The organism is Enterobacter cloacae complex sp. 6730903, from assembly GCF_048283985.1.
Classification (GTDB): Bacteria; Pseudomonadota; Gammaproteobacteria; order Enterobacterales; family Enterobacteriaceae; genus Enterobacter; species Enterobacter hormaechei_C.
The window spans coordinates 56,167-109,387 of the sequence record NZ_JBLVXX010000012.1; the positions used below are offsets into that span (position 1 = coordinate 56,167).

General features: G+C 53.7%; 54 protein-coding genes and 1 pseudogene (1 of these 55 cut by a window edge). 28 read left to right on the forward strand and 27 right to left on the reverse strand.

Going from position 1 to position 53,221, the window contains the following annotated elements; translation table 11 throughout:
* Positions 1–570, reverse strand: partial view of a YdbH family protein gene (locus ACNQ0W_RS08740; protein ID WP_116329985.1) — the start only. The gene continues 2,070 nt to the left of window position 1, outside the view; the window shows 570 of its 2,640 coding nt (coding positions 1–570); its start codon is at positions 568–570; the stop codon falls past the left edge of the window.
* A gap of 211 nt (positions 571–781) precedes the next feature.
* On the opposite strand from ACNQ0W_RS08740, the gene ACNQ0W_RS08745 reads away from it, so the two are divergent.
* Complete coding sequence (locus ACNQ0W_RS08745) at positions 782–1,771, forward strand: 2-hydroxyacid dehydrogenase (RefSeq protein WP_017384525.1); 990 nt, start codon at positions 782–784, stop codon at positions 1,769–1,771.
* Between the two features lie 124 nt (positions 1,772–1,895).
* Here the strand turns inward: ACNQ0W_RS08745 and ACNQ0W_RS08750 are convergent, their stop codons facing one another.
* The 4 genes from ACNQ0W_RS08750 to ACNQ0W_RS08765 all read right to left on the reverse strand — a co-directional run bounded on the left by ACNQ0W_RS08750 (position 1,896) and on the right by ACNQ0W_RS08765 (position 7,048).
* Positions 1,896–3,149 carry a hypothetical protein gene (locus ACNQ0W_RS08750; RefSeq protein ID WP_062932651.1) on the reverse strand — a complete coding sequence of 418 codons (1,254 nt, stop codon included), beginning with the start codon at positions 3,147–3,149 and terminating at the stop codon, positions 1,896–1,898.
* 72 nt (positions 3,150–3,221) lie between these two features.
* On the reverse strand, positions 3,222–5,576 hold the full coding sequence (locus tag ACNQ0W_RS08755; RefSeq protein ID WP_237764486.1) for a TcfC E-set like domain-containing protein: 2,355 nt from the start codon (positions 5,574–5,576) through the stop codon (positions 3,222–3,224).
* Between the two features lie 117 nt (positions 5,577–5,693).
* The gene (locus tag ACNQ0W_RS08760; protein ID WP_062932649.1) at positions 5,694–6,221 is read right to left on the reverse strand and encodes a CS1 type fimbrial major subunit; all 528 of its coding nucleotides are present in this window, start codon (positions 6,219–6,221) and stop codon (positions 5,694–5,696) included.
* Positions 6,222–6,286: 65 nt separating this feature from the next.
* Positions 6,287–7,048, reverse strand: a complete 762-nt coding sequence (locus ACNQ0W_RS08765; protein ID WP_062932648.1) for a hypothetical protein — start codon at positions 7,046–7,048, stop codon at positions 6,287–6,289.
* A 252-nt stretch (positions 7,049–7,300) separates the two neighbouring features.
* Here ACNQ0W_RS08765 and ACNQ0W_RS08770 point away from each other — a divergent pair, with 252 nt between their 5' ends.
* Positions 7,301–8,077 carry a winged helix-turn-helix domain-containing protein gene (locus tag ACNQ0W_RS08770; RefSeq protein WP_062932647.1) on the forward strand — a complete coding sequence of 259 codons (777 nt, stop codon included), beginning with the start codon at positions 7,301–7,303 and terminating at the stop codon, positions 8,075–8,077.
* 3 nt (positions 8,078–8,080) lie between these two features.
* On the forward strand, positions 8,081–8,569 hold the full coding sequence (locus ACNQ0W_RS08775; RefSeq protein ID WP_062932646.1) for a hypothetical protein: 489 nt from the start codon (positions 8,081–8,083) through the stop codon (positions 8,567–8,569).
* 79 nt (positions 8,570–8,648) lie between these two features.
* Here ACNQ0W_RS08775 and ACNQ0W_RS08780 read toward each other — a convergent pair whose 3' ends face one another.
* On the reverse strand, positions 8,649–8,822 hold the full coding sequence (locus ACNQ0W_RS08780) for a GnsA/GnsB family addiction module toxin (RefSeq protein WP_074135682.1): 174 nt from the start codon (positions 8,820–8,822) through the stop codon (positions 8,649–8,651).
* 304 nt (positions 8,823–9,126) lie between these two features.
* The gene (locus ACNQ0W_RS08785) at positions 9,127–9,405 is read right to left on the reverse strand and encodes a DUF1471 domain-containing protein (RefSeq protein WP_003857380.1); all 279 of its coding nucleotides are present in this window, start codon (positions 9,403–9,405) and stop codon (positions 9,127–9,129) included.
* A 228-nt stretch (positions 9,406–9,633) separates the two neighbouring features.
* On the opposite strand from ACNQ0W_RS08785, the gene ACNQ0W_RS08790 reads away from it, so the two are divergent.
* Positions 9,634–10,224 carry a DUF4142 domain-containing protein gene (locus tag ACNQ0W_RS08790; RefSeq protein WP_062932645.1) on the forward strand — a complete coding sequence of 197 codons (591 nt, stop codon included), beginning with the start codon at positions 9,634–9,636 and terminating at the stop codon, positions 10,222–10,224.
* A 73-nt stretch (positions 10,225–10,297) separates the two neighbouring features.
* Here the strand turns inward: ACNQ0W_RS08790 and ACNQ0W_RS08795 are convergent, their stop codons facing one another.
* Positions 10,298–12,394, reverse strand: coding sequence for a pyrroloquinoline quinone-dependent dehydrogenase (locus tag ACNQ0W_RS08795; protein WP_062932644.1), 2,097 nt, complete (start codon positions 12,392–12,394; stop codon positions 10,298–10,300).
* A 10-nt stretch (positions 12,395–12,404) separates the two neighbouring features.
* Positions 12,405–12,770, reverse strand: coding sequence for a hypothetical protein (locus ACNQ0W_RS08800; RefSeq protein ID WP_062932643.1), 366 nt, complete (start codon positions 12,768–12,770; stop codon positions 12,405–12,407).
* 632 nt (positions 12,771–13,402) lie between these two features.
* Here ACNQ0W_RS08800 and ACNQ0W_RS08805 point away from each other — a divergent pair.
* The 3 genes from ACNQ0W_RS08805 to ACNQ0W_RS08815 all read left to right on the forward strand — a co-directional run bounded on the left by ACNQ0W_RS08805 (position 13,403) and on the right by ACNQ0W_RS08815 (position 15,825).
* Complete coding sequence (locus ACNQ0W_RS08805) at positions 13,403–14,665, forward strand: amino acid permease (RefSeq protein WP_080454675.1); 1,263 nt, start codon at positions 13,403–13,405, stop codon at positions 14,663–14,665.
* 87 nt (positions 14,666–14,752) lie between these two features.
* Positions 14,753–14,992 (forward strand): DinI family protein, encoded by a 240-nt coding sequence (locus tag ACNQ0W_RS08810; RefSeq protein ID WP_003857390.1) that lies wholly within the window; start codon positions 14,753–14,755, stop codon positions 14,990–14,992.
* 149 nt (positions 14,993–15,141) lie between these two features.
* A complete protein-coding gene (locus ACNQ0W_RS08815; protein WP_062932642.1) occupies positions 15,142–15,825 on the forward strand; it encodes an SOS response-associated peptidase in 684 nt (227 codons plus the stop codon).
* A gap of 59 nt (positions 15,826–15,884) precedes the next feature.
* Here ACNQ0W_RS08815 and ACNQ0W_RS08820 read toward each other — a convergent pair whose 3' ends face one another.
* A complete protein-coding gene (locus tag ACNQ0W_RS08820; RefSeq protein WP_062932641.1) occupies positions 15,885–16,376 on the reverse strand; it encodes a DUF523 domain-containing protein in 492 nt (163 codons plus the stop codon).
* Positions 16,377–16,484: 108 nt separating this feature from the next.
* On the reverse strand, positions 16,485–17,288 hold the full coding sequence (locus ACNQ0W_RS08825) for an AraC family transcriptional regulator (protein WP_062932640.1): 804 nt from the start codon (positions 17,286–17,288) through the stop codon (positions 16,485–16,487).
* A 109-nt stretch (positions 17,289–17,397) separates the two neighbouring features.
* On the opposite strand from ACNQ0W_RS08825, the gene ACNQ0W_RS08830 reads away from it, so the two are divergent.
* Positions 17,398–18,189, forward strand: a complete 792-nt coding sequence (locus ACNQ0W_RS08830; protein ID WP_062932720.1) for a sulfite exporter TauE/SafE family protein — start codon at positions 17,398–17,400, stop codon at positions 18,187–18,189.
* Positions 18,190–18,319: 130 nt separating this feature from the next.
* On the opposite strand, the gene dcp is transcribed toward ACNQ0W_RS08830, so the two are convergent.
* Positions 18,320–20,353 carry a peptidyl-dipeptidase Dcp gene (gene dcp, locus ACNQ0W_RS08835; protein ID WP_062932639.1) on the reverse strand — a complete coding sequence of 678 codons (2,034 nt, stop codon included), beginning with the start codon at positions 20,351–20,353 and terminating at the stop codon, positions 18,320–18,322.
* 143 nt (positions 20,354–20,496) lie between these two features.
* Between dcp and ydfG the strand changes: the two genes are divergently transcribed.
* Entirely contained in the window at positions 20,497–21,243 is a 747-nt protein-coding gene (gene ydfG / locus ACNQ0W_RS08840) for a bifunctional NADP-dependent 3-hydroxy acid dehydrogenase/3-hydroxypropionate dehydrogenase YdfG (protein WP_015570609.1), read from the forward strand.
* A gap of 90 nt (positions 21,244–21,333) precedes the next feature.
* Positions 21,334–22,020 carry a GntR family transcriptional regulator gene (locus tag ACNQ0W_RS08845; RefSeq protein WP_003857403.1) on the forward strand — a complete coding sequence of 229 codons (687 nt, stop codon included), beginning with the start codon at positions 21,334–21,336 and terminating at the stop codon, positions 22,018–22,020.
* A 35-nt stretch (positions 22,021–22,055) separates the two neighbouring features.
* On the opposite strand, the gene ACNQ0W_RS08850 is transcribed toward ACNQ0W_RS08845, so the two are convergent.
* The gene (locus ACNQ0W_RS08850) at positions 22,056–22,487 is read right to left on the reverse strand and encodes a universal stress protein (protein WP_062932638.1); all 432 of its coding nucleotides are present in this window, start codon (positions 22,485–22,487) and stop codon (positions 22,056–22,058) included.
* 287 nt (positions 22,488–22,774) lie between these two features.
* Here ACNQ0W_RS08850 and ydfZ point away from each other — a divergent pair, with 287 nt between their 5' ends.
* Entirely contained in the window at positions 22,775–22,978 is a 204-nt protein-coding gene (gene ydfZ / locus ACNQ0W_RS08855; RefSeq protein ID WP_003857405.1) for a putative selenium delivery protein YdfZ, read from the forward strand.
* A gap of 44 nt (positions 22,979–23,022) precedes the next feature.
* Here ydfZ and ACNQ0W_RS08860 read toward each other — a convergent pair whose 3' ends face one another.
* The 5 genes from ACNQ0W_RS08860 to ACNQ0W_RS08880 form a co-directional block, all read right to left on the reverse strand.
* Positions 23,023–24,486 carry a mannitol dehydrogenase family protein gene (locus ACNQ0W_RS08860; RefSeq protein WP_062932637.1) on the reverse strand — a complete coding sequence of 488 codons (1,464 nt, stop codon included), beginning with the start codon at positions 24,484–24,486 and terminating at the stop codon, positions 23,023–23,025.
* Positions 24,487–24,709: 223 nt separating this feature from the next.
* A complete protein-coding gene (locus tag ACNQ0W_RS08865; protein ID WP_062932636.1) occupies positions 24,710–26,089 on the reverse strand; it encodes an MFS transporter in 1,380 nt (459 codons plus the stop codon).
* 73 nt (positions 26,090–26,162) lie between these two features.
* Complete coding sequence (locus tag ACNQ0W_RS08870) at positions 26,163–27,182, reverse strand: Zn-dependent oxidoreductase (protein WP_062932635.1); 1,020 nt, start codon at positions 27,180–27,182, stop codon at positions 26,163–26,165.
* A gap of 14 nt (positions 27,183–27,196) precedes the next feature.
* Positions 27,197–28,411: a D-mannonate dehydratase ManD gene (gene manD / locus ACNQ0W_RS08875; protein ID WP_062932634.1), complete on the reverse strand. Its 1,215-nt coding sequence runs from the start codon at positions 28,409–28,411 to the stop codon at positions 27,197–27,199.
* Between the two features lie 111 nt (positions 28,412–28,522).
* Positions 28,523–28,849: a YnfA family protein gene (locus ACNQ0W_RS08880; RefSeq protein WP_003857412.1), complete on the reverse strand. Its 327-nt coding sequence runs from the start codon at positions 28,847–28,849 to the stop codon at positions 28,523–28,525.
* Positions 28,850–28,999: 150 nt separating this feature from the next.
* Here ACNQ0W_RS08880 and ACNQ0W_RS08885 point away from each other — a divergent pair, with 150 nt between their 5' ends.
* The gene (locus tag ACNQ0W_RS08885; RefSeq protein WP_006808856.1) at positions 29,000–29,338 is read left to right on the forward strand and encodes a DUF1283 family protein; all 339 of its coding nucleotides are present in this window, start codon (positions 29,000–29,002) and stop codon (positions 29,336–29,338) included.
* The gene (gene speG / locus ACNQ0W_RS08890; protein ID WP_003857416.1) at positions 29,338–29,898 is read left to right on the forward strand and encodes a spermidine N1-acetyltransferase; all 561 of its coding nucleotides are present in this window, start codon (positions 29,338–29,340) and stop codon (positions 29,896–29,898) included. The genes ACNQ0W_RS08885 and speG overlap by 1 nt, the downstream gene beginning before the upstream one ends.
* 17 nt (positions 29,899–29,915) lie before the next feature.
* On the opposite strand, the gene ACNQ0W_RS08895 is transcribed toward speG, so the two are convergent.
* Positions 29,916–30,626: a YnfC family lipoprotein gene (locus ACNQ0W_RS08895; protein WP_062932632.1), complete on the reverse strand. Its 711-nt coding sequence runs from the start codon at positions 30,624–30,626 to the stop codon at positions 29,916–29,918.
* Positions 30,627–30,817: 191 nt separating this feature from the next.
* On the opposite strand from ACNQ0W_RS08895, the gene ACNQ0W_RS08900 reads away from it, so the two are divergent.
* The 7 genes and pseudogenes from ACNQ0W_RS08900 (at position 30,818) to ACNQ0W_RS08930 (ending at position 37,213) form a co-directional block, all read left to right on the forward strand.
* The gene (locus ACNQ0W_RS08900) at positions 30,818–31,672 is read left to right on the forward strand and encodes a beta-1,4-mannosyl-glycoprotein beta-1,4-N-acetylglucosaminyltransferase (protein ID WP_023296534.1); all 855 of its coding nucleotides are present in this window, start codon (positions 30,818–30,820) and stop codon (positions 31,670–31,672) included.
* Between the two features lie 102 nt (positions 31,673–31,774).
* Positions 31,775–32,080, forward strand: coding sequence for a DUF1161 domain-containing protein (locus ACNQ0W_RS08905; protein WP_047731958.1), 306 nt, complete (start codon positions 31,775–31,777; stop codon positions 32,078–32,080).
* A gap of 130 nt (positions 32,081–32,210) precedes the next feature.
* Positions 32,211–34,649: pseudogene (ynfE, locus tag ACNQ0W_RS08910) on the forward strand (selenate/tellurate reductase subunit YnfE).
* Positions 34,650–34,659: 10 nt separating this feature from the next.
* The gene (locus ACNQ0W_RS08915) at positions 34,660–35,277 is read left to right on the forward strand and encodes a DMSO/selenate family reductase complex B subunit (protein ID WP_062939351.1); all 618 of its coding nucleotides are present in this window, start codon (positions 34,660–34,662) and stop codon (positions 35,275–35,277) included.
* Position 35,278: 1 nt separating this feature from the next.
* Positions 35,279–36,133 (forward strand): dimethyl sulfoxide reductase anchor subunit family protein, encoded by an 855-nt coding sequence (locus ACNQ0W_RS08920; RefSeq protein ID WP_062932630.1) that lies wholly within the window; start codon positions 35,279–35,281, stop codon positions 36,131–36,133.
* A 44-nt stretch (positions 36,134–36,177) separates the two neighbouring features.
* Entirely contained in the window at positions 36,178–36,792 is a 615-nt protein-coding gene (gene dmsD / locus ACNQ0W_RS08925; RefSeq protein WP_062932629.1) for a Tat proofreading chaperone DmsD, read from the forward strand.
* A gap of 109 nt (positions 36,793–36,901) precedes the next feature.
* Complete coding sequence (locus ACNQ0W_RS08930; protein ID WP_003857437.1) at positions 36,902–37,213, forward strand: YebG family protein; 312 nt, start codon at positions 36,902–36,904, stop codon at positions 37,211–37,213.
* A 114-nt stretch (positions 37,214–37,327) separates the two neighbouring features.
* Here ACNQ0W_RS08930 and ACNQ0W_RS08935 read toward each other — a convergent pair whose 3' ends face one another.
* The 3 genes from ACNQ0W_RS08935 to ACNQ0W_RS08945 all read right to left on the reverse strand — a co-directional run bounded on the left by ACNQ0W_RS08935 (position 37,328) and on the right by ACNQ0W_RS08945 (position 39,328).
* Positions 37,328–37,642 (reverse strand): hypothetical protein, encoded by a 315-nt coding sequence (locus tag ACNQ0W_RS08935; protein ID WP_062932628.1) that lies wholly within the window; start codon positions 37,640–37,642, stop codon positions 37,328–37,330.
* Positions 37,643–37,680: 38 nt separating this feature from the next.
* Entirely contained in the window at positions 37,681–38,358 is a 678-nt protein-coding gene (gene catA / locus ACNQ0W_RS08940; RefSeq protein ID WP_062932627.1) for a type A chloramphenicol O-acetyltransferase, read from the reverse strand.
* A gap of 85 nt (positions 38,359–38,443) precedes the next feature.
* A complete protein-coding gene (locus tag ACNQ0W_RS08945; RefSeq protein WP_116329883.1) occupies positions 38,444–39,328 on the reverse strand; it encodes a LysR family transcriptional regulator in 885 nt (294 codons plus the stop codon).
* Positions 39,329–39,442: 114 nt separating this feature from the next.
* Between ACNQ0W_RS08945 and ACNQ0W_RS08950 the strand changes: the two genes are divergently transcribed.
* From ACNQ0W_RS08950 to osmV, 7 genes are all read left to right on the forward strand, one after another.
* Entirely contained in the window at positions 39,443–40,570 is a 1,128-nt protein-coding gene (locus tag ACNQ0W_RS08950) for an alpha/beta hydrolase (protein WP_074135684.1), read from the forward strand.
* A 57-nt stretch (positions 40,571–40,627) separates the two neighbouring features.
* Positions 40,628–41,812: an MFS transporter gene (locus ACNQ0W_RS08955; RefSeq protein ID WP_062932624.1), complete on the forward strand. Its 1,185-nt coding sequence runs from the start codon at positions 40,628–40,630 to the stop codon at positions 41,810–41,812.
* 146 nt (positions 41,813–41,958) lie between these two features.
* Complete coding sequence (locus ACNQ0W_RS08960; protein WP_116329884.1) at positions 41,959–42,708, forward strand: YoaK family protein; 750 nt, start codon at positions 41,959–41,961, stop codon at positions 42,706–42,708.
* 250 nt (positions 42,709–42,958) lie between these two features.
* Positions 42,959–43,669: an osmoprotectant ABC transporter permease OsmY gene (gene osmY / locus ACNQ0W_RS08965; protein WP_047719422.1), complete on the forward strand. Its 711-nt coding sequence runs from the start codon at positions 42,959–42,961 to the stop codon at positions 43,667–43,669.
* An 18-nt stretch (positions 43,670–43,687) separates the two neighbouring features.
* The gene (gene osmX / locus ACNQ0W_RS08970) at positions 43,688–44,587 is read left to right on the forward strand and encodes an osmoprotectant ABC transporter substrate-binding protein OsmX (RefSeq protein WP_017694085.1); all 900 of its coding nucleotides are present in this window, start codon (positions 43,688–43,690) and stop codon (positions 44,585–44,587) included.
* 8 nt (positions 44,588–44,595) lie between these two features.
* Positions 44,596–45,243 (forward strand): osmoprotectant ABC transporter permease OsmW, encoded by a 648-nt coding sequence (osmW, locus tag ACNQ0W_RS08975; protein WP_022647970.1) that lies wholly within the window; start codon positions 44,596–44,598, stop codon positions 45,241–45,243.
* The gene (gene osmV / locus ACNQ0W_RS08980) at positions 45,243–46,391 is read left to right on the forward strand and encodes an osmoprotectant ABC transporter ATP-binding protein OsmV (RefSeq protein ID WP_062932622.1); all 1,149 of its coding nucleotides are present in this window, start codon (positions 45,243–45,245) and stop codon (positions 46,389–46,391) included. Before osmW ends, osmV begins: the two co-directional genes overlap by 1 nt.
* 87 nt (positions 46,392–46,478) lie before the next feature.
* On the opposite strand, the gene ACNQ0W_RS08985 is transcribed toward osmV, so the two are convergent.
* Together ACNQ0W_RS08985 and ACNQ0W_RS08990 are read right to left on the reverse strand one after the other, a co-directional pair.
* Positions 46,479–46,946, reverse strand: a complete 468-nt coding sequence (locus tag ACNQ0W_RS08985; protein WP_062932621.1) for a DUF6392 family protein — start codon at positions 46,944–46,946, stop codon at positions 46,479–46,481.
* Positions 46,943–48,607, reverse strand: a complete 1,665-nt coding sequence (locus ACNQ0W_RS08990; RefSeq protein ID WP_074135685.1) for an S-type pyocin domain-containing protein — start codon at positions 48,605–48,607, stop codon at positions 46,943–46,945. The genes ACNQ0W_RS08985 and ACNQ0W_RS08990 overlap by 4 nt, the downstream gene beginning before the upstream one ends.
* 231 nt (positions 48,608–48,838) lie before the next feature.
* Here ACNQ0W_RS08990 and clcB point away from each other — a divergent pair, with 231 nt between their 5' ends.
* Entirely contained in the window at positions 48,839–50,149 is a 1,311-nt protein-coding gene (clcB, locus tag ACNQ0W_RS08995; protein WP_062932619.1) for a voltage-gated ClC-type chloride channel ClcB, read from the forward strand.
* On the opposite strand, the gene bioD is transcribed toward clcB, so the two are convergent.
* The 3 genes from bioD to ACNQ0W_RS09010 all read right to left on the reverse strand — a co-directional run bounded on the left by bioD (position 50,084) and on the right by ACNQ0W_RS09010 (position 53,158).
* Entirely contained in the window at positions 50,084–50,779 is a 696-nt protein-coding gene (gene bioD, locus ACNQ0W_RS09000) for a dethiobiotin synthase (RefSeq protein ID WP_062932618.1), read from the reverse strand. The two genes, clcB and bioD, sit on opposite strands and share 66 nt — an antisense overlap.
* A 131-nt stretch (positions 50,780–50,910) precedes the next feature.
* Positions 50,911–52,131, reverse strand: a complete 1,221-nt coding sequence (mlc, locus tag ACNQ0W_RS09005) for a sugar metabolism global transcriptional regulator Mlc (protein WP_003857451.1) — start codon at positions 52,129–52,131, stop codon at positions 50,911–50,913.
* 121 nt (positions 52,132–52,252) lie between these two features.
* Positions 52,253–53,158, reverse strand: coding sequence for a LysR family transcriptional regulator (locus tag ACNQ0W_RS09010; protein ID WP_062932617.1), 906 nt, complete (start codon positions 53,156–53,158; stop codon positions 52,253–52,255).
* Positions 53,159–53,221: the final 63 nt, after the last annotated feature.

The following is a 53,221-nucleotide window of genomic DNA, read 5'->3' on the forward strand; positions in this document are numbered from 1 at the left end:
CTTCACGGGCTGCGGCTGATCCGGCAGTTGCACATCGAACTGGCTGATGGAGAGGGTCTGGCCGCGCAACTGCCCCTTAATGCTCACCTGCTCGCCTTTATAGGTGATGTCCTGGCGGGCTGGCGTCAGTGAAGCATGCAGCTCCCCCTCCCACTGCTGCCAGGGAGAAAGGGTAAAACGGTGGATGGTCAGCCAGGTGTTGGGCAGGATGGCCTGCCACTGCGCCAGCGTTTTCGGCGCTACCGTTGAGGGCGCCGATTGCGGTAATTTGCTCAGGCAGACAGAGTTAAGTGTAAGTGCGCCAATATCCAGATCCCAGCGGCTGGGATGTGACAGGGTCACGTTTTCCACGCGGGCAATTTCACACTCTTCTACCAGATAGCGGAGATCGGGGATGATCAGGGCGTGGCGCGTGAGCCGTGGGCTTTTTTCAAAGGCGATGCGCGTTCCGACGGGAAGCCAGATCCCGGCAAGCGTGGGTACCCACTGGGCGAGCGTCATCAGCAGCGTCAGCGGCACAAGAAATAGCAGCAGTAATAGCGCGATTGCGGCTTTGTATTTACCCTTCATGGGCAGTTAATATCCTGATTTTGCGAAAAAAAATAAGCCGTTCTTGCCGCTCATTGTCGCATGTTTAGCCAGTCAGTTGAAGGTAATGCCATTTTTAAGAGTAGATGCTCTACAATAATTCATAGAACTTATTGATTTCAATGAATTTTGAAAAATTGTAAGATAATTTTAAACATGCTAACGTGGTTCCAAAATCACTGGAGAAAGTCTTATGAAACTCGCGGTATATAGCACAAAGCAGTACGACAAAAAGTATCTGCAACATGTTAACGAGACGTACGGTTTCGATCTTGAATTTTTCGACTTTCTGCTGACTGAAAAGACGGCTAAAACCGCCCACGGCTGCGAAGGCGTGTGTATCTTCGTTAACGACGACGGTAGCCGACCGGTGCTGGAAGAGTTGAAAAAACAGGGCGTGAAATACATTGCCCTGCGCTGCGCGGGCTTTAACAACGTCGATCTCGATGCCGCCAAAGAGCTGGGTCTGAAGGTCGTTCGCGTCCCGGCCTATTCTCCGGAAGCCGTGGCAGAACATGCGGTCGGGATGATGATGTCGCTCAACCGTCGTATTCACCGTGCCTATCAGCGAACCCGTGATGCTAACTTCTCTCTGGAAGGGCTGACCGGCTTTACCATGTACGGTAAAACCGCAGGCGTCATCGGTACCGGCAAAATTGGCGTGGCCGCCCTTCGCATCCTGAAAGGATTTGGCATGCGCCTGCTGGCGTTTGATCCGTACCCAAGCGCCGCTGCGCTGGAGCTGGGCGTGGAGTATGTCGATTTGAAAACGCTCTTCTCGCAGTCTGACGTTATCTCTCTGCACTGTCCGCTGACCCCGGAAAACTATCATCTACTTAACCAGTCGGCGTTCGATCAGATGAAAGACGGCGTGATGATCATCAATACCAGTCGCGGCGGGCTGATCGACTCTCAGGCGGCTATCGAAGCGTTGAAAACGCAAAAAATCGGCGCGTTGGGTATGGATGTGTACGAAAACGAACGCGATCTGTTCTTTGAGGATAAATCTAACGACGTGATTCAGGATGACGTGTTCCGTCGCCTGTCTGCCTGTCATAACGTGTTGTTCACCGGTCACCAGGCGTTCCTGACCGCCGAAGCGCTGATCAGCATTTCGGAAACCACGCTGGGGAATTTGCGTCAACTCGAAAAGGGCGAAGCGTGCCCGAACGCGATAGTGTAACCTGGTAAGCCGGGTGAGGGCTTACGCCCTGCCCGGCCCGGGCGTTAACTGAACGCCCCGCTGCCTTTTCCGCCGCTGGTGTCACCCCCCATCCCTAAGAAGCATGACATTGTCGCGGCCATCATTAGTGAATTAACGGATCAAAAATGACGGTTACTGCCCCACGATAAACATCAGGCCGCGTATTCAACATCGTATCGACATCTTTTTGTTCAATAAGGAAATCAATACTGCCCGATTTCTCCTGACCAAATACATTAGTCAGAAATAAATTCTTTGTGAGATCTTTGCCAACGGCGAGACGGCTTCTTACCACTCCTGTTCCTGTTTTACTATCAACAATATTATCCGGTAACGTCAGTAAAGCCTGCACGGGCACCCTTTGAGAAGGTAATTTATCACTCCTCAGGGCGCAGTCTGAACCGATGTTTTGTTCACACTGAAGATATACCGTGAATGAACCTGAACTGGACAAGTTAAATTTGCTTTGGCCCGTCAGGTTGGGTGTAATACGATTTACCATCCACCGCTCCCAGCGCGCATCACCTTGCCCGGCAGTGCAAACTTTACCGGGCTCACACGGCAAAAGGGAAACGTTGTAATTATCAGCTGTTGTACTCAGCTTTAGTTCATGGTTTACCGAAAGTGTGAAATTTAACACGAGCGTAGTATCTGATGGCTCGTAATTATCCCCAAAATCAATTTCGCCACCAGGACCAACATTGAGCACCATCTCTCCTTTATAAACACCTGAACTCATCTGTAATGGGTTAGGTGTACTCAGCTCATAACCCATGCTGATAGTATTAATAAGATGGGGCTCTCCTGTTAAATCCGTTTTCGCAGTTTTATAACACGCAACATCCCTGTTCGGTACTTTCCACATAAAAAGATAAGATCCTGCTGGATAAGCACCAACCCCGGAATTCGAGCATGGAGAGGCGGCGTAAACAAACGAACCTCCATTCCAGGCTTGTTGATGTTCTGTCAGACTCCACGCTCGTAGAGTATTATATCTGGCTGAAAACGCACTCATTCTAAACTTAAGCGTGCTGGCCTCCCCTGTTTCACTATTTCTGACGACAATGTCTCGCCATGCCCCAGGCAAACCAAAGTAGATCCCCATTCTTGGTTCTGAGTTTGCGGTCAGCCCTGACGTAACCAGTGACGCCGTAATTCCACCCATATTGATACTAAATGTTTGATTATTTCCACATACACTAGGATAATTTACACAGTAACCGGACTGCGGTGTAGTGTTAACAAATTTATCATTCGATGGGTCTGACATTGATGGCGAAAACGAAGCCGTAATGTTTACGGTGGCAGCCTGCAACGGTAACGCAAATAAGTAAAACGCAAAGAGTCGCTTTTTCATAATAAACACTTTTGGGGATGGAATTATAAACTCGCTTCGGAAGAAAGCGCTTACGGTATGATTTTTAGTTCGTTAATTCATCACGCTGCACTTGAGCGCATCGACAAAACGAATAGCATTAGTCCCGGCATCATCTGTCGCAGGAATACTGCATTTGAGCGGCGGTTTTCCTCCTTCCTCTTTTAATAGTAAGGTTTTGTTTTTTGCACCTGTCTCTAACGTCAACACCCCTTCTGCGTTTATTACCGCCCCGCTGATATCACTTTCCACGAAACGGTTTTTTAGCAGCTCTCCTTGTTCATTCTGCAAAGTGCCTACAAGCGTATAGGTTTTCACTGCTTTCACTTTTACGTATTGCACGCTTCCCTTATTAAGCTGAACACTCTGTTGTTCAGGGAAGACCCGGACACTATCGCCCCCCGTCGCGCTAAACTGGATGACGTCTTTTTTCCACTGTTCCGCCTGCACCACATTTCTGCCAGGCAACAGACGCGTTTCTGACATCTTCCCGGAGGCCAGGATACCGATGTCATTGTGGTCCGAGTCAACATCAACGATGAGTGCTGCCCCGGTGCTGCGGCTGGCACTCCCGCTGGAGGATGCCAGTTTTCCCCCTCCAAGCATAAGCACCTGGCTGAGGTTGCCCCCTGCTGTGTTTGAGCTGTTTTGCGTATGGTGCTGCACCCAGCCGTCAGCGCTGACGAACGGGGTATCTACAGATCCGTTTGCATTAAGGACTGTATTTTTCGCGCTGTAGGACACACCGGCGCCCACGGTGCGAAGCGTACTGCTCTCATCAGGCTGGTACTGGTAGCTGAGGCTGGAGTAGCCGTGATTCTGGTTCATACCCGTTTCAGCTGACACCAAGTGTCGCGAGGATGGTGCGAGCGACAGGCTCAGCCCCACCGACATGCCGTGGTCCCGACGCCCGTTGCTAAACCCGGGGCGATCCCAGGCACTGACCCGAAAATTCATGTTACGCCCTGCAAGCGTTCCCAATGTGGTGGTAGCAACATCGGCCCCAAAGCCCTGCCGCCAGGCCGTTTCTGTATATTGTCCATTTACCGTCAACGAGGTTGTCCAGGGCAAACGCAGCGATAATGACGCCCCCCAGGTATCCCCTTGCTGGCGATAACGTGTCTGGTGACCATAAACGTCGGTGGTCGTCGAACGCCAGTACAGGCTGGCAGCCCCTCCTCCCGGGATAGTACGGTAATAGCGGATATCGGTATTCTGGTTTGACTGAACGTCATTATTTCCCGTCGTGTACTGGGCAAACAGCGAATCACTGGGCGTGAGCGTAATGTTACTTCTGACCCGCACCTGATGCTCATTCTCAGTTGCCGCCCCGCTCACCCCCATGACCACCCGCGGGTGGACAAGATAGTCAATGCCGCCACCGGCCGCCGCAGGATGAGGGTTATCGTCGCCATAACGGGTGCCAGTACCGATGGTTTGCTGCTGTCCGCCCCACAGGTTCATTCGCCAGCGCTTGTCAGGGTTGTTCCAGCCCTGAGGTTTATAAATCTGGGCCTGCTGGGTGTCGACGGTCTTGCCATTTTCAATAATTTTTATCGTGATGTCGTAGATACCGCCCGGCAGACGGCGCGTGTCCAGCGCCTGCACACCCGTTTCGAGCTGTTGCGTATGGATGAGCCGCCCGTCGCGCCAGACTTCCGCAACGGACTGATTCTGTCCTGTCACATAGACCGGCCAGGCGCTGACGCTGTCGCCGTTAATCAGTAAGGCGTCGGATGTTCCCCACATGGCCCCCACAACCGTGTCATACCCGAACCCGGACATCTCAACGTTGCCCGTATCGCTGTCGGGAGTGAAAAAGCCGAGGCGAACGAAATGTCCCGGCAGCTCTTTCTGGGAATACAGTTCGTAGAGTGTGCTGCTGCTGTACTGGTATTGCCCGTCAGTACCAGAAGACTGGAATGACACTCGCTGGCTCCAGCCCAGCAACGACGCGGTAAGCGATGAGTTAATACCCCAGCTACGCGTGTTATCACTGTTGGTGGCAGTGATATCGTTGTACATAATCATTCCGCCGGGCATTTTTTCCGGCAGCGAGATAAAACTGTTCTCGGTTCGTGCTGTTTCATAATGTGCGGTGTACAGTTTCAGAATCGAGCTATCGAGCAGATACTCTGCTGCCATCAGACCTGACGGACACTGTGTGGTACATTCACCCACTGATATGCCTTTATTGAGAACCTCTTTCCACCGGTTCCTGACATCCGAATCGACGCTTTCTGACTCCTCAATGGTACGTATAAGACGAACATCACCGCTTTCCGTTAATGAAATCGCAGCCTCGAATAAAAGGGTGTCATTCAGATATACCTGAGCCATCACTTCGGACTCATAAAAGTAACGTCTGAAATCCTCAGGGAGAGCTCGCATGTTCGCGGCCAGCGTCATATTTGCTTCTGCGGAAAAAAGAGGGCACACGGTTAATAGCAACACGATTTTTTTCATAAAAAAGCCGCTGCTGGAAAACAGCGGCCTCCTCTGTCAGGTAATAAAACGCGTCAGAAATTAAGGAGTCACAGCGACAACAGGCTCGAAAATCATCGCAACTGAGCCGGTAAACATCCCGTTCACGGTCAGAGCGGCATCATCGGCCTGGGTGATTTTCAGTGAAGTACGACCCCCTGCTTTCGCCGCACTTTCGCTTACCACTTCCGTTGCGGTTTTGCTGAGTGGCGTATTGTTAAAGCTCACAGCCAGCGGAATAACATCGGTACCATTAGAAAGCTGGGGTTTGCCGTCAGAATTGAGGTTACCGGTCAGGGTCGCCTGAATTGCGCCAGCCGTATTTTTGTACTGGAACTGCTTCTCAAAAATTTGCAGCTTGCTGCTGGCGATGTCATATCCCATGTCCTGGGTCTGATCGATCCAGCCTGCATCAACCGGGATCACCTGGAAGGTATCTGAAGGTACGGTGGCCGACAGGTTAATAGTGTAACTCTGGCTCTCAGCTGCATTCGCTGCGCCGGTCATTGCGGCACAAGAGATAAATGCAGCAGCCAGCGTAGTTTTAATAGCATTAAATTGACGATTCATAAAAACTCCTTAAGGTTATTTCGTCCAGAACGCGCACTAAAATGTGCTAATTAATTCAACAGGTGTCAGAATGACTTCGCCTGTTTATTGTTTCCCTCGATGAGAGTGAAATTGGTTTTAAACCCATTTTTCCCAGCCACAGAATAACTCCGGCCTGGCAAAATAAATTCGCGGCTCACTTCTCCGCAATCCGTATTTGCGGACTTGCACTGACGTATATCTTCAAGGACAACCGTTGCATTGCCTTTGTTTACGACACTCACACCACCTGAGTCACTCTGCTTAATAAGGGTGTTGAAAGCGGGTTTCTCTGGCTGCACAATCACCACCGTCCCATACCCCGTAAGGATATTTACGCCTGCCTGAAGTGTTTCTTCCCGATATTGCCCTGCGGCCTTGCTATCTAATCCGAAACCATCTTCTGCCTGTGGCATTACGGGTGTAAACCTGACTCTAAAATAACGTTCTTTATCCCGGACACCTGGCCACATAACGCGCGCAGATTGAAATCCATTGGGAGGAATAATCATCCTTAATGGTGTGACAACGAGCCGATTTTTTTCAAGCACGTTACCTGACATTTCTTTCACAGGCGTTTCATTATTTGGCGTATTTTTCTGCCCGGGATGGATTTCGAGCAATTCAACTCTGACAAACGCAGTGGAGTCCCCACTGTTATATATACGTTTAGTCAAACTATGACTGTCAGGAGTCAGAACATCATACATACTGCCAATGCCTATCATTGGCGCAGCATTAACGGAGGTGGAGATCATCCCGAAAGATAAAACCACTCCTGCCGCATTGAAAAAATTTTTAAATTTCATGCCTGTACGCTCACCGTTCAGTATCTGCTTTGGCGTTGATTTTGACTGCGAAAACTTTACCACCAAAGCACTTCGGCGGAACCATTATATTAAAATCATCGATTTTATAGGATAAAATGCTGTTATATAAAATTATAAAGGAACATGATCTGCATTACGGGACACTGCATAGGAAATTTCTTAGAATCAGTATCAGGAAGAGTAATATTCAAAGTAGCCAAAGGGCTTTTGTATCGAGGGAAATGAGCGATTATGCTTTTTATCATTGAGGATCGTGTTTACTTTCGTATCGACGATGGCGCACTGTGGGAGAAAAATGACGAAGGAGCCAAGGTCATTCTCAGCCCGATCGTTGCCAGACTGCTGCACCTGTTTTTGCAGGAAAAAGGCAGAGTCGTGACAAGGGAAGAAATCATGAATTATGTTTGGGAGAAGCATGGATTAGAACCTTCCAATAACAGTCTCAATCAATATGTCTCCCAGCTGCGTAAGTTGATGGCTCATTTTCAGCTTCCCGATGAAACCCTCAGAACAGTACCCAGAGAGGGTTTTATACTCAGTCATGAGTTAACGATTAGAACAGAAAATGATTCATTATCTTTCACTCCGGCATCATTGAGTGAAGAATCACATCACCTCAAGCAAAAAATTAAGCCGCCAATGGGCTATTGGGCGATCTTTTTTCTACTGCTGGTTCTCATCGCCACGCCTGTGGTGGTAATCTTTTCCACTGATATGATGCATAAACAAAGTATGTCCATTACACCGACTAAAATAGGACACGTTGGGAATTGCCCGGTCTATGCCGTGCTGATGGGGCGAAATGCGCAATTAAACGAGGCGCTTTCCTCTGCTAAAGATTATATCGGACAAAACAACATCTCCTGCAACGATGACAGCATCCTTTACTTTTTCTCCACCGGAGGGGTACTGAAGAATCAAAGTGGAAGAGCATTCTTATCACATTGCTATATGAAGGATAATGAAATTATTTCCTGTATGGATTACGCCTATCATTCCTGGATGTAAACAATGAACAACGTAAAATTCCTGTTGAAAAACAGAAAATTCATTATTTTTATGCTTCTTTTGCTTATCTTCATGGTGGGTGTTGTCACCAGTCTTCAGTATCGCCATCGGCTTCTTATCGACTGTGATTCAGATTTTGTTTTTCGCGCTCCGCAAAATCAGTATGAGATGAAAGGAACAATGAAGTTGAAAATGGATCGTGACAGACAGGGTCACATCAGAATTGACGGAGTAGTGACGTCGCCTGACGGTAAGACCTGGATAAGTCGTGATGCTATTTTCACGTACCATAAACTGAATGCGACCTCCTTCAGAATGGACAATCTCAGGATTATCAAAGGTGAACGGGACACGGCATCGGACAAACATTTTGCTGAGAACTTTTACTCGCTGGTAGTTAAAACGCGCCGGGTTCTGACAATACATCGTATCGAGAATGGTTACCTGGTAGGTAATTATCGCGCCCCTGTCTTTATGTGTATTACCCCTTAAGACCAAGGTTGGTCTGAGATTAGCGGCCCACGCAGCGTTGCCACGGTACGTTGAAGGCCGCATACGCGACCTTTTTAAACTAGATGAGTTTGATTTTTACCTCATACCCCTCGAGGCCTGTCATGGCTTCACGAGCGATAAACTCAATTTCAGACACTTCCTGCCCTGTTTTTTTACGTAACTCTGAAATTTTTTTGGTTATAAGCGCTGAAATTTCTTCTTCTGCCTTGTGCGTCAGTGCGTCAACGTTCATGTTTACCTCTTGTAACCGTTTACTGTTTCCAATCTCCAGCAGGCGACAGCTAACGATTAACTGCCTTTCACCATAACTGTATGTAAAGAGTAGACTATCTGTGTAACGTATGCTGCCGTCGCATTCAAATATGCATTTAGATTGCATTATTTGAACAAGGTGTTATTGTCCCAAAGCCTTAGAGCACAACACATAAACATAAGAAAAGATTTGACTCACACTCGCCCCGCATCAGGGGCATTTTTTTTGGCTGTCTGTAAGCAAAAAACCCGCCAGAAGCGGGTTTTTGAGTTATTCGAGAAAATTATTTAAAGACTTCTGCGACGGCCTGGAAGTTAGGGCCATGCTCGCGGGCAGCGATAATGACGTAGTATTTCCCGCCCTTCTCGTCTGCCAGTTTGGAGAGTTTCTGATGAAGATCTGAAGGTGAAGAAATTTGTCCACCTGAAGCCCCTACAGATACATTACCAAGGTATTCAAGTTTGAAGTGGTGCGCTTCATCCTTGGAAATCATATCTGCCGCAGATGCGCCGAAGCTTGCTACTGTTAAAGCCAATACACTCCCTAATAGTGCTTTTTTCATATCATTCCTCCTGTTGATGAATCTATATATTTAACATTAGCACCAAATATGTAAATGATCCGTATCAATATTGTAGAAGGATTGAGCATCACTTCCAGCCATCACTGACCTGAACAGCGGGTGCAGCAGGTTCATCTACTATACTGACCCATGTAGTGAGCATTTATCTGCCCGGTTGCGCCTGAAGCAACCGAAACTTACCTGTACCATGACCATCAGGAGAACAATATGCACACGAGTAAAACCCTGAAAAGGCTGCTAGCCGTATCAGCAGTTGCAGCAATGTTCAGCACCGTTGGCGTACAAGCCCAGACGACAAGCGCCGCGCAAACTCAAACTGCGGGCCAGGCTCAACCGGACGCCAGACTCAGCTCCGGCGACGAGAAAGCGTTAAAGGACATGGCGCAGGCCAATATCAACGAAGTTGCCGCCGCCAGGCTCGCCCTCGACAAGGCCCAAAGCAATGAAGTGAAAACATTCGCCCAGAAAATGGTCGACGATCACGGCGCCGCGCTGACCAAAGTCCAGGCCGTTGCCCAGAAAAAGGGCGTGGAGCTGCCGACCGAGCCTGACGCCGCGCATAAAGCCCTGAACTCAAGGCTGGAAAATCAGCGCGGTGACGCTTTTGACAAGATGTATATGGAATATGCCGGTGTGAAAGACCACGAGAAGGTGCTGTCGAAGCTGAAAAACGACGCCAGTAAAATCGACAATCCGGATGTGAAGGCGCTGGCGAACGAACACACGCCGGTGGTTGAGCAGCACCTGAAGTCCGCCGAGCAGATGTCAACCCACTCCGGCGCATCAGCCGATAAATAACGTGTCGGTAAAACGACTACTGCAAAATAACGTGGGGCCCGCAGGCCCCACTTTATTTTCCCTTCCAGGTGAATTATTCCGGCAAGGCGTAAACAACCACCTGATCGCCTACCTGATCCTTCAGGATCGTATTCCCGCCTGCCACGAAGGCCACATACTGGCGACCTTTATATTCATAGACGGACGGGTTCGCTACCGCCGGAGCTTCTGCCTGATCGGACCACAGCTCTTCACCGCTCTCGACCGAGTAGGCACGCACTTTGGCATCCATTGAGGCACCGATGAAGATCACGCCGCCCGCCGTCACTGCCGGACCGCCAATGGTAGGCGAACCCCAGCTTTCCGGCATGAAGAAGCCATACTGTTGAGAAGCGCCAATCGGACGACGCCATTTCACATCGCCCGTGTGCATGTCCAGCGCCACGATTTCACCAAACGGCGGCTGCCAGCACGGCATGCCCAGCCAGTTGCTCGCCACCAGCAGACGCATACCGTACGGGGCGCCTTCCTGTGGGGCAAAGCCGCTTTCGTTGCCGGAGTCTTTGTCTGCGTTATCGTAATCCTCACGGCTGTAGAGCTTCACGTACTGAACGATATGCGAGGTGTTGACGATGGCGATCTGTTTTTGCGGATCGAACGCCACCCCGCCCCACTGTACGCCGCCAGCGCTATCGGGATAGGTTAGCGTGCCTTCGCCTTTGGTGGTTGGCGGGGTATACATTCCCTCATAGGTCAGGTTATCCCACAGACGGGAGCACTGGCCGCCACCGACGATATCCGCCAGCTTCCAGATTTCCGGTTTTTTCGACTGGTCGAGCAGCGGCGCGGGTTTGGTCGGGAACGGTTGCGTAGGTGAGAGAACTTCGCCCTGGACCGAACCATCACCCTGCGGAACCGGACGTTCTTCGATTGGCCATACGTCCTCCCCCGTCAGGCGGTTAACCACAAACAGAAAACCCTGCTTGGTGGCCTGCACCAGAGCCGGGATCTGCTTGCCGTCTACGGTGATGTCCATCAGCGTCGGGGCGGAGTTAATATCGTAATCCCAGACGTCGTGGTGTACCCATTGACGGGACCAGACCACTTTACCAGTGTTGATGTCCAGCGCGGTGGTCGAGGTGCCAAGCGGAATAGCGTCTACGCGGTTGCCGCCCCAGTAGTTGGGAGACGGCGAGGAGACCGGGAGATAGACCAGACCGTTGGCCTCATCGGCGGACATGTGCGTCCAGACGTTGGCGGTACCGGTACGCTTGCGGATCTCTGCCGGGATCGCCTCAAAGGTCCATTCAAGCTTACCGGTCTGGGCGTTGACTGAAAATACGGTGCCCGGAGGAGCTTCGGCATAGGCCCAGTCTTTCCCGGCCCAGCCCACCAGCAGGTGGTTGCCGACAACGGTTGGCGGTTGCAGGACAGAGAGCGGATACTTCGCGTTAACGGTGTTCCACTGGTTCAGATCCAGCACGCCGTTGTCCGCAAAGCCGCTGCACGGTTTGCCTGAATCGGCATCCAGCGCAAAGAGCTTACCGTCAACGGTGCCCATATAAACCATCTTCTGGCATGCCTCTCCGCTCACCGGATTTTTGGCCTGCCAGTAGGAAACGCCGCGGTTTTTCAGCACCGGCTGGGTCAGCGCCTTGCGCGACGATTTGGTGTCATAGTGCCACTTCTCTTTACCCGTCCCCGGATCCAGCGCTATCAGGCGATCGAATGGCGTGCCAATGTACAGCGTATCGTTGGCGAAAATGGGCGTTGCGGACCAGACGGTAGCTGGCGTATCGCCTTTACCATCCGAGACATCGCCGGTATGGAACTCCCAGACTTTCGTTAATTTCCCGACGTTATCCGCCGTGATTTGGGTCAGGGGACTGTATTTCTGCGCGTTAAGCTGGCCGTGGAAGCTGTCCCAGGTGGCGGTGCCGGGCACCAGCGGCGTCGCCGGCTGGCTGGCCGAGGCGGCTTTCTTTCCGTCACCGCTGCCGGTTGAGGCATCGTCGGTGGTTTTTGTGGTTCCGGGCGCCTGCTGATCGGCCGCATCAATATTCAGTGACTCCTGGGTCCCCTGAGAGGCTTCAGCGGCCTTATCCTGCGCCTGTAGCGCGAGCGGAACGACCAGCAGCGCCAGCGCCGTCATGCTGACTTTTATGAAGGGATAATGCTTATCGTTGTGCACGGGCGGCTCCTCAGCTTCTGACGTGATGGTTGTAACGGGCGGAATGGCTGCTCAGCATAATCAGACCCACCAGGCCGACCACCATGGCTGCCGTTATGATGTACTGGTGCAGCAGCGCGGCGGCGAAAGCAATACCCGCCAACACCACCAGGGTGACAATAATCAGGAAAACGCGCGCCCCGCGACGCGATGCCGCGCGTAGCATAAAGGTCAGGATCGCCAGCACTACGCTGGCAATGACCACGCCCAGTGCGCCAATGGTGCCAGTGACGCCGGTAAGCGGCGTCCACCAGGCGTATAGCGCCACCGCGAAGGCTATTATCGCGGTCAGCAGCAGCAAAATGCTGCCGACGCGCGAGGATTGAGAATGCAACATACCAGGAGTCCCCCTCTGAAAAATGCAAAATTGACCATCATTAAGGCGTTTTCGTGGATATATGCCCCTGCTGACCGCCGCTATTAAGGCAACGCGACGTGTGGAGCGGCGGCATATTTCACTAAACGTAACTGAGTATAGAAGAGGATTTTTTTATGGGGCGTTTAATAGCAGGCATAGACACCTTGTGCCCCTTCGCCACCATAAAGAGAGCGTTATGTTACAAGACGGTTCGAAAGCTACGAGCGGGTTACGTGATTGTCTACATTCTGTTTTTTAATTTGAGGCATGACGGGATAATTTCCCGCCCAATAAAATAATTAAATAAGCCCCCTTCAATATGACGCCGCCTTATGGTACTTAATAAAACAGGGTGTTTATTCTTTAATTAACAGACGTGCAGGCAGGGAAAGTCAGTCGTTATTTGTTCGTTAATTTAACAAATCCCTTTCTTAATTAACCGCCTGTTAAAGCATCGTCAAAGAATAACGATAGTTATTGCAGGCATACACATAAGGTTTACGGTATGCGAAATCAAACCCCTCCTACCCGTGACGTAATGGCGCAGCAACGACTACAGGCAGATAAAAACTAAATAAGTCGTCGCTCCTCTAACAACGCGGTAAAATATGATGAATAAAGCCACTACTCTCTCAGCTAATATTACAACACGCTCTAACTGGCACTGGCAGGATAACATCTGGACGCTGGGCCTCTATGGTACGGCCGTCGGAGCGGGAACACTGTTCCTTCCCGTGGAAATCGGCACCCGTGGTCCGGTTATTTTTCTGGTTATGCTCCTGCTGGGGCTGCCGTTATCGCTTATCCCCCATTTACTCCTCTGTCGCGTGTATATGCGTGAGGAAAAGACTGAAAACGGCACGTTGCCGATCTTCGGCTCCTTCTTCAGCGGACGGGGTGAAAAGCTGATCACCCTGTTCTATTGTGTGACCTTCTTCCCGGTAACCCTGGTTTACGGGGTGGCGCTGATTAATGCGCTGGATAATTTACTGGTGGAGCATCTGCATATTACCGCGCTCAGCCGTGGGCCATTGTCGTTTATCGTGGTTGCTGCACTGTATGTGGTGCTGAGCAAGGGTCGGGACAGGGTCGTGGCCATTATGAGCGCGCTGGCGCTGCCGTTCGCGGCATCTGTGCTGCTGATCGCCGTATCACTTATCCCGGGCTGGCATCTCTCTAACCTGACCGATACGGCCGCTGAAATGACCGCCACGCCGCTGCCGGTAACGCTGAAAAATATCTGGCTGACGCTGCCGCTTATTACCTTCTCGTTTTGCTGTGCGCCTATGGTCTCTCCGCTTAGCTCTTACTACCGGGAGAGGAAAGCGGAGGGCGAGAAAAAGGCACTGTTCGTGATCCGCATCGCCTATTTAGCCATCTTCGCCAGTATCCTCTTTTTCGTGCTGAGCTGCGTGCTGGGGATCCCGCATGACAACTTTGTGCGGGCGAAGGCAGAAAACCTGAATGTGCTGTCGGTGATGAAGGGAAACGGTGATTTTAGCCTGATTTACCACATTGCCCCGCTCATCGCTATCATCGGTATGACGAAATCCTTCCTCGGCGTAGGCCTGTCGGTTGCACAAACGTTTGGTCAGCTGGCTGCCAGCGTATCCGGCAAAAAGGCCAACGCCAGCAAGCGGCTGGCCTCTCTGGCGCTGTTCCTGCTGACCTATGGCATTGTTTATGCCAATCCGGATGTGCTCAGCCTGATTGAAATGTTCTGCGGGCCACTGATTGCGGTGATCCTGTTCCTTATCCCAGCGTACCTCATTTACACCCGCCCCTCGCTGGCAGAGCTTCGCGGCGTGACGGTGTTTCTGGTTGTTCTGGGCGGGCTGGCAACGCTGTCTGCATTGCTCTGGACGATGCTTTAGCCTGAACGCTGTTTGACTGTACCCATATACAGTAGTATTTTACGTTCAGGCTGAATCACATGCGTAACATCCATAAGGTAAACAATCATGTTTGTGGAACTGGTTTATGACAAGCGAAACGTACAGGGGCTGGAGGGAGCCAGGGAAATCATCCTGGCCGAGCTGACAAAACGCGTGCACCGGATTTTTCCTGATGCCAGCGTGACGGTTAAACCAATGCAAGCAAACGGCCTGAACAGCGACGCCAGCAAAAGCGACCGTGAAAAGCTCAACCGCATGCTTGAGGAGATGTTCGAAGAGTCGGACATGTGGTTGATACAAGAGTAACCGGGCGCAAAGCCCGGTTCTGTTTTCAACTAACAATGCCCCTGTGCATTCAGCCCGCGATTTTCCAGCATCGGTTCACTCTCAGGAGCGTGACCGCGCTACTTTTTCTCCCTGCCCTATACTTTCAGTCTGACTGACTGGAGGTTTCTATGTGTGGACGTTTTGCACAAGCCCAAACCCGTGAAGAATATCTGGCTTACCTGGCCGACGAAGGCGATCGCGACATCGCATATGACCCTGAACCCATTGGCCGCTACAACGTTGCGCCCGGCACCAAAGTGCTGTTGTTAAGCGAACGCGACGAACAACTGCACCTCGATCCGGTATTCTGGGGCTACGCGCCTGGATGGTGGGATAAAGCGCCACTGATTAACGCGCGTGTAGAAACCGCGGCCACCAGCAGAATGTTTAAACCTCTGTGGCAGCATGGCCGGGCGATCTGCTTTGCCGATGGATGGTTCGAATGGAAAAAGGAAGGCGACAAGAAACAGCCGTATTTCATTCATCGGGCCGACGGGCAGCCGATATTCATGGCGGCGATCGGCAGTACGCCGTTTGAGCGCGGCGATGAAGCCGAAGGTTTTCTCATAGTGACCTCTGCTGCGGATAAAGGCCTCGTTGATATACACGATCGACGGCCGCTGGTTCTGTCGCCAGAAGCTGCAAGGGAATGGATGCGCCAGGACGTAGGCGGGAAGGAAGCGGAAGAGATCATTGCCGACGGTGCAGTACCCGCCGACGAGTTTATTTGGCATGCTGTAACTCGCGCCGTGGGGAACGTGAAGAATCAGGGGGCGGAGTTAATCGAGGTGGCTCATAAAATGGAAAAATGAGCTGCATACCCATTATGACCAGGAAGCGATGCCGCTCGGCGTTAATCCTGGAGAATCGTTCATTCCCTTTCTTCAATCCAGTTCACAAGCTCCGCAAACTGAGTTTCTGAAAATACCGCAATACCATGTTCGGAGAGTAATGACGCTGCCACTCCCATACCCGATTTACGCTGATTACTGAAAGAACCGTTGTAGATAAACTGAGTTCCGCACGTTGGACTACCATCAGTTAACAAAGCAGCAGTACATCCTGCTTCTTGTGCTGCTCGCAGAGCCAGCCAGGCTGCAAGTTGATAATGCCCGGTAACATCTGTTCCGGTGTTTTCAATTATTCTGGCTTGTCCACGCATTACGTCTCTACCTTCAGCCAACATAATCTCGGCGGGTGGTCTCGGAACAGGTAGCCCCGCAGCCAACTCAGGGCAGTGGATCACCAGGCGCTGCTCCTGTTGCCAGCGAGCGAGTTGATGAGTCATCTGCGCTTTCTCTTTCCCGTTATAACGGACTTTAAGGCCCATCAGGCAGGCACTGACCAGTATTTTATTTATCATTGTTTAATAGTATTAAGATCCAAAACGCCTACGATTTTAACACCTTAACCCTTGTCATGAATTAAAGAATTTGACGTGGCAGCGTCTTTAGCTGGTACATAGCTGACGCTATGATCGGAGCCCTGTCCCGTGGAACTTTTTGAATAATGCCGGGTGATAATACGAAGGTGGCTGTCCTGTGACACGGCGGAACATCGTTGCGAAGGATGATGCATTATCGTATCCAAGAGTCAAGGCTACTTCATTTACGGGTTTTCCCGTTATCAACAATGCCAGCGCGCTAACCACGCATGCTCGTTGGCGCCAGACAGAAAATGACATGCCCATTTGCTTAAGGAAATGGCGACGAAAGGTGCTGTCGCTCATGAACAGCGCATTTGCCCAGCGCTCTGCTGGATCATGGATTGAGGGATTGAGTAAAAACGCCTGACAAAGAGCCAGTAGGGCCGGATGTCGCGGCAGCGGAATATCGAATTCGCGAACCGGCATAGCCGCCAGCTCCAATATCATCAGATTTATCAGTGCACGGTCACGCGTGCTTTCATACAGTGGCGGTAAATCCACTGACTCAAGCAATAGCTGACGTAATAATGGCGATACGCTAATAACTTCACAACGAGGATATTTTAAGAAGGCATTCACGAAATCTGGTTCTATATACAGACTGCGAGTGGTCACGCCAACAAATTTGACGGCGTGCATAGTTTCGGGTGGGATCCAAACAGCATGTTGTGGAGGAACAATCCACTCTCCATCCTGGGTTATGACATGCATTAATCCGGTCGCGCCATATAGCAGCTGCGCGCGGCGATGTTTGTGCTGTGGCAGCATAAATCCCTGCACATAGTCATTGCCTATCGCTACCACTTCACGATCTAGCTGCTCGACCTCTTCAATCTTTACGTTGCGCACACCCGTCTCCTTATGACCGATTTACAAAGGTAATTGAGCGCGGCGCTAATGGGAAGCAGGACGCTACCGGTATAAGCTGCGAAATCATTTTCAGGTCGAGGGTATGATTTTGAATGATATCGCAATCTTTGCGCTGGCAGGCTTTACTACCGGTATAACCACCGTGCTTTTTGGCTTTGGCGGCGGCTTTGTCGTAGTGCCATTCGTTTATCAACTAATGCTACGGCAGACCGAACTGGCACTAAACGCCATGCATATCGCGGTTGCTACCTCTACATCGGTGATGATATTTAACGCGGGCTGGGTCACCTATCGAAACTGGCGAGCTTGTGAGCTTTCATCGCAAATGTTATTCCCGTTACTATGGTTTATAGCCATTGGGGCTATCGTGGGTTCCTGTCTGGCAGGAATATTTAGTGAGAGTGTTGTTCGCGCGCTGTTCATTTTCTACATGCTGGCAACAATCAGCGATTGTTTGTTGCGTAAGGGTTTTCTCGGAGGAAGTTCTCTGCGTCGCTTGTCATTTCCTGTAGTAACGGGCGGCGGAGTGACCATTGGTATGATAGCCGCATTGCTTGGCGTGGGCGGAAGCGTAATGACGGTACCCCTGTTACGGCGCCATGGTTATGCGATGCGTGAATGCATTAGTGCTTCTAATCCGCTTTCCCTGCCCGTCGCGCTATGTGGTGCCGTGACGTATGCAGTTATTGGCTGGCAAACTATTCCTGTGAATGGATTTCTCGGTTTTATAAACCTGAAAATTTTAGGTATGTTGGTACTAACAGGCTGGGCAGGAATAGTTTTTAGCCGTCGGGTTATACCTGCTGTACCTGATATTTGGCACGCACGAATCTATGTCATGCTGCTGTTCCTGGTGTTACTGGCGATGCTATTTCAGTAACCCTCTTTTATCGCAGCGACTAATGGCCCGTAATTATACTTGTCTCAATGTACCTTTCAGACACAAAGCGGACCAAAGCGTACAAAAAACCGGGCCTCGCGCCCGGTTCTGTTTACACACTAAAAAAGCCTTACGCACTCAATCCGCGATTCTCCAGCATCGGTTCGATCTTCGGATCGTGCCCGCGCCAGTTCCGGTAAAGTTCAGCTAAATCAGTGCTGTTGCCGCGGGACAAAATCGCCTCGCGGAATTTCTGTCCGTTTTCGCGCGTCAAACCGCCCTGCTCGACAAACCACTGATAGCCATCGTCCGCCAGCATCTGCGTCCAGAGATAGGCGTAATACCCCGCCGCGTAGCCTCCGCCGAAGATGTGGGCGAAATAGCTGCTGCGATAGCGCGGCGGTACGGCGGGTAGATCCAACCCTTCTTTTTTCAACGCGGCGGCTTCAAAGGCTTCCACATCGTCAACGGGCTCCTGAATGCCGTGCCAGTTCATATCCAGCAGCGCGGCGCTCAATAGCTCCGTCATGTCATAACCCTTATTAAACTGGGTCGCGTTGAGCATTTTTTCCCGCAGCGCATCCGGCATCGGTTCGCCGGTTTGATAGTGACGGGCAAAGTGCGCAAACACCTGCGGATGGCTGGCCCAGTGTTCATTGATCTGCGAGGGAAATTCAACGAAATCACGCGGCGTGTTGGTGCCTGATAGCGTGGCATAGCGCTGGCTGGCAAACAGGCCGTGCAGCGTATGGCCAAACTCGTGGAACAGGGTGATCACATCATCCCAGGAGATCAGCGCGGTCTGCCCGTTCGCTGGTTTTTGATAGTTGCAGACGTTATAAATCACCGGACGCGAGGCAAACTCGTAAGACTGCTCAACAAAATTCCCCATCCACGCGCCGCCCGCTTTGGAATCACGCGCGAAAAAGTCGCCGTAGAACAGCGCCATGCCTTCACCCGTGTGGTCGAAAATCTCCCACACGCGAACGTCCGGGTGGTAAACCGGAATATCGAAACGCTCGACAAAGCGGATACCGAACAACTGCGTGGCGGTCCAGAATACGCCATCTTCCAGCACGGTATTGAGCGCGAAATAGGGTTTGATCTGCGACTCATCCAGCGCGTATTTCGCGGAGCGCACGCGTTCGGCATAAAACGCCCAGTCCCAGGCCTGCACCGTAAAACCGCCCTGCTCGTCGTCGATGACCTTCTGAATATCCGCCTGCTCCAGCGCAGCCCTGCCGCGCGCCGCAGGCACTATTCCGCGCATGAATTCGAGCGCCGCTTCCGGCGTTTTCGCCATCTGATCGGCAGTGCTCCAGCTCGCATAGTTGTCAAAGCCGAGCAGCTGCGCCTGTCTTGCCCGTAACGCGGTAAGCCGACGGATCAGCTCGCGCGTATCGTTTTCGTCGCCTTTCTGAGTGCGTTCCCAGCCCGCGCTGAACAACTTTTTACGGGTCTCGCGCAACGACAGCGCCGCCAGCGCGGGCTGTTGCGTGGTATTCAAAAGCGGGATCAGCCAGCGGTCCGTCAGCCCTTTTTCTGCGGCAGCGTGAGCCGCGGCAGCCATCTCCTCCGCACTGAGCCCGTCAAGCTGGTGAACATCGTCCACCACCAGCCCTCCCGCCTTGTTCGCCGCCAGCAGGCGCTGGTTGAACTGGCTGGTCAGGGTGGCGGCTTCGGTATTCAGGGCTTTCAGCTCGGCTTTTTCATCGGCGTTCAGACGCGCGCCCGCAAGAACAAAGTGCTGATACGTCTCCTCCGTCAGTCGGCGGGATTCGGCATCCAGCGCCTCGCGATCCTGCCAGACGGCTTCCACACGGGCGAAAAGCGTATCGTTTAGCCAGATATCGTTCGCCAGCCCGGCCAGTTCGGTGGAGAACTGCTCGTCCAGCGCCTGAAGATCATCGTTAGTGTGTGCGGACGTCATGGCGAAGAACACGCTGCTCACGCGCGACAGCATGGCCCCGCTTTTTTCCAGCGCCAGCACGGTGTTATCGAAGTCCGGCGCGGCGCGCTGCGCGATAATCGCGTCAATGTCTGCACGCTTCAGGCGCATTGCTTCATCAAACGCCGGACGATAATGGCTGTCGTTGATCGCATCAAAACGTGGTGCCTGATAAGGCAACAGGCTAATTTCAAAAAAAGGATTGTTGACCGACATCGTTTACTCCTGAGCACGGTATTTCTCCCCAGAGTAGGCCAGCCTGCGCTGGCCTGCAATGGCGTCATACAAATGTTGCCTTAACGACGTGCCGGAGAGCGTGCTATGTTAGTACAACACAAAAAGCGTTGAGGAACAGTGAGATGATTATTTTAGTTACCGGGGCGACAGCGGGTTTTGGTGAAAGCATCACGCGTCGCTTCGTCGCCAATGGACACAAAGTGATTGCAACAGGGCGTCGTCAGGAGCGTTTGCAGGAGCTAAAAGACGAGCTGGGTGACAGCATTCTGACCGCACAGCTGGACGTGCGCAACCGCGCCGCCATCGAAGAGATGATTGCCAACCTGCCTGCCGAATGGCGTGAAATTGACGTGCTGGTCAATAACGCCGGCCTGGCGCTGGGCATGGAGCCTGCCCACAAAGCCAGCGTGGAAGACTGGGAAAACATGATCGACACCAACAACAAAGGGCTGGTGTACATGACCCGCGCCGTGCTGCCGGGCATGGTTGAACGTAACCGTGGCCATATCATTAACATCGGTTCCACCGCCGGAAGCTGGCCTTACGCGGGCGGCAACGTCTATGGCGCGACCAAAGCCTTTGTCCGCCAGTTCAGCCTGAACCTGCGCACCGACCTGCACGGCACCGCGATCCGCGTGACCGATGTTGAGCCGGGTCTGGTAGGCGGAACTGAATTCTCCAACGTGCGTTTCAAAGGCGATGACGCGAAAGCGGATAAAACCTATGAAAACGCGAATGCGCTGACGCCGGAAGATATCACCGAAACCGTCTGGTGGGTCGCGAATCTGCCGAAGCATGTCAACATCAACACGGTGGAGATGATGCCCGTCAGCCAGACCTATGCCGGACTCAGCGTGCATCGCGGTTAATTTACCCTGCCCGGCCTGCGGGCCGGGTATGTGATGGCAGGGAAAAGAATGGTAGTATGTTCAGGTTAACTCTCTGAGAAATCACAACCCATGGCCGCTGAATCGCAACTTAATCCTACCCAGCCCGTTAATCAGCAAATATATCGCATCTTACGCCGTGATATTGTTCGCTGCCTGATCCCACCGGGAACGCCACTCTCAGAAAAAGAGGTTTCGGTACGTTTTGACGTTTCCCGTCAGCCCGTACGTGAGGCGTTTATTAAGCTTGCAGAAAACGGCCTCATTCAGATCCGCCCTCAGCGCGGAAGCTATGTCAATAAAATTTCGCTTTCGCAGGTACGCAATGGCTGTTTTGTTCGCCAGGCTATCGAGTGCGCCGTGGTGCGTCGCGCCGCGTCGCTCATCAACGATAACCAGTGTTACCTGCTGGAGCAAAACCTGCATCAGCAGCGAATCGCCATTGACCGCAAACAGCTAAACGACTTTTTCCAGCTGGACGACGAGTTCCACCAGAAACTGGCGCAGATCGCCGAGTGCCAGCTCGCGTGGGATACCGTTGAAAACATCAAAGCGACCATCGACCGCGTGCGCTACATGAGCCTCGACCATGTTTCTCCGCCAGAGATGTTGCTGCGCCAGCATCATGATATTTTCAGCGCGCTGGAAAAACGCGACGTGGAAGCCGTAGATAAAGCGATGACGCTTCACCTTCAGGAAATTAGCGAGTCAGTTCAGTTAATTCGTCAGGAAAACCGCGAGTGGTTCAGCGAAGAATAAAACCTCGCCGCCCCCTTTCGGTTGCGGCGAAGTAATTAGCGGACCACTAATACCGGAATAGTGGCGTAGCGCAGGATAGTTTCAGCATTTGAACCCAGCAGATGCGTTGTAATGCTCGGGTTTTTTGATCCGATAACAATAACGTCGTATTTCCCCTCTTTGCTGAGCTTGATGATTTCATCGCGTACGTTGCCGAAGCGAACTTCACAGTCAATATTGTCCGGGGACATATTAAAGAGCCGTTTCAGCGCCTTCATCTTCTTATCAGACTCGGCGGTCATATACTCTTCGAACTTCTTAATATCGGCATTGAACCCCCGCAGTAACGAACGGCTGCTGTTAGGGAGTATGTTGACCAGGGTGATCGTCGCGCCTTCCGCCTTCGCGAGGTTGACCGCATGGCGTACCGCTTTATCGCTCAAATCCATTTCAAACACGTCAACAGGCATCAAAATTTTCTTATACATAAGCCTGACTCCTTTTCCTATGAAGGGTTATTTTCTGCCTCCAGAATGACATTGTGGATATAAACAAAGCCTAAACACTTGCACCTAGAAACTATCAATTAAGGAAAATAACTGTCCGCTTTGTAAAGTGGTGTCCTGAACCGTCAACGCCTGCATGAAATAAGAAAAAAGTGTGAGCTTGATCAAAAGCAAATAATTTCTTTAAAGAGAGGCGTATTAATAGTGCCCCGTGAACGGCAGCCGTTGAATTAGCGCCGTAACGGATAAGTACGAGAGGAGAGAATACCATGATGACATACGACCGTAACCGAAATGCAATCACCACTGGCAGCCGCGTCATGATTAGCGGCACAGGTCAGTTCGGCGTGATTAAAGCGATCCACAGCGACGGCCTTAATGCCGAGCAGGTGCGTCGTGGTAAAACGGTTGAAGTGGAAGGATGCGAAGGTAAGTTCGAACCGATTGAGCTGATTCGTCTGGGCATGCACTAAGCTGCGCCCCGACATGCCGCCGCGGACGGCGGCATGTCATCGCGTTAAAGCCGGGCGGCGTACTCAGCAACCGTGGCCTTCGCGCCTTTTTGCAGCAACGTCTGATAAGCCTGCATGACCGCAGCCACAAACACCGCGTCCTTCGGCAGCTCGTTACCGAAAATAGCCTCAATGCCCAACAGCGCGCTAACGCGGCTTTCGCCTTCAGCGCTACCGTTTACCGCCGCCTGAATCACCGCCAGCTGCGGATCGCTCACCTCAATCGCGTTACCCTGCTCATCCACACCGCCGACATAACGCATCCAGCCCGCCACACCGAGGGCCAGCAGCGGGAAAGGTTTCTGGTGGACAAGATGCCAGCGCACGGAATCGAGCATACGCTGCGGCAGTTTCTGGCTACCGTCCATGGCGATTTGCCAGGTGCGGTGACGCAGGGCCGGATTGCTGTAACGCGCGATCAGCAGGTCAGCATAGTGAGCTAAATCCACCCCCTTCACTTTCAGCGTCGGCGCCTGCTCTTTCAGCATCAGCGCATGCGCGGCTGCGCGATAATGTTCATCTTCCATGCAGTCGTTAATGTGCTGATAACCGGCCAGGTAGCCAAGATAGGCCAGGAACGAGTGGCTGCCGTTAAGCATACGCAGCTTCATCTCTTCAAACGGAATGACATCAGAAACCAGTTCCGCACCGGCCTTTTCCCACTGGGGACGTCCGGCGACAAAATTATCTTCCACCACCCACTGACGGAACGGCTCGCAGGCGACACCTGCCGGATCGCGTACGCCGGTCAGCTGTTCGATTTTATCCAGCGTTTCAGCCGTGACGGCGGGCACAATACGGTCCACCATGGTTGACGGGAAGGTGACGTTCGCTTCAATCCAGTCTGCCAGTTCGCCGTCAACAGCGCGCGCGTAAGCGCAGGTGACACTGCGCATCACGTGGCCGTTCTCCGGCATGTTATCGCATGACATTACGCTGAATGCTGGCAGCCCCGCCACCTTACGCCGCGCCAGCGCTTCAACCACCACGCCCGGCGCCGATTTCGGCTGATGCGGGTTTTTCAGGTCGGCAACAATTAACGGATGATCGAACATCAGTTGTCCTGTTGCCGGCGAATGGCAATACCCTTTCTCGGTGATGGTCAGGGAAACAATGGCGACCTGCGGCTCGCACAGCGCCGCCAGCACGGTTTCCAGCCCGTCGACCTGCGCATGCAGCGCGTTTTTGACGACGCCGACCACGCGCGCCGTCCACGCATCGGCAGACATCTCTGCCACGGTATAAAGGTTTTCCTGTGCCTTCAGATCGGCGATCTGCTGTTCGCCGCCAATCAGGTTAACTTCGCAGTAACCCCAGTCGCTGCCCTGTTCTGCGGCGAGTATATCGGTGTACACCGCCTGGTGCGCGCGGTGGAACGCGCCAAACCCTAAATGAACAATGCGTGCCTTGAGGCTGTCGCGATCGTACTGAGGACGCGTTGCCTTCGCCTGTAATAACCGGTTTTCCATGATTGAGACTCGTTAATTAATGAACGCTGTGATCCGCTGCCGCGTCCTGATCAGAGCGGCAGCGCCTGCTGACTACACCAACTAGAATGGCAGTCGGAGTTAAAAAACGCTGCCATTAACCATACTGATACGTCGTTTTCAGATCTTGATTTACATTAACTTTTCGCCATGTGGTGTGACATCAGTGAAAAGTTGTGTGACAGGTAGCGCAAGATGTAAACCATTAACGGCGTGAAGAGAGCGCGCCGTAGGCTACCGCTTCTTTATGAGGTGCTTCGGCTGCATCTTCGGCTTCACTCAGATCGCGGTCGCGCACTTCCGGCATCAGCAACGCGGAGACCAGCCCAATCAGCGAGTACGCCACCAGCATCGCCACAATCGGCCACCAGGACCCGGTCATGTTGCAGAAGATCCCCGCCAGCACCGGACCAAAGCCCACCGCCACCAGACCGCCCGCCTCTTTGGAGATCGCCATGCGGGTAAAGCGGTTCCGCGAACCAAACATCTCCGCCATGGTGATGTTTTCCAGCGCAAACAGCCCGAGCACCGCAAAGTTATGAATAACGATGATAGAGAGCATAATCACGCCCGGCGCGTAACTCTTGTCAACGATAATCGACAGCATCGGGTAAGCCAGAATAATGGCTGAAATGTTAAGGATGATATACGGCAGACGGCGCCCCACTTTATCGGACAGCCAGCCCAGCAGCGGGATGGAGACGAAGCCGAGAATCGAGCTGATCATCAGCGCATCGGTTGGGATCGCCTTATCAAATAACAGCGTTTGCACCAGATACCCGGCAAGGAAGGTCTGGATCAGACCAGAGTTACCGGCCTGACCAAAGCGCAGCCCCGTCGCCAGCCAGAACGATTTGCTCTTAAACATCGCGCCGACCGAGGTATCCTGCGCAGCAACCTGCGCAACGGCTTCGGCGTCGTTAACCTTCTCAAACACCGGACTCTCTTTAAGGTTCATACGCAGCCAGATGGCGAAGATCATCACCACCACGCTGGCGAGGAACGGCACGCGCCAGCCCCAGGCAATAAGTTCTTCACGGTCAAGGGCAAAGAACATCACGGCCCAGATCGCCGTGGCGCTCAGCGTCCCGCAGTTGGTGCCCATGGCCACCAGCGAGGAGATGATGCCGCGTTTACCCTTCGGCGCGTACTCTGCCAGCATGGTACCCGCGCCGGAGATTTCTGCCCCCGCGCCCAGCCCCTGAATAATACGCAGCGTCACCAGCAGCACCGGTGCGAAAATCCCGATCTGCGCATAGGTCGGCAACACGCCGATTAAGGTGGTGCAGATCCCCATCATGGTGATGGTGATAAACAGCACTTTTTTACGGCCAATTCTGTCGCCCATTCTGCCGAAGATAAATGCCCCGACGATACGCGCGATGTAGCCTGCGCCGTAGGTGCCCATCGCCAGGATCAGCGCCATGGCCGCGGACTGCTCAGGGAAGAAAATTTCATGGAACACCAGCGCGGCGCCAAGGGAGTAGAGCTGGAAATCCATAAACTCCAGGGCGGTGCCCAGCCAGCCAGATACGGCGGCTTTCACCAGATCTGACGTACTTCTTTGAGGTTGTGCTTGAGTCATAATGGCTATCTCTGAAAGGTAAGATGCGTACCACTTAGAGCCTGTCTTCGCAGGCTCTTAACCGCGTGAATTATTATTGGTCGAACGTGAGCAAGACTTTGCAGCACTGCCGCTGGTCTTTTTCAAACAGTTCGATGGCGTCTGTAACGTGGTGATAGTCAAAAGTATGGGTGACCAGTTTTTCAGGGTCGATCAGCCCTTTTTCCAGCCAGTCAATGACCACCGGGAATTTGTTGGCATTCAGACGCGAAGAGAAGATCGACAGCTCTTTGCCGGTGATCCCCTGCTGCACGATCTGGCTCGGGTCGCTGGAGAAGCCCATCAGCACGATGCGCGCCGCCGGAGACGCCAGCGTAATCGCTTCCTGTAAAATGGACGGATGACAGGCAGCATCGATGATTAACGTCGGCTTGATGCCTTTTTCATCCAGCGCGGTCTGTAACGACTGCTCGCCGTTGTTGAAGACCCAGTCTGCGCCGCTGCGTTGCGCCATCTCCAGCCGCTCATCAATGCGATCCACCACGATGACCTGCTTCACCTTGTAAACGCCCTTCAGCGCCTGCACGGTAACCAGCCCCATCGGGCCTGCGCCGTAGATCAGCGCCACGTCCTGTTCGGTGGGTTTCGCCTGCCCCGTCACGTTGGCGGCAATGGTGAATGGCTCAACCATTACCGCGTGTTTGTCAGGAATTGCGTCTGGAATGTGCCAGGCATTTTTCGCCGGCACGACGGCGTATTCGCTGAAGCCACCGTCGCGATGAACGCCCAGCACCACCAGCGAGGTACAAACGTTCGGTTTTCCGACGGAACACGGGTAGCAGTGCCCGCAGCTGATCACCGGATCAACCGAAACGCGCTGGCCCAGTCGGGTGCTCTCCACGCCTTCGCCAACCGCGTCTATTTCGCCAAAGAACTCGTGACCGATTACCCGCGGGTATTTCGCAAACGGGTTATGCCCGCGATAGATATGGCTGTCTGAACCGCAGATACCGGCGAGCTTAATTTTGACGCGGACGTCGCCTGCCCCCGGCAACGGGAGAGGACGCTCCTCAATCACCAGCGCATTCGGCTGTTGGATCACTACGCTTTTCATCATTCGCTCCTCGTTTACCAGTTCCAGAGGGTGCCGTCTTCCAGACGGGCCACCGGCAGATAAGCCGGATCGTACGGGTATTTCGCCGCCAGCTTCTCATCAAACTCAATGCCCAGCCCTGGCTTGTCGCCCGGGTGCATATAGCCGTTATCGAAGCGCCAGCTGTGCGGGAACACTTCCAGCATCTGCTCTGAATACCCCATATACTCCTGCACGCCGAAGTTCGGTACCCACAGGTCAAAATGCAGCGCCGCGGCGTGGCAAATCGGCGACAGATCCGACGGGCCGTGTGAGCCGGTACGCACCTGGTAGAGTGAGGCAAAGTCCGCAATGCGACGCATCCCGGTGATGCCGCCCGCATGGGTTATGGTGGCGCGGATATAGTCAATGAGCTGCTCTTCAATCAGCTGCTTGCAGTCCCAGATGCTGTTGAACACTTCCCCCACCGCAATGGGCGTGACGGTGTGCTGGCGGATCAGGCGGAAACACGCCTGGTTTTCAGCGGGAGTCGGATCTTCCATCCAGAACAGACGGTAGTCTTCAATGCTTTTGCCGAACCGCGCCGCTTCGATGGGCGTCAGACGGTGGTGCATGTCGTGAAGGAGATGTTCATTGAAACCGAACTGGCTGCGCACTGCGTCGAACAGTTTCGGCGTGAAGTCGAGGTATTTCTCGGTGGACCACAGCTGCTCTTCCGGCCAGGCGCCCTTGGTCGCAGGCTCATACGCCAGCCCTTTCCCTTTAGCCATGCCGTAGGTGGTTTTCATTCCCGGCACGCCGCACTGCACGCGAATTGCCTTGAAGCCCATCTCTTTATGACGGGCATAATCTTCCAGCACGTCGTCAATGGTGTGCCCGGTGGTGTGACAATACACCATCACCCCTTCCCTGGAGGCCCCGCCCAGAAGCTGATAGAGCGGCATGTTCGCGGCTTTCGCCTTAATGTCCCACAGCGCCATGTCCACGGCAGAAATCGCTGACATGGTGACCGGACCACGACGCCAGTAAGCGCCTTTATAGAAGAACTGCCAGATATCTTCGATGCGGTGCGCATCGCGGCCAATCAGCTGAGGGCACAGGTGATCTTTCAGGTAGGAGGCAACGGAAAGTTCACGTCCGTTCAGCGTGGCATCACCCAGGCCGACAATGGCCTCATCGGTGGTGATTTTAAGGGTGACAAAGTTACGCCCCGGGCAGGTGACAAATACTTCAGCCCCGACAATCTTCATAATCCATTTCCTTACATCGCTCGTTGTGATGCAGGAAATTTACGCAACCACACTACTACCATACAAGTATAATGATCGTAAAATCAGCGGACGATCACACTATGAGGACGCTTACGCGCGTCCCCAACCAGCCACGATGATCAACATGCCGCACAGGGCAATCAGCGCGCCTGCCCAGTCATACAGGCTTAGCCTGACGCCATCGACAACGCGCAGCCACAGCAGCGCGGTACAGACGTACACTCCGCCGTAGGCGGCATATACCCTCCCGCTGGCGGCCGGATGCAGGGTGAGCAGCCAGACAAAAAGGGCCAGGGACACACCCGCCGGGATCAGCAGCAGCGCGGAAGCGCCCCGCTTTAGCCAGAGCCACGGCAAAAAGCATCCGATGATTTCGCACAGCGCGGTCGCGAAAAAAAGCAGCGTCGTTTTGAACATTTTTCTCGTTTCGTGAGGATTGATTTAGACATCATACGCGATAATGTTCACATCGTTCCCATACCTGCCGCGCGGGTATGACACCCTTTCGGATTGGTGTAGAATCCAACGGGGTAATCCGATTGTCTGCACCCGTTTAAAGGAAACGCTATGACTACATTAAGCAAACGCCTTTGTCTGACAGCCGTACTGGCGCTGTCATCGTTCGCCTTCGCCGCAACGGCATCAGCCGAAACCAGCAAACTCATCATTGAGTCTGGTGACAGCGCGCAAAGCCGTCAGAACGCCGCCATGGACAAAGAACAATGGAATGACACCCGCAGCCTGCGTCAGAAAGTGAATAAGCGCGTGGAGAAAGAGTGGGATAAAGAAGACGTCGCGTTTGATGCCCGCGACAAATGCCAGCAAAGCGCCAACGTCAACGCTTACTGGGAGCCTAACACCCTGCGCTGTCTGGATCGTCGTACTGGCCGCACGGTAGCACCGTAATGTCAACGCCGTGTGACGTTAAGCTCCGTCCGCTGGAGCGCGAAGATTTACGCTTTGTTCACCAGCTCGACAACAATGCCAGCGTGATGCGCTACTGGTTTGAAGAGCCTTATGAGGCGTTTGTCGAGCTGTCCGATCTCTACGACAAGCATATCCACGATCAGAGTGAACGCCGGTTTGTGGTGGAGTGCGAGGGTGAGAAAGCCGGGCTGGTTGAACTGGTTGAGATCAACCACGTTCACCGTCGGGCGGAATTTCAGATCATTATTTCACCGGAGCACCAGGGGAAAGGTCTTGCGTCGCGGGCGGCAAAGCTGGCGATGGATTACGGGTTTAACGTCCTGAATCTCTATAAGCTTTACCTTATCGTCGACAAAGAGAACGAAAAAGCGATTCATATCTACCGTAAGCTGGGCTTTATGGTGGAAGGTGAACTGATCCATGAGTTCTTTATTAACGGCGAATACCGTAACACCATCCGCATGTGCATTTTCCAGCATCAGCATCTGGCCGGGCATAAGTCCTCCTCCGCCAGCCTGCTTAAACCCACCGCGCAGTAACCTGCGCGGTTTTATTCTCAATAATATTCAATGCTGTTTTTGATGGTGTACTTGCGCTCAACGGCAGGTTTGACGCTGTCATCGGTGATCACCAGCTCACAGCTCACCGGGTTGTTGTGGCGATCGTAATCACAGCTCTGCTTTACATTGCCCATCGGTTTATCGTTCAACAGGCTTACCGCCGTATAATCCATGCGCTTGCGCAGATCTTTCGACGGCACCGACTTGACCGATAAACGCTGGTCGCCGGAAACCGTAGTTTTACCCAGCGGGTAGCCGTCGGCGTCATACTGGTACTTCACTTCCATCTCTTTGCTGTGCGCGGCAACCACAAACCCGTTATCGTCCGTGTCCCACGTCAGGCCGGCAGACGGCAGTTCCGCCAGCTGACATTTTCCCTGCAACTTTACCTTCTGTTGCTGGGTTTCCGCATCGACGTAGTAGTTAGCATCCAGCACCAGCGCAACGCCCGTATTCGCTTCGAGATCGTGCAGTTCAAGCGTATCGAAACACCCTTCCGTCGACATCGTTCCGGTCACACGTTTAGAGACTTCACCCTTATCGTTGAACAGCGTCTGGGTAAAATCCTTCACCGGCCCGCGCAGAGGATCAAAATCAAACTCGTTCGAAAAGCTCGCCATCTCCGGCGTAAATGACAGCGGCGCGGTGTTGTTGTCGCATCCCACCAGTACCGTTGCCAGTAGCGTTATCGCTGCGTATTTGTTCACATCATTTACCGTTCAGAGAGAGATACAATCATATTAGCAAATACAGCAACTTACATAACAGCACTTCATTTGACTCTTCGCGCTGTAGAATTCCGTCGTTTGCATTGACGGAACCTGTCAAAGTGGCTACTTTGGGCGCGGAAGATTCCACACTATTATAAAATTAGATTTTAAATTTTCGGGTTAACATCATGATTTACGACTGTTTTTTATACTATGACGAAGATATGTTGCTCGACATCAGATTACATACTCTCGCTGATGTCGTTGACCGTTTTGTCATTGTAGAAGCAACACACTCTTTTACAGGCATACCGCGAGAATTGCATTTCGATATTACGAAGTTTGCCAAATTCAAAGACAAAATCATTTACGTGCCTTTTGACGCGCAGCCTATTTTAAACCGTGCGGATAATAACCAGGTTGATGCCTGGGCAAATGAAGCAGCGCTTCGCAACTCCATTATGAACGGGTTAAAGGACGCGGCAGACGACGATCTGATTCTGGTGTCAGACGTTGACGAAATCTTCTCTCCCGACACGGTCAGGGCCATTAATCCGCGCGCGCTCTGCACGACTATTCATCAAAACGTGTTCAACTATCAGTTTAATCTCCAGGTTCACAACACGGATGGTACGCCGAGAAAATGTACCTTGCCCCGCGCAACGTCCTATTACAACCTTAAGCATTTCTTCCACGGTGAACCTGAATCTTTCCGAAACTGGAAGCGTGCGCGCAAAGATAAAAACTGGTCATGGTTTAAATGGAACTGGCTAAAAATCAATAATAAGGTTGTGAAAGATGGCGGCTGGCATTTCTCCTGGGTAATGACCCCAGAAAGAATTTCCGAAAAAATGTCTACCATTTCTCATACCGAATACGATCTGCCGGAATTCAATAACCCGGAACATATTATGAAGGTTATCACTAACGCCGAAGATATCTGGGGACGAGACCGAAAACTGGTCAGGCAAGAAGTATCAAAACGCACCCTGCCTTCTTATCTGGTAGACAATCAGCACCATTATTCGCAATTTATTTTATGACGCAGGCAGGGCTCCAGGACAATTCAGAAAGACAGACCCAAAAACAAAAGCTTACCCTAACCCTGCTATGCTTATAGTCCACACAGTGAAAAGGAGCTACAGATGAAACGGTTACCCTGGATTACCGCCCTGCTGTTAATGAGTGCTTCACCCGCTCTTCTTGCGGCCCCGGATTCCTGCGAGCGCGTGAAAAGCGACATTCAGCAGAAGATTATCAACAACGGCGTGCCGGAGTCTGGCTTTACCCTGAACATCGTCCCGAACGATCAGGCCGATCAGCCGGATGCGCAGGTCGTTGGGCATTGTGCCAACGATACTTTCAAAATTTTGTACACCCGCACCAGTAGCGGCAACTACCCGGTGAGCGGCGCAGGTACGCAGGAGAATGCGCCAACTGAGCCGCAATGATTTTCCCATTCAATTCCCCTGATTTGACGAGGATTAATATTTAATACCTCTAAATAAGTAACACTCCCCCCATCATTAGCCCGGTTGTAGTCACGGGTGAAAATAATTATTAACAATGATGGGGTGAGTCATGTCCGAAGTTGAACATCACGGCGGAATAAGCCGTCGAACTCTGGTTAAATCTACTGCCATAGGATCCCTGGCGCTTGCCGCCGGTGGGATCGCATTACCTTTTGGTCTGAAAAGCGCCGCCGCCGCTGTGCAGACCGCTATTCAGCCAGCGGAAGATAAAGTCGTCTGGGGCGCCTGTTCGGTAAACTGCGGTAGCCGCTGCGCCCTGCGTCTGCACGTTCGCGATGACGAAGTCTATTGGGTTGAAACGGATAATACCAGCGAGGATATTTACGGCAACCATCAGGTTCGCGCCTGTCTGCGAGGCCGTTCAATACGCCGTCGCATTAATCACCCAGACCGTCTGAACTATCCGATGAAACGCGTGGGCAAACGCGGAGAAGGCAAGTTTGAGCGTATCACCTGGGAAGAAGCGCTGGACACCATCGCCGCGAGCCTGAAAAGCGTGGTCGAAAAATACGGCAACGAAGCGGTCTACATTAACTACTCCTCCGGAATTGTAGGCGGCAATATCACCCGTTCCTCCCCTTATGCCTCGCTGGTCGCGCGCCTGATGAACTGCTATGGCGGCTTCCTCAGCCACTACGGCACCTACAGCACCGCGCAGATCGCCTGCGCAATGCCCTACACCTACGGCAGCAACGACGGCAACAGCACATCGGATATCGAAAACACCAAACTGGTAGTGATGTTCGGCAATAATCCGGCGGAAACGCGCATGAGCGGCGGCGGGATCACTTACTACCTCGAGCAGGCGCGCGAACGGTCAAACGCGCGGATGATCGTTATCGATCCGCGCTATACCGACACTGCCGCAGGGCGTGAAGACGAGTGGATCCCGATTCGTCCGGGCACCGATGCCGCGCTGGTGGCAGGTATTGCGTGGGTGCTGATTAATGAAAATCTGGTCGATCAACCTTTCCTCGATAAATACTGCGTGGGTTATGACGAAAAAACCCTGCCGGAAGGCGCACCGGCTAATGGTCATTACAAAGCCTATATTCTCGGCCAGGGTGATGACAAAACCGCGAAAACCCCGGCGTGGGCGTCTCGCATAACGGGCATTCCTGCCGATCGCATCATTAAGCTGGCCCGTGAAATCGGTTCGGCGAAACCGGCCTACATTTGCCAGGGCTGGGGCCCGCAGCGTCAGGCTAACGGGGAGCAAACGTCCCGGGCCATCGCCATGCTGCCGATCCTGACCGGCAACGTCGGCATTAACGGCGGTAACAGCGGCGCGCGCGAATCGACCTACACCATCACCATCGAACGCATGCCGCTGCCGGAAAATCCGGTGAAAACGCAAATCTCCTGCTTCAGCTGGACGGATGCCATCGTGCGTGGACCGGAGATGACCGCCCTGCGCGACGGCGTACGCGGCAAAGATAAGCTCGATGTGCCGATCAAGTTCATCTGGAACTACGCGGGTAATACCATCATCAACCAGCATTCCGATATCAACAAAACTCACGACATTTTGCAGGATGAGAGTAAGTGCGAAACGATCGTTGTCATCGATAACTTTATGACCTCATCAGCGAAGTATGCCGATATTGTTCTGCCGGATCTGATGACCGTCGAGCAGGAAGATATCATCCCCAACGATTACGCCGGCAACATGGGATACCTGATTTTCCTCCAGCCGGTTACCGCCCCGAAGTTCGAGCGCAAGCCCATCTACTGGATCATGAGCGAAGTGGCGAAACGCCTCGGACCGGATATCCATCAGAAATTCACTGAAGGCCGTACGCAGGAGCAGTGGCTGCGCTACCTGTACGCCAAAATGGTCGCCAAAGATCCGCTGCTGCCGTCCTACGACGCGCTGAAAAAAATGGGTATTTATAAGCGCAAAGATCCTAACGGACATTTTGTGGCCTATAAAAAATTCCGTGACGATCCGGATGCCAATCCGCTGAAAACCCCGTCGGGCAAAATCGAGATCTACTCCAGCAAGCTGGCGGATATTGCGGCGACCTGGGAACTGCAAAAAGACGAAACCATCACCCCACTGCCGGTCTATACCTCAACCTTTGAAGGCTGGGACGCGCCCGAGCGCAGCAAATTCCCGCTGCAACTGTTCGGTTTCCACTTTAAAGCCCGTACCCACTCCAGCTACGGCAACGTGGATGTGCTCCAGGCCGCCTGTCGCCAGGAGGTGTGGCTTAACCCTGTGGATGCGGAGCAACGTGGTATCAAAAACGGGGATATGGTGCGCGTCTTCAACGACCGCGGCGAAGTGCGTATTGCCGCGAAAGTCACGCCACGCATCATGCCCGGCGTAAGCGCGATGGGCCAGGGCGCCTGACATGACGCCAACATGAGCGGCGATCGTGTCGATCACGGCTCCTGCATCAATACCCTGACCACGCACCGCCCGTCACCGCTGGCGAAAGGCAACCCGCAGCACACGAACCTGGTGCAGATCGAGAAGGCATAAGGATTAACCAATGACAACCCAGTATGGATTTTTTATTGATTCCAGCCGCTGCACCGGGTGCAAAACCTGCGAGCTGGCCTGCAAGGATTACAAAGACCTGACCCCGGATGTCAGCTTCCGGCGTATTTATGAATACGCGGGCGGCGACTGGCAGGAGGATAACGGCGTCTGGCATCAGAATGTCTTCGCCTATTACCTGTCGATTGCCTGCAACCACTGCGAAGATCCGGCCTGCACCAAGGTCTGCCCGAGCGGGGCAATGCACAAGCGCGACGACGGTTTTGTGGTGGTGGACGAGGATGTCTGCATCGGCTGTCGTTACTGTCACATGGCCTGTCCGTACGGCGCGCCGCAGTACAATGCCACCAAAGGCCACATGACCAAGTGCGACGGCTGCCACAGCCGCGTGGCGGACGGCAAAAAGCCCATCTGCGTCGAGTCCTGCCCGCTGCGCGCGCTGGACTTTGGCCCGATTGAGGAGCTGCGCAAAAAACACGGTCAGCTTGCTGCCGTCGCGCCGCTGCCGTCTGCGCACTTCACGAAGCCGAGTATTGTGATTAAACCTAACGCCAACAGCCGTCCGACGGGTGACACCACCGGCTACCTGGCAAACCCGAAGGAGGTGTGAGATGGGAAGTGGATGGCATGAATGGCCGCTGGTGATCTTCACCGTTTTCGGGCAGTGCGTGGCCGGCGCGTTAATCGTGACGGGCTTCGTCTGGCTTAAGGAAAATGATGACAAGGCCAGAATGCGTATCGTGCGCAGCCTGTTTTTTCTCTGGCTGGTAATGGGTATTGGGTTTATGGCCTCGGTACTGCATCTAGGCTCCCCGCTGCGTGCCTTCAACTCGCTTAACCGCGTGGGCGCGTCAGCGCTGAGTAATGAGATCGCGGCGGGTTCGATCTTCTTTGCCGTGGGCGGTTTCTGGTGGCTGGTGTCGGTTATCGGTAAAATGCCCCCAGCTTTGGGCAAAATCTGGCTGGTTGTCAGCCAGCTCCTGGGCATCGTTTTCGTCTGGGCGATGACCCGGGTCTATCAGATTGAGACTGTCCCGACCTGGTATACGGGTTACACCACGCTGAGCTTCTTCCTGACGATGGTCCTTGCTGGTCCTCTGCTGGCCGCGCTGCTGCTGCGCGTGGCAAACGTGACATTCAAAGGTACTCTTGCCGCGTCTGTCAGCGTACTGGCACTTATCGTCTGCGTGGCGGTCGTCGTGTTGCAAAGCAATACGCTGGGGACGATACAGAGTTCCATCCAGCAGGCTAACGCCCTGCTTCCGGATTATGGTTCGCTTCAGGTATGGCGCATCGCGTTGCTGGCGGCGGGTTTAGGCTGCTGGATCTGCCCGCTGATTCGTCGTCAGGAGCCAAAAACGCTCGGCCTGTTTGCAGGTGTCGTGCTGGTGGCGCTGGGTGAACTGATTGGCCGTGGGCTATTTTATGGTCTGCATATGACCGCAGGGTTAGCAATTGCAGGTTAACACAGGTGCGCGGGGCTACCCGCGCGCAAGTAAGGAAAGTTGTAATGAATGAAGTCTCACACCGCGAATCGTTCGCGTTCAGCGCCCGGGTACTGGGCGCGCTGTTTTATTTCGCCCCAGACAGCGAGCAGACCGCGCCGCTGGTGAGTGCCCTGACCGCAGGTGACTGGGTTCAGGACTGGCCGCTGGCGGAGGAAAACCTGCTGCCCGTCGCCAGTATGTTTAAGACCCCATTGGATGAAGCGTTGAAAGACGCCTGGCAGCGTCTGTTTATTGGCCCGTATGCCCTGCCCGCCCCCCCGTGGGGCTCGGTCTGGCTTGATCGCGAGTCCGTGCTGTTTGGCGATTCGACCCTCGCGTTGCGTCAGTGGATGCGTGAAAACCATATCGCCTTTGAGATGCAGCAGAATGAGCCTGAAGATCATTTCGGAATGTTGCTGATGCTGGCGGCATGGCTTGCCGAGAACGGTCGCGAAACAGAACGCGACCAGCTTCTTGCGTGGCATCTGCTGCCATGGAGCACGCGTTTCCTGAGCGTATTCGTTGAAAACGCGGCCCATCCGTTCTACACCGCGCTGGGTAAACTTGCCCAGCTGACGCTGGCGGAATGGCAGTCCACTTTGCTGATCCCGATTGCCGAAAAAACGCTGTACCGATAACAGCGCCTGGCTTGTCCACCCGTTGTGCAGGCCAGGTTCGCACATTTTTGCTGCAACACAACGTCACAACTGTTATGCTGTATATAATTACAGTATACGGGGGTGCACAATGGCTGTTGAAACAAAATTTGTTGTCGTAAGAAAAGGTGAAGAGAAAATGACATTTGCCAGTAAGAAAGAGGCTGACGCTCACGACAAACTGCTCGATATGGCAGAAGCGTTCACCGACTGGCTGTTGCAAAGCGGAATGCAGATGGATGAAACGCAGGCGGAGAATCTTGGTCTGTATCTCGCCGAGCAGAAAGAGTCCGTGCAGCATATCCTGCGTACCAGCAAGCTTCCCGAGCGCAATGCTGCAACGGATAAAACAGCATCAGATGCGGATAGCAGCAAAAAAATCCGGGCCGTCAAAGCCGCCTGATCGTCAGAACGTCTCATCACCTGTCCTGTTGCCGCGGGCCGGAAACGGCTCGCGGCTTTATTATGGTCGGCTGAACCTTATATTCATCAACCATAACCGTGAAATTACGTCCTGTTATCTTGATTTGTCCGCCTCAACGTTTACGCTGATATTCAGCCTTTTTGCTTCCATGGTTATTATTGTTTTGGCCTGGTCCTTATCGCCCCCGTGCACTTTATCTATCAGATCCTGTACAAGGGTCATCATCAGAAAATTTTTATTTGCAGGATAAAAATCTGTCGTAGTGATCCCGTTATCCTTCAGGCGCTGATGCGCCACCGTCTCTGTATCTGCGATTATTTCTGCCACTTTCTCATGCATGATCTCGATCTGCTCGAAAACAATGCGGTTAATCATTTCAATCTGTTCTGGCGTAAAATTCGGTTCCATTATTTCCCCTCGTCAGGCGTATGTTAAAAACACGTGCATCACACGTTGGGCGCCTCTGAATGGTGCGGTAAATTATCACACAACTCTTGTAACTCGTTGATCATCCTGGCCACATGAAAGCCATCACAAACAGAATGATGGACCTGAACGGCGAAAGGCAACAAGACTTTTCCATCCTGGTCATAGTATTTTCCAAACGTGAACATGGGCGCAAAAAAATTCCGCATGTTAGCGACGTTGACGTTAAAACTGCTAAAACTGACCCACGGAATATCCGATATGAAAAATATATTCTCCTGGGACTCTTCCTTAGGCCAGTAAGCAAGGATATTGCCATAGCGGGCAACATCTTCTGCATAAACGCGCTGAAAATGGTGAATATTTCCATCGTAATGACTCCACAACGATGAAAACGTCTCCGTTTCTTTATGGAAAAGGGTATAGCTTGGATGAACCTCATTCCATATTACAAGCTCATCATCCTTCATGGCCATACGGAATTCCGGATGCCGGTTTACGACGTCAGAAATTAGGGAAATAATCGCAGGATAAAATTTCCAGCCAACCTCTTTGATATGCTTTAGCAGCACGGTAATGTCCAGCTGAACCGTTTGGTTAAATGTAGATTGAGCAAAGCCCTGAAATACTTCAAAGTGTTCCTTTCTTGCCCAACGTGATAAGTCAACTACCGTATATTCTGGCGTTATTTTTGTCATTTCATAGCCTTAGTTGAGCTGCGCTATATAAAATAGTAGCGTATCACAAACCCAGGGGCTGTATAGACCGTAGCGTAGAGGCACCCTAAATTTTCAGCGTATCAATCACCGCTCTCAGCGCCGGGGACACGTTGCGGTGTGGATAATAGAGGTACAGTCCGTCCATCCGCAGGCTGTAGCGCTGTAAGACGCGTATAAGCGTGCCACGCTCCAGATCGTCAGCCACCAGCTCAACCGGGACATAGGCCAGCCCGAGTCCCAGCCTGGCCGCTTCGGCCTCCATGTAGCTGTCGGAAAAGGCCCATTGCCCCTCCGGGCGGTGAGTAACTCGCTTCCCGTCCTGAACCAGCTCCCATTGATAGTGGTTACCGTCGGCAAACTGGTAGGCAATGCAGGGATGAGCATCCAGATCGGCGGGCGTCTGCGGGAAACCATAGCGCCGAAAATGCGCCGGAGCGGCAACCACAGCCATCTCCATATCGGGCGTGATGCGCACGGCAATCATTCCTTGTCCCACCTCCGGCCCCAGCCGGACGCCCGCGTCGAATCGCTCGGTAATGATATCCACGAACCGGCTCTCATTCATCAATTCCAGACGGATATCCGGATAACGCTGTTTGAAGATAGCAAGCTTTGGCAGCAGGCATTTTTCGATGGCGTGCTGGCTGGCATTAATGCGCACCGTGCCGGACGGCGTCTGGCGATAATGCGCCAGTCTTGTCAGCCCGGTATCGAGCGCATCAAAGGCTGAACCAGCGGTCTGGTAAAGTTGCTCCCCGGCATGGGTCAGCGACAGTTTGCGCGTGGTACGCACCAGAAGCTGAACGCCCAGCCGCTCTTCCAGCTCGCGAACCGATCGGCTGATGCCGGATTGTGCCAGCCCGAGCCGTTGCGCGGCTGCCGTGAAACTTCCCTCCCGCACCACCTGGATAAACAGATACAGCTCATTGTAGTTTTCCCGCTTCGCCATCATGTCTCATCAATTGATAACAATATGATATTAATCCTAGCAGCTTTTGGCCTCTAATCAGCACTATTTCTGCTAACTATAATGACCGCATGACAACAACACACGGTACCTCTTATGCAAACATTCACCCAAAAACTGTCCGTTGCGCTGCTGCTATGCGCATCATTAAGTGGAGTGACAACAATGAGTTATGCAGAAACACGAAATCCTGACGCCCCCGTTTCGATGGTGACAACCTGGGATAAGACCTTCGCCAGGAGCGATAAAGTCGACCACCGCAAGGTGACGTTCGAGAACCGATACGGGATCACCCTGGTCGGCGATCTGTACATTCCCAGGAACAGCGGCGACCAGAAGCTGGCGGCGATTGCCGTCAGTGGACCATTCGGTGCGGTTAAAGAACAATCCAGCGGTCTTTACGCCCAGACTCTGGCTGAACAGGGGTTCGTGACCCTGGCCTTCGACCCATCCTACACGGGTGAAAGCGGCGGCCAGCCGCGTAACGTTGCCTCCCCTGATATCAACACCGAAGACTTTAGCGCCGCAGTGGATTTCCTCGGATTACAGAAAGAAGTCGACCGTAACCGTATCGGCATTCTCGGGATCTGCGGCTGGGGCGGTATGGCGCTGAACGCGGCATCCATGGATACCCGCGTGAAGGCGGTCGCCACCAGCGTAATGTACGATATGAGCCGCGCGATGGGTCACGGCGTGGGCGACGGGAGAGATCGTTATTCAGCGGCCGATCGCCGGGCCGTGTTGCAGTATCTGAACGCGCAACGCTGGAAAGATGCTGAAAGCGGCACCTTCGCCCATGGCGGCCACGATATTTATGTCGATGAAAACGGTAAGGTAACAGCGGCCGGGCGTATTCTGCCGGAAGCATTGCCCGCCGATCCGCATCCGGTACTGAAAGAGTTCTATGATTACTACCGTATGCCGCGCGGCTTCCATGCCCGTTCCGTAAACTCCACCGGCGCATGGACCGCGACCATGCCGTTGTCCTTTATGAATATGCCGCTGCTGAGCTATGCCGGGGAGATCACCATCCCAACGCTGATTGTGACCGGTGAAAACGCGCACTCACGTTATTTTGCGGAAGATGCGTTTAAAGCTGTCGGCAGCAAACAGAAGGAACTGGTGATTGTTCCCGGTGCGAATCACGTTGATCTCTACGATAACGTCGCAGGGAAAATCCCGTTCGCGCAGTTCGGGCAGTTTTTCAAAACCAGTCTGGATTAATTCTCTTAGCCCCCGGCAATCAGGGGGCTTATCTTCTCTTCGCCGTGAATTACACCTATGTCCACACTGAATCAAACCTCATCCCGTGATGCTGAGCGTGCACACTGGGGCGGTATTTTTGCCATGACCCTGTGCGTTTTTGTCCTCATTGCCTCGGAATTTATGCCCGTCAGTCTGCTCACGCCCCTCGCCAGAGACTTAGGGGTGACAGAGGGGATGGCTGGCCAGGGGATCGCCATCTCTGGGGCGCTGGCTGTCCTGACCAGCCTTTTTCTTTCCCGGCTTGCCGGGAATATGAATCGCAAACATCTTCTTTTAGGCATGACCGTCCTGATGGCGCTGTCAGGGATCATTATCGCCTTCGCCCCGAATGCTCTGATGTATATGGCAGGCCGGGCGCTGATCGGCATCGCCATCGGCGGTTTCTGGTCGATGTCTGCTGCCACCGCCATTCGGCTGGTGCCTCAGCATCAGGTCTCTCGTGCGCTGGCAATTTTCAACGGCGGCAACGCGCTGGCGACGGTGGTCGCCGCCCCGCTGGGCAGTTATCTCGGCTCGACCATTGGCTGGCGCGGCGCGTTTCTGTGCCTGGTTCCCGTGGCGATTGTGGCGTTCATCTGGCAATATTTTAGCCTGCCCAACATGGGCGGGCACCAGGGTCCGTCGCCACGTAAAAGCCTATTACGCCTGCTCCACCAGCCTGCGGTTTCGGTGGGTCTGATGGCGTGCGGCCTGTTCTTCATGGGACAGTTTGCGTTATTTACCTATGTGCGCCCCTTCCTCGAAACCGTCACCCACGTCAGTCCTTCCGCCTTATCGCTGATCCTGCTCACTATCGGTATCGCAGGTTTCATCGGCACGCTGATCGTCGCGCTGGCCCTGAATGCCGCGTTTTACCTCACCTTAATGGCCATACCGCTGCTTATGGCGCTGATTGCAGGGGTATTAATGCTCACCGGTGACAGCCTGTGGATCGTGGCCCTGCTGTTAGGTTTCTGGGGAATGCTGGCAACTGCGGCCCCCACGGGCTGGTGGACGTGGATCGCCCGTACGTTACCGGAAGATGCCGAGGCTGGCGGCGGGCTGATGGTCGCGGTGATCCAACTCTCCATTGCGCTTGGCTCAACGGCGGGTGGCGTGGTGTTTGATACCTTTGGCTGGCAGAGCACCTTCGCTTTAAGCGGCATATTACTCCTGAGTGCCGTAATACTGACTTTTACGACGTCGCGCCATCGGAAATAAGGCATTATATTTACAAGGTTATTTTATTTAATTACAAAACCTCGCACTCCTCCCGTTGAAATAATAATTAAGCAATATCCTGGTCAGCCAGCGACATCGCTTTGTTAGCTTGAGCATTCAGGCAAAGCTCAAACCGGAGGTATTCTTTGCTGATTAAATTAAAGAAAGAACGAACGCATCAGGAGGATCGTCGTCTTGCCCTCTGGCTGGCGACCTCCGCGGGACTGCTGAATGCCATTGCGCTGGGCGCGTTCGGCTTTTTTCCCTCGCATATGACGGGTAATACCTCGCAGTTATCCAGCGAAGTTTCCTCCACCGATCTCAGCGATATTCTTTTCTTTGGCGCCATTATTCTGTCGTTTGTCTCAGGCGCCATCGCTGCGCGGATTATTGTTATCTGGGGGATTATCCATAACGTCAGGCTGGTATTCAGCCAGGTTCTGTTTGTTGAAGGGCTATTACTGGCCGGGGTATCCCTGTACGAAATGTATTTTCACTCCTTCGCCACGAATCAGGAGATTATTATTTTCCTGTGCGGGTTGATGGGCATTCATAATTCCACCTCCACTCAGCTATCCGGCGGTCGGGTGAGATCCACGCACATCACCGGCACGCTGACCGATGCGGGCATTTCGCTGGCCTCCGTTATGGTCGCCATGCTGCGCCGGGATTACTCCAAAGATACGGCCGCGCAAAAGAGTCAGCTCAAGACCCATTTAACTACCCTTTTCTCCTTTATCAGCGGCGGGATCGCGGGGCTGATCCTGTTCAGAGCGTTTGGATTCCACGCAATGCTGGCGCTGGGCCTGATGCTGGTACTCGTTGCCGCCTTCTCTCTCGTCCGCATCTCGTGGCGGGTACGCAAGGTGCGCGCCGCGCTCAGTCGTCAGGTTTAATCAGCACGCCTTACGTGACGTTGTCACCTAAGGCGTGCTTCTTTAAGACTATTCTGCCTGCCCACTGACAGCCCTTATGCCATAAGGCTTCACTCAGGTTGTCACTAATTTCATAGGGTTACTGTTTTACCCCCTTCGCTGGAACCCTTCCGTTTCGCTTGCTATAGGTGAAGTACCCCTGCCGAAACATGGCATAACAACAGGCAACCGGTGGTTGCTATAACGCATGCGCACAGGGAGACACACCGCAATGCACCCATTACTTAAACGTTCGCTGCTTTTTGTCGGCGCGATTATCGTGGTTCTCGCTCTCCTCACCTGGGGAATTGGACTGGAGACGATTAAGGCGCGCCAGGTTGACCTGATCTACCTCGGGCAACAGCACCTGATTCTGGTCTTTTCATCAATGTTCTTTGCCCTGCTGGTGGGCATTCCAAGCGGTATTCTGCTGAGCCGTCCGGCCGCGCGTGGTATCGCCGAATATGTGATGCAAATCTTTAACGTGGGCAACACCCTGCCGCCGCTGGCCGTTCTGGCGCTGGCGATGGTGGTGATTGGCATCGGTGATAAACCGGCCATTATCGCCCTCTTTCTGGCTTCCCTGCTGCCGATTGTGCGTAACACCTATGCCGGGCTGTGCTCTGTTCCCGCGTCGTTGCTGGAAGCGGCAAACGGCATCGGCATGACCAAATGGCAGCGCCTGCGTCAGGTCGAACTGCCTAACGCCTGGCCGGTGATGCTTTCCGGTATTCGCATTGCCACTGCGATTAACGTCGGTACCGCACCGCTGGCATTCCTGATCGGCGCCAGCAGCTACGGCGAGCTGATATTCCCGGGGATCTATCTGAATGACTTCCCGACGCTGATCCTGGGCGCGGCGGCCACCGCCCTGTTCGCCCTGATTCTGGATACGCTGCTGGCGGCGCTGGGTCGGCTACTGAGCCCGCATCTCGCGCGATAATTATAACAAGGAGCTTCTATGAGACTGTTTTCCGGCCTGACGGCGCTGTGCGCCGCCGCGCTCTTCACCAGCCAGGCGCTCGCCGCGCCGCTGATCCTGGCAACCAAGAGCTTTACCGAGCAGCACATTCTCTCGGCCATGACCGTGCAGTATCTGCAAAAGAAAGGGTTTCAGGTACAGCCGCAGACCAATATTGCAACGGTGATTTCCCGCAACGCGATGATCAACAAGCAGATTGATATGACCTGGGAGTATACCGGCACGTCACTGATCATCTTCAACCACATCAACAAACGCATGTCGCCGCAGGAGTCATACGAGACGGTGAAACGCCTCGACGCGAAGCACGGTCTGGTGTGGCTTAAACCTGCCGATATGAACAATACGTATGCCTTTGCCATGCAGCGCAAGCGCGCCGAGGCTGAACATATCAATACCATGTCTGAAATGGTGGCAAAGATTGAGCAGATCCGTAAAACCGATCCGGATAACAACTGGCTGCTGGGCCTTGACCTGGAATTTGCCGGGCGCAGCGACGGGATGAAGCCGTTGCAGGCGGCCTACAACATGGAGCTGGACCGCCCGCAGATCCGCCAGATGGATCCGGGCCTGGTCTATAACGCGGTGCGCGACGGGTTTGTCGATGCGGGGCTGATCTACACCACCGATGGGCGCGTAAAGGGCTTCGATCTTAAAGTGCTGGAAGACGATAAAGGCTTCTTCCCGAGTTACGCCGTGACGCCAGTTGTTCGAAAAGACACGCTGGAGGCTAACCCGGGACTGGAGGAGGCGCTGAACACCCTCTCAGCCCAGCTCAATAACGACGTTATCACCGAACTGAATAAGAAGGTGGATATCGACCATCAGTCACCGCAGCAGGTCGCCCGTGATTTCCTGCGTAGCAAACAGTTGCTGTAGGAGGCGCTATGGAGACGATTCACTATATTCTCGACAACTGGGACTATCTCTTAACCCTGACGCTGCAACACCTGTGGCTGGTGGCGCTCGCCGTCGGCCTGGCGATTGTGATTGGCGTGCCGCTGGGCATTTTAATTGTCCGCCATAAATGGCTGGCAACGCCGGTGCTGGGGATTGCCACCATTGTGCTCACCATCCCGTCAATTGCGCTTTTCGGCCTGATGATCCCGCTCTTTTCGCTGATCGGTCAGGGCATTGGCGCCCTGCCCGCGATTACGGCGGTGTTCCTCTATTCGCTGCTGCCGATTGTGCGTAACACCCACACGGCGCTCGACAGCCTGCCGCCGGGCCTGCGAGAAGCGGGACGCGGCATCGGCATGACCTTCTGGCAGCGTCTGCGCTGGGTGGAAATCCCGATGGCGCTGCCGGTGATTTTTGGCGGCATCCGCACCGCCGTGGTGATGAACATTGGCGTCATGGCGATTGCCGCCGTGATCGGTGCGGGCGGGCTGGGCCTGCTGCTGCTTAACGGTATTGGCGGGAGTGATATTCGTATGTTGATTGCGGGCGCGCTGATGATTTGTCTTTTAGCGATTGTGCTCGACTGGTTGCTGCACCGTTTGCAGGTGGTACTGACTCCGAAGGGGATTCGATAATGATAAAACTGGAAAACCTCACCAAACAATTTTCACAGAAACACGGCCAGACGTTTAAGGCCGTCGACAACGTCAACCTGAACGTGCCTGAAGGGGAAATGTGCGTGCTGCTCGGCCCGTCCGGCTGCGGGAAAACCACTACCCTGAAGATGATCAACCGTCTCATTACGCCAAGCAGCGGGACGATCCTGATTAACGGCGAAGACACCAGCGGAATGGACACCGTGACCCTGCGCCGCAACATTGGCTACGTGATCCAGCAGATTGGCCTGTTCCCGAACATGACCATCGAAGAGAACATTACCGTCGTGCCGCGCATGCTGGGCTGGGACAAAGCGCGCTGTAAATCCCGCGCCGAAGAGCTGATGGATATGGTGGCAATGGATCCGCATAAATTCCTTCACCGCTATCCGCGCGAAATGTCCGGCGGTCAGCAGCAGCGTATCGGCGTCATCCGCGCGCTGGCAGCGGATCCTCCGGTCCTGCTGATGGATGAACCGTTCGGCGCGGTCGACCCGATTAACCGAGAAGTGATCCAGAACCAGTTCCTGGAGATGCAGCGCAAGCTGAAAAAGACCGTGATGCTGGTGAGCCACGATATTGACGAAGCGCTGAAGCTGGGCGACCGTATTGCCGTCTTCCGTCAGGGACGTATCGTGCAGTGCGCCAGCCCGGACGAGCTGCTGGCGAAACCCGCGAATGAGTTTGTCGGCTCGTTTGTTGGTCAGGACCGGACGTTGAAACGCCTGCTGCTGGTCTCGGCGGGCGACGTCACCGACCAGCAGCCGACCATTACGGTACGCGAATCGACGCCGCTGCCGGAGGCCTTCGCCACCATGGATGACAACGATATTCGCGCCATTACCGTGGTTGATGAGCACGGCAAACCGCTCGGCTTTGTGAAGCGCCGCGAAGCGCGTAACGCCAGCGGCAGCTGCGGGGATATTCTGCATCCGTTCCGCATGACCGGTAAGGCCGAGGATAACCTGCGCGTGGTGCTTTCTCGCCTGTATGAGAGCAACACCAGCTGGATGCCGATTGTGGACGAGGACGGACGCTATAACGGCGAGATATCCCAGGATTATATTGCGGAATATTTGAGCTCAGGGCGTACGCGCCGGGCGTTGAATATTCATAGCGAAACTTAATCACCAGGACCGAATCGAGGGCTATTAAAACATAATAGCCCTTCGTGCCGCGTAATCATTGTTCGCTAGTAACGTTATTGAATTCTCCTACCAGCGAAGCTCTGACGTTGGCATGAAGGTTACAGACCTCACGCTATCCGCTACGTCATAGTTAATTTGCATACTGGTAGGAATATCGTAATCCTTTACTTCATAAAGGTCTGTCCAGCCATAATCCTTATTCATTACAGTGTAAGGAGGCGCACTTCGTAGAGGCTCACCAAGATTTTCATTAACCCATTTGCGTGACATAGACACCTGCAAAGGTGCTGGTAGTTCATTAGGGAATGTCCAACTGGACGCAGGTTCGTGCTGAATTCTGAGTGTGACAGATTTCAATATCCGTCCCTCCCGCCAGAAAGAAAGAAAAATTCCTTCCTGGGCCATTTCGAGATTAATGGTTGGCGTTCCAGAAGCTCCCTTTGGTGGAGACTTATACGGAATTAAATCCTTATCAAGCATATATTGATAAGATTTACCCAGACTATTTATCAGCGCTTCAACGTTTACCGTCATTTGTACAACCCCGTTTCACTGTTTATTTTATGAATTTTTACCCTTGCTTCTTCGATCTGGATTTCGGTTGCTCCATGCTCTTTCAATGCCGGTTTTATGGCATCCAGATTGCGGTCAACTGCTGCCCTGAGGTTCCTCGAGTCAAGCTCAATTTGTTTAGGCGTATTACGTCCACCATATGTCTCGCTTATTTTTTGATGCATCTCTTTCGGGATCACGATGGCAGAAACTTTATCAGTCAGCGAAAGTATTTCGTCATCGTCTAACAACGGATAATTAGCTCTCAGATATGCATCAACAGCAGCTCTTGACGGCATATGATCTGCCTCATAAATCCCCTGCCGCGAACGGCGTTTAAAGTCACTGTATAATTCGACCTCCAGAAACTCCACCGGCGGTTTGCTCAGGTAGATATAAATCGGCGGCAGGTCAGGGAACGGCAGGATCAGAATGTAATCCGCGAAACTCTTTTCCTCCAGTGCCGGGCTGGTGGTCGCCGTTATGCCGGTGTTATTGGGTAGCGGGTCCACAATCACCGGGTTCGGCAGCACCGGCCGCGCCTGGTTGCCGGTATTCCACGGCTTTTTCTCGTCCGTTCGATCAGGCGTCCAGACGATGGTTATGCGCGGTTCTGCCTCGGTGGTGAAGATGTACGCCTGCTGTCTGCTGTCATACTCCATTTTTCTGACGCGCACACTGTCCCGGCCAGGTGGTGTGTGCCAGCCATGCGGCACCGGGTTCCCCCTGCTGTCGTTCTCCCACGTATAGCGAATACGGCTCGGGGCTTCACGCATCTGCTCCAGGCGCATACGGTCGATAAAGTCCTGTTCGCCGTCATTCAGCCTGCCGGGCATCATCCCCACCAGCAGACCTGCCACAGGTGCACCGGGTCCGGCAACAGCGCCACGCACCGCCCAGGTGCCGTAGGTCAGCGCCCTGCCGCTTATCAGCTCCAGTAGGCTTGCGCCTGCCGTGGCCGCCTGCGCCCGTGCAGCAGCAGACGCGGCAGCAACGGCGGCCTGGTAATCCATCTCCTCATGGTTACCGTTCCACCAGCGCCAGAGAGCGCTGCGCTTCTTCGGTTTGGGGATATTTTCAGGCTTTTTCTTTTTAGCGGTCTGTGCGTACTGCGGGACGTCTGAATCGCTGGCGGGCATGGCGTGATAAAATGCCATATCGGCAAAATTAGTGTGGGGCTCGCGCTGGTCACCGGCATCATTGCAACCCTCACCACGCAGGCAGGATTTTGCGAATACCCGGTTGCGCTCCCTTTCCTCCTCCCTGCGTTTTTCTTCGGCCTGCTTTTCTGCTGCCAGCCTGGCGGCGTGTTCTTCCCTGGCAACGTCAACCGGGTCTCGTCCACGTCCCAGCCACTGACCTGCCGGGGCTATCACCCGGTTCGAACCAGGCGGACAACCACAATGTACTTCGGACCCATGAACGGCTACAGGTACGCCGTGAAAACTTACGCGCGGCTCACCTGATACAATGACGCCCTGTTTCCCGCATCTGGGGCAGGGAGTGGTTTTATCACCTACCCGGAGTATCCTGCGGCCAAATTCAGTGCTGTCCGTGATGGAAGCAATACATCTGGCGCCGGTGGTTGTCCTGTCATTTTCGAGCGCCTGCCCCCGTCCATAATTATCGGTACGGTATCCCATTGGTACACATTCTCTATCCCTGGAAAAATAGATCCAATTTTATCACCGCCGCCTTCAGAGTAAAAATGTTTATTTTCAATATGTTAAACATTGAAGCATCCTTGAGATTAACCTGCATTTATTAAGCTAACAGCACTTCTGTTTATTCCCTTCCGAATCCGCACGCATACCTTTTGCTAACCTCACGTTTTCCCATCACAATATTGTTTTGTCCTCATTTAATTGCGACCCATGCAACGTCTTAATGCTTACCCCGACATCCGCGTGATGTTGCGCCGACTCCTGATCGCTTCCATCATCGGCGTGCTGGCGGCGCTGGCCGTTGCGGTGTTCCGCCACAGCATGTATCTGCTGGAGTGGCTATTTCTCAGCAACGAAAGCGGAAGTCTGGTGAACGCCGCAGCCGCGTTATCGCCCTGGCGGCGGGCGCTGACGCCTGCGCTGGGTGGTCTGGCCGCGGGAATGCTACTGTGGGGATGGCAGCGCATGACGGCACAACGTCCCCACGCCCCCACCGATTATATGGAAGCGCTTGAGACCGGTGACGGCCACTTTGATTACGGCGCCAGCCTGGTGAAATCCCTCGCGTCGTTGCTGGTGGTCGCCAGCGGCAGCGCCATCGGCCGTGAAGGCGCCATGATCCTGCTCGCCGCCCTCGCCGCCTCCTTTTTTGCACAACGTTGTACGCCGAAATCCGAATGGAAACTGTGGATCGCCTGCGGTGCCGCCGCCGGGATGGCCAGCGCCTATCATGCGCCGCTGGCGGGCAGCCTGTTTATCGCAGAGATCCTGTTTGGCACGCTGATGCTGGCCTCCCTCGGCCCGGTGGTGATTGCCGCTGTAGTGGCCCTGCTGACCACGCGCCTGTTAAGTCCCGGCGCGAATACGCTATATGATGTCCATCTCAGCGAGATGCTTACGGCGGTGGATTATTTCCTGATCGTTGGCGTGGGTCTGCTGGCTGGCGTTTGCGGCCCGCTGCTGATGTGGCTGATGGCGGCCAGCCACAGGCTGTTTCTGCGTCTCAAACTTTCACCGCCGTGGCAGCTGGCGCTGGGTGGTCTGATCGTCGGGCTGCTGTCGCTGCTGACGCCGAAGGTATGGGGGAATGGCTACAGCGTGGTTCAGGCGTTTTTGCAGTCGCCGCCGCTGCTGTCGGTGATTGCTGGCGTCTTTATTTGCAAGCTGCTGGCGGTGCTGGCAAGCAGCGGGTCCGGCGCGCCGGGAGGCGTGTTCACGCCAACCTTGTTCGTCGGTATAGCAACGGGAATGCTGTTTGCGCAGATCTTTGCGCTGTGGTTTCCTGGCTCTGAGACGGCGATCCTGCTTGGGCTGGCGGGTATGGCGACGCTGCTCGCCGCCACAACGCATGCGCCAATCATGTCGGCCTTGATGGTCTGTGAGATGACCGGGCAGTATTTTTTACTACCCGGTTTGCTGGTTGCCTGTGTTGTGGCGTCGGTATTATCGAGAACGCTACGCCACGACTCGATCTACGGCCAGCATACCGCCGAAAGCCGAGAGATCGATATAGTGCGTTAATTCGCGCTGCTCGGCGCGGGGCAGATAAGGCAGTTCGCCTACCAGCGGGCCAGGCAGCTTTTTGCTCAGCACGTCGATGATTTCAGCGTAGTGCGCAAGGCCCGGGTTAATACGGTTCGCCACCCAACCAATCAGCGGCAGGCCGTCATTAGCGATAGCCTGCGCCGTCAGCAAGGCATGGTTGATGCACCCTTCCTGAATGCCCACGACCATAATCACCGGCAACTGCTCCTGCACCACCCATTCGGAAAGGGGACGTAAATCGTTCATCAGGCTGCGCCATCCGCCGGTCCCTTCAACGACCACGTGGTCAACCTTTTCACTCAGATTTGCCAGGCCATCAGAAAGCAGGCTGTAGTTGATCAGCCCACTGTGGGCGACGCTGCTTTCCTCTTCGCTTAAGGCGATAGGATTGACGGCATCATAAGGCAGTTCCAGAGACGAGACGCTTTGCAGAACCAGGGCATCCTTATTGCGCAGCCCTTCTGGCGTCTCTTTACTGCCTTTTGCAACCGGCTTGTATCCTGCAACGCGTTTACCGCTTGCCGCCAGGGCCTGGAGTAACGCGCGGGATACGACTGTCTTCCCGACAGACGTATCCGTACCAGTAATAAAGAAACGCTTAAGCATGACTCATTCCACCTCTTGGGTATGCTTCAAAAAATATAAACCAGGTAAATAATTCAGTGGGGAAAGTCTACGGGAAGCGTGCGCTACCCGGCTTGAGATAGCGCAATTTTTCGTACATCTCTGGAAAAGAGTTAGCCCTGAAGCAAACGAATCAGTAACGAGCCGTTGTACATCGCATCTTTTACCAGCGCGGCGCCAGCCATCGTGCCCTGGTTGGAAAATTGCGTACTTTCGACCACGATGTTTTTACTGTACGCGGGAAGCGCCTGCTGATTGATGCAGGCGGAAATCGCCGGAAAGAGGATATCCGCCGCCTGGCTGAGCGGGGAGCCGATCAGTATTTTTTGCGGGTTAAACAGGTTCACCATAATGGCCAGAATGCGCCCGACATTATTGCCCACGCCGGTAATGATATCCTTCGCCAACAGATCGCCCTGCCTTGCCGCAGCGCACAGTGCCTCAACGCTCAACGGCTGACCGTGCAGCGTGGAGCTCATCGACTGGCTGAGCCGCACCTGCGCCAGCTCCAGCACGCTTTCGACGCTGGCAATCGTCTCCAGACAGCCATGGTTACCGCAGTAGCAGCGTTTCCCATACGGATCGACCTGCGTATGGCCGATCTCCACCAGGCTACTGCTGCCAGCATGCAACAGACGCCCGTCGGTGATCACACCTGCGCCAACGTTATGATCAATCACCACCTGAATCACGTCGCGCGCGCCCCGGGAAGCGCCAAATAACGCCTCCGCCATCGTCCAGGCGCTGATATCATGCTGAATGTAGACCGGCACACCGGTGTGGTTTTCCAGCACGTCGCCCAGCGGCATCTCTTTGACGTTTTCATAAAACGGCATGCGGTGCACAATGCCATTTTCGGTATCAATAATTCCCGGCAGGGTGATCGCAATCGCCGTTAAACGTTCAAGACGCTGCTGGTGACGAATAAAGAACTGGTCGATGTGGGTCAGAATGGCATCGAGAAGTGGTTGCTCTGCATTAAGCGGGAGTTCCAGCCGGTCCTCCACCACCAGCTTGCTGCTGAGGTCGCGCAGCGCGAGGAAGATTTCCCCGCGGCTAATCCGCAGCGACAGGTAGTGCCAGGCTTCCGTTTCCACCACCAGCCCTACCGCCGGACGGCCACGGCTGCCCGGCTCCTGAATTTCTGTCTCCTGAACCAGATGGGCTTCCAGCATTTCGCGGACAATCTTGGTAATACTGGCGGGTGCCAGTTGTGCCAGGCGCGAAAGATCGATACGCGAAACCGGACCAAGCTGATCAATCAGGCGATAAACGGCGCCCGCGTTGGTCTGCTTGATCTGATCGATATGCCCTGGCTGACTATCAGCAACCACCTCGTACTCCCTTATTTTCGAGCTTCGAAATAAACTGAGGGCTATGGTGAAGCACTTCAATGGCTGACGTCAAATTTTTACTTAGCCATGTGATTTACTGCACATTTTCGCCCACATTTCCCTATAAATAACGCCCGTGAGAAGCGGTAATTAATTGTTCTTTGAAACGCTGTGCCGCATGGCTCTGTTCATGATGTTTAGACCACACCAGCCACATCTCTGAGACTGCATCCTGCTCGGCTATCTTCACCCAGCGCATTTCCGCCAGTTGTACCCGTTTAAATGAGGCCGGGAGAATCGATACGCCAAGCCCTGCGGCAACGAGACCAATGATCGTCATGGCTTCCCCCACCTCCTGCGCGATAGTCGGGACAAGTCCATATCGCCGCATCAGACCAAGAATATCGTCATACAACCCGGTACCCACCTGTGGGTCAAAAAAGACAAACGGCTCTTTCGCCAGTTCAGCCAGCGAGACGCTGTGCTGCGCGGCGAGCGGATGATCACGGGGGATCATCGCCATCAGCGGTTCGCGCAGGATCACCTGCCACGCCAGGGTATCAGGCAACTGCGTGTTACGCATCAGCCCCAGGTCGAGCGATCCTTCGTTAAGCGGCGCTATCTGCTCCCGGGTATTTATTTCGCGCGTCTGAATATGCACATCCGGAAAATTACGGCGAAACGAGGATAAAGTTTCCGAAACAGCGCTGATAAAGGGGGCCGATGAGGTAAACCCGATGCGCAGCTCCCCCGTCTCCCCAAGATAAAGCCGTTCCGCTCTGGCGGCGGCGTCCTCCACCATACTCAGGATCTGTCGGCTATCGGCGAGAAACTGTTTTCCCGCCGCCGTCAGGCTCACGCTGCGGTTGGTTCGCGCCAGCAGACGCGCCCCGACCTGCTGCTCCAGGATCTGGATCTGCTGGCTTAGCGGTGGCTGAGAGATATTCAGCCTTGCCGCCGCACGACCAAAATGTAGCTCTTCGGCGACGGCGACAAAATAGCGTAGGTGGCGCAGCTCGATATTCATATTTATAAAGTATCATTTGAGATTATTAATATATTAGACAGAATATTTTACATTTTCCTACCC

Bases quoted from the DNA above. Each gene is read 5' to 3' on its own strand.
- ACNQ0W_RS08745 (WP_017384525.1), top strand. From the start codon at position 782: ATGAAACTCGCGGTATATAGCACAAAGCAGTACGACAAAAAGTATCTG.
- ACNQ0W_RS08750 (WP_062932651.1), bottom strand. From the start codon at position 3,149: ATGAAAAAGCGACTCTTTGCGTTTTACTTATTTGCGTTACCGTTGCAG.
- ACNQ0W_RS08755 (WP_237764486.1), bottom strand. From the start codon at position 5,576: ATGACGCTGGCCGCGAACATGCGAGCTCTCCCTGAGGATTTCAGACGT.
- ACNQ0W_RS08760 (WP_062932649.1), bottom strand. From the start codon at position 6,221: ATGAATCGTCAATTTAATGCTATTAAAACTACGCTGGCTGCTGCATTT.
- ACNQ0W_RS08765 (WP_062932648.1), bottom strand. From the start codon at position 7,048: ATGAAATTTAAAAATTTTTTCAATGCGGCAGGAGTGGTTTTATCTTTC.
- ACNQ0W_RS08770 (WP_062932647.1), top strand. From the start codon at position 7,301: ATGCTTTTTATCATTGAGGATCGTGTTTACTTTCGTATCGACGATGGC.
- ACNQ0W_RS08775 (WP_062932646.1), top strand. From the start codon at position 8,081: ATGAACAACGTAAAATTCCTGTTGAAAAACAGAAAATTCATTATTTTT.
- ACNQ0W_RS08780 (WP_074135682.1), bottom strand. From the start codon at position 8,822: ATGAACGTTGACGCACTGACGCACAAGGCAGAAGAAGAAATTTCAGCG.
- ACNQ0W_RS08785 (WP_003857380.1), bottom strand. From the start codon at position 9,405: ATGAAAAAAGCACTATTAGGGAGTGTATTGGCTTTAACAGTAGCAAGC.
- ACNQ0W_RS08790 (WP_062932645.1), top strand. From the start codon at position 9,634: ATGCACACGAGTAAAACCCTGAAAAGGCTGCTAGCCGTATCAGCAGTT.
- ACNQ0W_RS08800 (WP_062932643.1), bottom strand. From the start codon at position 12,770: ATGTTGCATTCTCAATCCTCGCGCGTCGGCAGCATTTTGCTGCTGCTG.
- ACNQ0W_RS08805 (WP_080454675.1), top strand. From the start codon at position 13,403: ATGAATAAAGCCACTACTCTCTCAGCTAATATTACAACACGCTCTAAC.
- ACNQ0W_RS08810 (WP_003857390.1), top strand. From the start codon at position 14,753: ATGTTTGTGGAACTGGTTTATGACAAGCGAAACGTACAGGGGCTGGAG.
- ACNQ0W_RS08815 (WP_062932642.1), top strand. From the start codon at position 15,142: ATGTGTGGACGTTTTGCACAAGCCCAAACCCGTGAAGAATATCTGGCT.
- ACNQ0W_RS08820 (WP_062932641.1), bottom strand. From the start codon at position 16,376: ATGATAAATAAAATACTGGTCAGTGCCTGCCTGATGGGCCTTAAAGTC.
- dcp (WP_062932639.1), bottom strand. From the start codon at position 20,353: ATGTCGGTCAACAATCCTTTTTTTGAAATTAGCCTGTTGCCTTATCAG.
- ydfG (WP_015570609.1), top strand. From the start codon at position 20,497: ATGATTATTTTAGTTACCGGGGCGACAGCGGGTTTTGGTGAAAGCATC.
- ACNQ0W_RS08845 (WP_003857403.1), top strand. From the start codon at position 21,334: ATGGCCGCTGAATCGCAACTTAATCCTACCCAGCCCGTTAATCAGCAA.
- ACNQ0W_RS08850 (WP_062932638.1), bottom strand. From the start codon at position 22,487: ATGTATAAGAAAATTTTGATGCCTGTTGACGTGTTTGAAATGGATTTG.
- ydfZ (WP_003857405.1), top strand. From the start codon at position 22,775: ATGATGACATACGACCGTAACCGAAATGCAATCACCACTGGCAGCCGC.
- ACNQ0W_RS08860 (WP_062932637.1), bottom strand. From the start codon at position 24,486: ATGGAAAACCGGTTATTACAGGCGAAGGCAACGCGTCCTCAGTACGAT.
- ACNQ0W_RS08865 (WP_062932636.1), bottom strand. From the start codon at position 26,089: ATGACTCAAGCACAACCTCAAAGAAGTACGTCAGATCTGGTGAAAGCC.
- ACNQ0W_RS08870 (WP_062932635.1), bottom strand. From the start codon at position 27,182: ATGAAAAGCGTAGTGATCCAACAGCCGAATGCGCTGGTGATTGAGGAG.
- manD (WP_062932634.1), bottom strand. From the start codon at position 28,411: ATGAAGATTGTCGGGGCTGAAGTATTTGTCACCTGCCCGGGGCGTAAC.
- ACNQ0W_RS08880 (WP_003857412.1), bottom strand. From the start codon at position 28,849: ATGTTCAAAACGACGCTGCTTTTTTTCGCGACCGCGCTGTGCGAAATC.
- ACNQ0W_RS08885 (WP_006808856.1), top strand. From the start codon at position 29,000: ATGACTACATTAAGCAAACGCCTTTGTCTGACAGCCGTACTGGCGCTG.
- speG (WP_003857416.1), top strand. From the start codon at position 29,338: ATGTCAACGCCGTGTGACGTTAAGCTCCGTCCGCTGGAGCGCGAAGAT.
- ACNQ0W_RS08900 (WP_023296534.1), top strand. From the start codon at position 30,818: ATGATTTACGACTGTTTTTTATACTATGACGAAGATATGTTGCTCGAC.
- ACNQ0W_RS08905 (WP_047731958.1), top strand. From the start codon at position 31,775: ATGAAACGGTTACCCTGGATTACCGCCCTGCTGTTAATGAGTGCTTCA.
- ACNQ0W_RS08915 (WP_062939351.1), top strand. From the start codon at position 34,660: ATGACAACCCAGTATGGATTTTTTATTGATTCCAGCCGCTGCACCGGG.
- ACNQ0W_RS08920 (WP_062932630.1), top strand. From the start codon at position 35,279: ATGGGAAGTGGATGGCATGAATGGCCGCTGGTGATCTTCACCGTTTTC.
- dmsD (WP_062932629.1), top strand. From the start codon at position 36,178: ATGAATGAAGTCTCACACCGCGAATCGTTCGCGTTCAGCGCCCGGGTA.
- ACNQ0W_RS08930 (WP_003857437.1), top strand. From the start codon at position 36,902: ATGGCTGTTGAAACAAAATTTGTTGTCGTAAGAAAAGGTGAAGAGAAA.
- ACNQ0W_RS08935 (WP_062932628.1), bottom strand. From the start codon at position 37,642: ATGGAACCGAATTTTACGCCAGAACAGATTGAAATGATTAACCGCATT.
- catA (WP_062932627.1), bottom strand. From the start codon at position 38,358: ATGACAAAAATAACGCCAGAATATACGGTAGTTGACTTATCACGTTGG.
- ACNQ0W_RS08945 (WP_116329883.1), bottom strand. From the start codon at position 39,328: ATGGCGAAGCGGGAAAACTACAATGAGCTGTATCTGTTTATCCAGGTG.
- ACNQ0W_RS08950 (WP_074135684.1), top strand. From the start codon at position 39,443: ATGCAAACATTCACCCAAAAACTGTCCGTTGCGCTGCTGCTATGCGCA.
- ACNQ0W_RS08955 (WP_062932624.1), top strand. From the start codon at position 40,628: ATGTCCACACTGAATCAAACCTCATCCCGTGATGCTGAGCGTGCACAC.
- osmY (WP_047719422.1), top strand. From the start codon at position 42,959: ATGCACCCATTACTTAAACGTTCGCTGCTTTTTGTCGGCGCGATTATC.
- osmX (WP_017694085.1), top strand. From the start codon at position 43,688: ATGAGACTGTTTTCCGGCCTGACGGCGCTGTGCGCCGCCGCGCTCTTC.
- osmW (WP_022647970.1), top strand. From the start codon at position 44,596: ATGGAGACGATTCACTATATTCTCGACAACTGGGACTATCTCTTAACC.
- osmV (WP_062932622.1), top strand. From the start codon at position 45,243: ATGATAAAACTGGAAAACCTCACCAAACAATTTTCACAGAAACACGGC.
- ACNQ0W_RS08985 (WP_062932621.1), bottom strand. From the start codon at position 46,946: ATGACGGTAAACGTTGAAGCGCTGATAAATAGTCTGGGTAAATCTTAT.
- ACNQ0W_RS08990 (WP_074135685.1), bottom strand. From the start codon at position 48,607: ATGGGATACCGTACCGATAATTATGGACGGGGGCAGGCGCTCGAAAAT.
- clcB (WP_062932619.1), top strand. From the start codon at position 48,839: ATGCAACGTCTTAATGCTTACCCCGACATCCGCGTGATGTTGCGCCGA.
- bioD (WP_062932618.1), bottom strand. From the start codon at position 50,779: ATGCTTAAGCGTTTCTTTATTACTGGTACGGATACGTCTGTCGGGAAG.
- ACNQ0W_RS09010 (WP_062932617.1), bottom strand. From the start codon at position 53,158: ATGAATATCGAGCTGCGCCACCTACGCTATTTTGTCGCCGTCGCCGAA.